Raw genomic sequence first — 53,055 nt, 5'->3', positions numbered from 1 at the left:
CCGGCGCCGCCCGTCGCGACCGAGGCGCACTCGAAAGCCGCCCGGGACGAGGCTGATTTAGGGTGTCCTGCCCGGATCTGCGAGGAGGGCGCGAGCCTTCGCGTGCGGCCGAACGCATGCAGGGAGCCCGCTGGGGCTCTCTGCGGCTTTGAGGATGCAGCCGTGAGGCGCCTCAGACCATGAAGTACTCGGCGGGCGAGGAACTTTCCCGGCCCTTGTCGATGTCGACGACCACGGGCTTCCTGCCGTTGCAGGCGAGGGTGAAGAGTTCGGTTCCCGTCTCTTCCGTGGTCGCGGAGAAATAGAGCTTCCCCTTGGCGGATGTGAGATCGAAGGGATTGGAATCCTCCGCGCCCCGGTTCACGTCGATCAGCTTCGCCCGGTCGCTCCAGGGCGAGACCCGGTAGAGCTCCCGTCCGTTCTCCTCCGTCTCGGCCGTGAAGTAGAGCTTGCCCTTGTGCTCGGTGAGCGAGAGGGGCGTCGAGCTTTCCGCGCCGGGATTGATGTCGATGATCGTCGGCGTGTCGCTGCCGGGCCGCAGGCGGTAGAGCTCGGTGCCGTTCTCCTCCGTCGTGGCGGTGAAGTAGAGATGGCCTCTGACGACGGTGAGATTGTCCACGAAGGACGTCGCCTCGCCGGGATTGATGTCGATGATCGTCGGCGTGTCGCCGCCCGCCGGCAGGCGGAAGAGTTCCGTGCCGGTCTCCTGCGAGAAACCCGCGAAGTAGAGGTCGCCCCTCAGGCCGACGATGCCGCTGAAGGAGCCCAGGAACGAGTTGTCCGCCCCCGGCGTCATGTCGAGGACCTCCGGCGTGTCGCTGCCCGGCGCCAGCCGGTAGAGTTCCTCGCCGGTCTCCTCCGTGAAGGCCGTGAAGTAGAGATAGCCCCTGTACTCGGTGAAGCCGCTCAGGAGCCCCGGCGCCGAGCTCTCGAAACCGGGATTGATCTCGATGAGGGTGGGCGTCGTGCTGCCGGGATCGAGCCGGTAGAGTTCGCTTCCGGTCTCGTCCGTGAAGGCGCGGAAATAGAGCTGTCCGCCGAACTCGAAGAAGTCGGTGGGAACGGAGCCGGAGGTGTCGGGGCCGGGGCCTCCGATGCCCGGGTTGATGTCGATGAGGGTGGGCGTGTTGCTGCCGCGCTCGAGCCGGTAGAGCTCCGTCCCGGTCTCCTCCGTCGTCGCCCCGAAATAGAGCGCCCCCGCGAAGGCGGTGAGCTGGTAGGGATCCGAGCTTTCCGCGCCGGCATTGATGTCGATGAGGGTCGGGGTCTTGCTCCACGGGGAAAGACGGTAGAGCTCGCCGCCGTACTCCTCGGTGGTGGCCCGGAAATAGAGCCGCCCGCCGAGTTCCTCGAAACCGGTCGGGAAGGAACCGCTCGGCCCCGGATCGATGTCGATCAGCATGGGCTTCTTGCTCCAGGGATAGAGCCGGTACAGCTCGGTGCCGTATTCTTCCGTGGTGGCCGAGAAATAAAGCGCGCGCTTCGCCATGGCGTTCTCCAATGGTCTTTGAGCCCCATTCGCTTCTGAACAGTTTCTGAGACGCTTTGACTGAGATCTATCGACTGGCGTGCATCGGGTCGGATCGAAGGTTGAGACCCTTTCCCCGTCGAGGGGAGGCCGCTTCCCCGGGCAGGGCCGGTGCGGCTCCCTGCAGTCTCGCATATCGGGCGGGCGCCGGGCGCTATCCTTCGGACGGAACGAGCCTGGGCATGCGGGCTATGCCGGCCGCGGGCCGCTACCCAACAAGGGGCAAAAAAGAAGGCGGAATCCTTGCGGGACCCGCCATCGGCGCAATCGGCTCACATGCGGACGCTCAGAATCGGCTCACATGCGGACGCTCAGATGACGAAGAAGTCCGCTTCCGTCATCTTGAGGTTCTTGGCGAGAGACGCGAACTTGACCTGAGCCCCGCTGCCGTTGCCGTCGGGGTCGTAGTAGATCGCTCCCTTCCGGCTGTCGTAGATGATCCGGTCGTCCTCGTCCTGCGCCCTGCTGCCGATGTGGAAGGCCTCCAGGGAGAGGCTGCCGGCATCCAGCGCCTTGAAGATCCTGTCGTCCAGGCGGATCGTGTCGTCCTTCACCCGGAAATCCGTGATCTTGTCGACGTTGGTCTTCGCATTCAGCTTGGTGTTGAAGACGAACGCATCCTTGCCCCGACCGCCTGTGAGCGTGTCGTTGCCCTGCAGGCCGAGGAGGGTGTTGGATCCGGAGGTGCCCTTCAGCTTGTCCGCCTGGGGCGTGCCGGCGAGGCCGTCGAACTCCACGACGGAATAGAGGCTGGTCCACTGATTGACGTCGTTCCACTGCCCGGCGCGGCCGAGGCCGCCCTTGCCTGCAGGCCAGGATTCGAGTGCGAGACCGGCGACGTTCTGATTGCCGTTGTAGTTGTCCGGCTCCCCGCCATAGCCCCAGTTCGCGTATTTGAGCGACGTTCCGTCGGTCCAACGCCAGGAGCCCTCGGAGCCCACGTCGGACGCGCCGATCCAGAGATATTCGGCGCCGCCGCCATCTTTACTTTATTCAAGAAGTATTGCTTTTATAGTACTTTATATTTAATAACGTTTCATATGACTTCTGCTGAAGCGTGCTTTCCCGGATGAAGGAACAGCTTCAGGTGGGGCCTGAAGCTGTTCCGCTCTGTGGACGGAGAAGGCCGTTCAGCGTTCGAGCCGGGCGATCAGGCTCGACGTGTCCCAGCGGTTGCCGCCCATCTTCTGCACTTCGGCATAGAACTGGTCGATCATCGCCGTGGCGGGGAGGCTGGCGCCGTTCTTGCGGGCTTCGCCGAGCACGATGGCCAGGTCCTTGCGCATCCAGTCCACGGCGAAGCCGAAGTCGAACTTGCCCTGGTTCATGGTCTTGCCGCGGTTCTCCATCTGCCAGGAGCCGGCGGCGCCCTTCGAGATCACGTCCAGCACGGCCTCGATGTCGAGCCCGGCCTTCTTGCCGAAATGGATGCCTTCGGCGAGGCCCTGCACGAGGCCCGCGATGCAGATCTGGTTGATCATCTTGGTGAGCTGGCCGGATCCCGCCGGTCCCATCAGGCGGCAGGCGCGGGCGAAGCTCATGATCACCGGCTCGGCCTTCGAATAGGGCTCCGCGTCGCCGCCGCACATGACCGTGAGAACGCCGTTCTCCGCACCGGCCTGACCGCCGGAGACGGGCGCGTCGATGAAGGCGGCGCCCTTGTCCTGCGCGGCGGCGTAGAGCTCGCGCGCCACTTCCGCCGAGGCGGTGGTGTGGTCGACGAAGAGCGAGCCGGACGTCAGGCCCTGGAAGGCGCCGTCCTCGCCGAGGGTCACCTGGCGCAGGTCGTCGTCGTTGCCGACGCAGGCGAACACGATGTCCTGGCCCTCGGCCGCTTCCCGCGGCATCGCGGCGGCGCGGCCGCCGTTCTCGGACACCCACTTCTCCGCCTTCGCGGCGGTGCGGTTGTAGACCGTGACCTCGTGGCCCTTGTCCTTGAGATGCCGCGCCATGGGGTAGCCCATCACGCCCAGTCCTAGAAATGCGACCTTCGCCATCGTCTGCTCCCGTTTCGTCACCGTGTTTTTATGGAGCGGCGGCGCTGCGGTCAAACGCCGCTACTTGATGTCGAAGGGAAAATACTTGACGCGGATCCGGTCGTAGGTGCCGTCCGCCATGACCTGCGCGATGGCGCTGTCGAACTGCGCCTTGAGCGCCGTATCCTCATGGCGCAGACCGATGCCGTAGGATTGATGCCGGTAGGCCGGATTGGCGGGCGCGTCTCCCAGGACATGGCAGCAGCTGCCTTCCCGCGATTCCAGGAACCTGGTGAGGAAGCGCTTGTCGCCGAACACCGCGTCCAGCCGCCCGACGAGCAGGTCCAGATTGGCCTCGTCGGTCTTGCCGTAGAGCTCAATCTCGGATTCCCGGTAGAACTCCTTGAGATAGGTCTCGTGGTCGCTCCGGTCGGCGGTGCCGATCTTCTTGCCTGCCAGCGCCTCGGGGGAGACCTGTCCGGCCGGGGTCTCCTTGGGGCCGATGAAGATGGCCGGGATGCGGTAATAGGGGATCGAGAAGGCGATCCGCTTCTTGCGCCGCTCGTTGATTTCCAGCGACGACATGATCGCGTCGTACTCGCGATTGAGCAGTCCGCGGACGATGCCGTCCCATTGATGGGGCACCGGCACGCACTGCACCTTCATGACCTCGCACAGGGCCTTGAGCAGATCGACCTCGAAGCCCTGGAGCTCGTTGTTCTCGATGTAGTTGAAGGGCGGATAGGCGCCCTCGACGGCGACGCGGATCACCGGCCTGTCCTGCGCCATGACGGGAGGGCCCGCGCCCAGGACGGCGGCAAGCGCGACCAGCGCCAGTTTTCGCCCGAAATTCAAAAGGTTCACGATCAGCCCGCCCCAATATCCGGCGCGATATTCCCCTATTGGCGGCAACAGTCAATCGAGGCGCGCCTGAGTGACTTTGGCGCTGCCTTCGAGGTTTTGGGGCTCTAGACCCTGCTCCAGTCGAAGCAGCCGGCCGGCAGGCCCGAGCCGCTCACGAGAAGCGCCCCACGGCCGTAGAAGCTCCACCGGCGCTCTGGCGCGACGCTGACCACGACGACGCCCATGGCCGGGTCTGACCAGACGAGCCGCGCATCCGCGGCGGCGAGGGCCGAGAACACCTGTCCCGGCCCGTAGCCCGGCCGGAAGACCACGGTCGTATACGGCTGGTCGCCGGGAGGCCGCAGGGCCCAGGCGCCCGCGCCCGCCGTCAGCAGCCCGAGGAGGAGGACGAAGATGGTGGAGGCGCCGGACCGCTCCATCCAGGGACGCTCGCGGCGCAGGAGCAGCCAGCCGGCGGCGAGGGGGACGAGGCCGAAGGCCCCGAACCAGATCAGGTCCCACAGGAGCGGATCGGGGCTGTCGAGCCTGATGCGGTGGATGCCGAGCACCCAGTGCGACAGGATGCTGTCGACGACGTGCCAGGTGCCGAAGCCGACCGCGAGCGCGCCCAGGAGCCGGGAGCCCCAGTCTTCCTCGGCGCTCCTGTGGGCCCGCCAGAGCCCCCACAGCCCCAGGGCCGCGATCACGTACATGAGGGCGTGGAAATAGCCGTCCCACAGCACCTGCAGGCGCAGGTCGTCGATGCCGGGCACGAGGCTCAGCAGGTGGTGCCATTGCAGGATCTGATGGAGCAGGATTCCGTCGAAGAAGCCGCCGAGGGCGAAACCTAGCACAATTCCCCAGCGCGTCCAAGGCGATTTCCTCATGGCGACCCTCCGTCTCGCTTCTCAATCGAGGAGGGGTGCCTTTGGTTCACCTGAACGCGGAGGCCCTAGCCGCCCGTCATGCTCATGTGGCGGCCGACCGCGGGGCGGGAATGGCGCCGGTCGATGATGAAGTCGTGGCCCTTCGGCTTGCGGGCGATGGCGTCGACGATGGCCCGTTCGAGGGCTGCGTCGTCCTCCGAGGCCCGCACCGGCGCGCGCAGGTCGGCGGCGTCCTCCTGTCCGAGGCACATGAAGAGCTGGCCCGTGCAGGTCAGCCGCACGCGGTTGCAGCTTTCGCAGAAATTGTGGGTCATCGGCGTGATGAAGCCGAGCTTGCCGCCCGTCTCGCGGATGCGGACGTAGCGCGCGGGTCCTCCCGTGCGCTCGGCCAGGTCATCGAGGGTGTAGCGGGCGGCAAGCCGCGCGCGGGCGGCCGAGAGCGGCAGGAACTGGTCGATGCGCTGCTCCTCGATCTCGCCCAGGGGCATCACCTCGATGAGGGTGAGGTCCATGCCGCGCCCATGGGCCCATTCGATGAGCGTCTCGATCTCGTCCTCGTTCACGCCCTTGAGCGCGACCGTGTTGATCTTGACCTTCAGCCCCGCGGCCTGCGCGGCGTCGAGCCCGGCCATGACCTTGGATAGGTCGCCCCAGCGGGTGATGCGGCGGAACTTGTCGACGTCGAGGGTGTCGATGGACACGTTGATCCGCTTGACGCCGCAGGCCGCGAGCTCCTGCGCATGGCGCGCGAGCTGCGAGCCGTTCGTCGTCACGGTGAGCTCGTCGAGCGCTCCCGAGGCGAGATGGCGGGAGAGCGAGCGGAACAGGGACATGATGTCCCGGCGCACCAGCGGCTCGCCGCCGGTGATCCGCAGCTTGCGCACCCCCTGGCCCACGAAGGTGGAGCAGATGCGGTCCAGCTCCTCCAGGGTGAGAAGGTCGCGCTTGGGCAGGAAGGCCATGTCCTCGGACATGCAATAGACGCAGCGGAAATCGCAGCGATCCGTCACCGAGACGCGCAGATACGTGATCGCCCGGCCGAACGGGTCGAGCAGGGCGCGGTCGGAACCGGGAGGCATCGGGATCTGGGTTCCCCGCATTCGTGGGCTCATCCTTGTCGTTGTCGCGGCCGGAGCTTGCCTTAAAGGTAGTTCTCGCGCAGCTAGCGTCAAATCACGAAACAGGAAGGGGTCTCCCACCATGTCCGAGCGCTGGCCCACCGAACTCCGCCTCGCCAGGGACAAACGGTCCTTGCGCATCGCCTTCGACGACGGCGCCGGCTTCGATCTCCCGGCGGAGTATCTGAGAGTGACGAGCCCCTCGGCGGAAGTCCAGGGGCACGGCCCGTCCGAACGCAAGACCGTGCCCGGCAAGCGCAACGTGGAGATCATCGGCGTCGAGCCCATCGGCAATTACGCCGTGAAGCTCGTCTTCGACGACATGCACGATACGGGGATCTACGGCTGGGACTATCTCTACAGGCTCGGAAGCGAGCAGGAGGAGCGGTGGCAGGCCTATCTCGACGAACTCGCGGCGAAGGGGCTGTCGCGGGATCGGCGGTGACGTTGTCATTCCGGGGCCGCCAAAGGCGGAGCCCGGAACCCATAAACCGCCCGAACGCAGAGAATCGGGCCGAACGTTCGCCGCCCTGTTCTTTCACCGTTAGCGACTATGGGTTCCGGGCTCTCGCTATGCTCGCCCCGGAATGACCGTGGTGGATTGCGAACTCAGCGCTGGACGATGACCCGGGAGCCGACCTTGGCTCGGTTGTAGAGGTCGATCACATCCTCGTTGGTCATGCGGATGCAGCCGGAGGACACCGCCTCGCCGATGGTCTCGGGCTCGTTCGAGCCGTGGATGCGGTAGATCGTGCTGCCGATATAGAGCGCGCGGGCGCCGAGCGGGTTGTCCGGGCCGCCTTCCATGTAGCGGGGCAGGTCGGGACGGCGCTTGAGCATGGCCGCCGGCGGACGCCAATCCGGCCATTCGCGCTTCATGGTGATGGAATGGGAGCCGGACCAGGTGAAGCCGGGACGGCCCACGCCGACGCCGTACTGGATCGCCTGTCCGTTGCCGAGCACGTAGTAGAGGCGCCGCTCGCTGGTGGAGACCACGATGGTGCCCGGCGCATAGCGGCCGTTGAACGACACGACCTGCCGCGGGACCGGCGCAGCCTGGGCTTCCAGCGATTCATCAGTGCTGTAGAGGGGCTGGCGGGTGAGCGGATCGATCGCGGTGATGGCGTAAGCCGGCGTCGCCAGGACGGCGAAGGCGCAAGCAAGCCCGGAGAGAGCAGCGTGAGTGCGTCCCATTATTGCCTCGAAATCATCAAGTTTGGTGCAGGTTTTGTAGGTGCTAAACGCAACAGCCGCGTTTCGGATCCAATCCCTATCAGGATTCTGTAATAGAATCCTAGGTTCCCGCTGCCTTCTTTTAGCCACGTCGTAAGCGAGCGGTTAAAGCCGTGCTGCCACAATCGGGAACCGGAAAAATTTGTCGCGTCGATTTCGGATTCTTTGGCTTGACGCCAGGGGTTTAAGGACACTAGAAGGCCCTTGTCAGGGCGCGTAGCTCAGCGGGAGAGCATTCGCTTCACACGCGAAGGGTCACAGGTTCAATCCCTGTCGCGCCCACCATTTCCTTCCTGACAGCTCAAGCTTCACATATTCGTGTTCCGGCCCGGAACACGACGGATGCGCCGCGGCCCTTTTAGGCCGCGATCGGCTTCATGACGTTGTGGACGGCGGCGAAGAGCTCGTCGAAATGCTCGATGACCAAGTCGGGGCCCAGCTCCTGCACGGGCACCTCCGTATAGCCGAAGGGCACCGCGATCACCGGGATGCGGGCGTTCTGCGCCGTCACGATGTCCGTGCGCGAATCCCCCACCATGACGGCCCGGCCCGGATGGCCGCCGGCCCGCTCGATGGTCAGGGTCAGGTGGCGCGGGTCAGGCTTGAAGTACGGGAAGGTGTCCCGGCCGCAATTGGCCGCGAAGCGGTGGCCGATGCCCAGCTCGTCCAGGAGCTTCACCGAGTGCTCTTCCACCTTGTTCGTGCAGACCGCCAGGATGAAGCCGGCCTCCTCCAGGCGGTCGAGGGCGCCCAGGACGCCGGGGAAGAGCTGCGTTTTGACGCAGATATATTCCCCATAATGAATCATGAACTGCTGATAGAGCCCGTCGAGATGATCGGGCGTCAGCTCCTTGCCGGCGGCATGAAAGCCGCGCTCGATCAGAGCCCGCGCTCCGGCGCCGATCATGTCGCGCGCCTGTTCCACGGGCAGGGGCGCCAGGTCCTCCCGTTCGAGGATCACGTTCAGGGTGCCGACGAGGTCTCCGGCCGTATCGGCGAGGGTGCCGTCGAGATCGAAGACGGCGATGGGCGGGGTATGAATGGGCATGGAGGTCGGCTACCTGCTGCGGGCAAGGGAATCAAGCCTGGGGATGGTATGGTGTTTATGGTTGATTCGTTCTTACCCGATGGAGTGATGAATGCGGATCGTTGACTCTGCAGCGTTTCTTTCTGCGGCCGTTCTGCTGGGGGGCCTGTCCCTCCCGGCCGTGGCCGCACCTTATGATTTCGTGCCCGCGCCGCAGACCGATCTCAACCGGATCTACCGAATCGACCGGATCACCGGCGAGGTCAGCTCCTGCCAGTATGGTCTGCAAGAAGGCACGATTGGGGTGACGCTCTGCTTCACGGGCGGGGAGGGCGCGGGTCCCCAGGCTCCCAGCGAATACGGTCTCGTCGCCTCCCGGCACGAGCGGGAAGGCGGCGTCTTCCGGGTCAACTACCGGACGGGCGAGATGAGCATCTGCTACGTGTTCGAGGAGCGGGTGGTGTGCACCCCGCAGGCCAGCCCGTCCAAGGCGGTGTCGACCCCCGAATCCGCCGCGACCCCGTCCGTGCGTCCGGGCACCGGGGCCTCGCCGCAGCGTCCGTGAGGGCCGCCGGCCCCCTCGTTTCGCAGAGGTGAAACGTTCTTTCTTCCATTCACCCTTCCGTGTAAGAGCGGGGCGAACCGGCCCCGCCGCAACGATTCAAACAGAGAGGACTTCGTGAGCGACGATCTCAAGCGCGCAGCAGGCGAACGGGCGGCCGCCCTCGTCACCGACGGGATGAGGGTCGGTCTCGGCACCGGATCGACGGCGAAGCATTTCGTCGCGGCCCTAGGGCAGCGGGTTCGGGACGGCCTCGCGGTGGTCGGCGTGCCGACCTCGGAGGCGACGCGCGAGCAGGCCCAGCGCGAGGGGATTCCCCTGACGACCCTGGACGAGACGCCCGAGCTCGATCTCACGGTGGACGGCGCCGACGAGATCGACGAGGAGCTGCGCCTCATCAAGGGCGGCGGCGGCGCCCATCTGCGCGAGAAGATCGTCGCCAGCGCCAGCCGGCGCATGATCGTCATCGCGGACAGCTCGAAACGCGTGGTGACGCTCGGGCGCTTTCCGCTGCCGATCGAGGTGGTGCCCTTCGGCCTGAAGGTCACCGAAACCGCGATCCGGAAGCTCCTGGACAGCCTCGACATGAGCGGGGAGCTGCGCCTCAGGAATGCCGCAAACGGAACGCCCTACGTCACGGACGGCGGGCATTTCATCCTCGATGCGCATCTCGGACGCATCGAAAAGCCGAACGTGCTCGCCTCGACGCTCAACAACATTCCCGGCGTCGTCGAACACGGTCTTTTCCTCGGCCTTGCCACCGGAGCGATCCTCGCGACCGGGGAGGGGCTTGTCGAGCTCGGTCAGGTCTGACCGGCATCTTTCGCGATTGGAGCCTAGTCTAATGATCCGTAACGCTTCCCGCCTGGCCGCGACCGCCGCCGCGCTCTTCATGCTGGCGAGCCCCGTCTTCGCGCAGGAGCCGAGCGCCAGCCATCTCGCCCTCGCCCGCGAGGTCGCCGTCAATTCCGGCATGACCCGCTCGTTCGACGCCATGACGGAGCCGCTTCTCGCGCAGCTCCAGCAGATGAACGTGACCCGTCCGGAGATCAAGCAGGACCTCGAGCAGGTGGTGGCGATCCTCCGTCCGGAGGTCGAGCAGCACAAGCATAAGATGGTGGACAACGCCGCCCGCGCCTTCGCGGCCCGCATGACCGAGGCGGAGCTCAAGGAAGTGGCCGCCTTCTACAACACCCCGGCCGGCAAGAAGTACGTCGAGGTGCAGCCGCTTCTCCTCGACGACATCGTGCGCGACCTCGCGACCTGGACCCAGAACGTGTCGGAATACATCATGATCCGCGCCCGCGCGGAAATGGGCAAGCGCGGCCACCAGCTGAACTGAGGACGCTGCAGCGCGCGTCTTTTGAAGGGCCCGGGTAACCGGGCCTTTCTTTTTGGCGCCTCGGTCCGGACAAGGGTTGTTCTTCCAGGAGCGCGCCGCGCGCGTCCGGCGAAAGTGCAAAGAGAGATTTGCAGAATCGGGAAAACATTCGGCGCGGCGAGGCCGCCGATTGGTTGAAGCTTTAAAGGTGCCTTAAGGATTGAAGACCAATTTGAGATCAGCTCAGTCGCGGAACGTCCTGAGACTGCAGCATGGTGTCCTTCGGTCCTTCCGAAATCCTGGCGCAAAGGACACGACAGACAATAACCCTAGGGGATGTCGTAAATGTTCGTGTTTCAATCCAGCCGCGAGGGGGCTGGAAAGCTTGAGGCCCTGAACCGGTCGCAGGCCATCATCGAGTTCAGCCTCGATGGCACCATCATCCATGCGAACCAGAACTTCCTGGACGCGATGGGCTACCGCCTGGAGGAGATCCAGGGCAAGCACCACGGCGTGTTCGTCGATCCCCAAGAGCTGGGGAGCGCCGCATACCGGGAGTTCTGGGCTTCGCTCAAGCGGGGCGAATACCAGAAGGCCGAGTACAGGCGGTTCGGCAAGGGCGGAAGGGAGATCTGGATCCAGGCCTCCTACAATCCCATTCTCGACCGGAACGGAAAGCCCTACAAGGTGATCAAGTTCGCCACCGATATCACCGGGCAGAAGCTGCAGGCCGTCGAGTACGAGGGCCAGATCCAGGCGATCAACCGGTCGCAAGCCGTCATCGAGTTCGATCTCGACGGAAACATCCTCACCGCCAACCAGAACTTCCTGGATGCGATGGGCTACCGCCTGGAGGAGGTTCGGAACAGGCACCACGGCATGTTCGTGGAGCCGTCGCATCGAGGCAGCCAGGAATATCGGGATTTCTGGGAGCGGCTCCGACGCGGCGAGTACCAGGCCGCCGAATACAGGCGCATCGGCAAGGGCGGCAGGGAGGTCTGGATTCAGGCCTCCTACAATCCGGTCTTCGACGCGGCCGGGCATCCCTACAAGGTCATCAAGTTCGCAACCGACGTCACGGCGCAAGTGAACGAGCGCATGCGGCGGGCCGACATCCAGAGGTCGATCGCAACCGAACTGACCGGGATCACGAAGGCCGTCGCCGATGTCACGGCCCAGGCGGAAGGGGCTGCGAGGGCATCCACCGAGACATCCGTGAGCGTTCAAGCCGTCGCGGCCGGCGCGGAGGAACTCGCAGCCTCCGTCGACGAGATCGGCGTGCAGGTCAATCAGGCCCTCGCCATCTCCACCCAGGCCGTGGAGCAGGGGAGGGAGACGAATGCCGTCGTATCCGGCCTGGCGGCATCCGCCCAGAAGATCGGGGAGATCATCACCCTCATCGACAGCATCGCCTCGCAGACCAACCTTCTCGCGCTGAACGCCACCATCGAAGCGGCCCGGGCCGGCGAAGCCGGCCGTGGCTTCGCGGTGGTTGCCGCGGAGGTCAAGAACCTCGCCACCCAGACGGCGAAGGCCACCGAGGAAATCGGCGGGCAGATCGCTCAGACCCAGGACGTGACGCAACAGGTCATTTCCTCCATCGGAACGATCACGTCGACCGTCCAGCGCATCAACGAGATTTCCATCGCCATCTCGGCGGCCGTCGAGGAGCAGTCCGCCGTCACGCGGGAAATGTCCTCTAACATGCAGGGCGCATCGCGAAGCGTGTCCTCGATCAGCAGCAACATGAACGAGATCGCCCACGCGGCGGAACTCGTCAGCGCCGCGACCGCGAAGGTCCGCGAAGCCTCCGCTGCGCTCGGATGATCCGCCCGGCGCTTCAACGACGACCCTTGCGGGGCCGAACGGCTCAGGTTCCGCGGGCGAGAAGGACGACCGGGCGTTCCTTGTAGGTGGCGCGGGCGAATTCGGCGTAGCCGCACTTCTCTGCCACGCGCAGTGAGGCGACGTTGTCCGGCGCGATGAGGCAGACCGAGCGCGGGTTGCCGAAGCGGGTTTCGCCCCAGGCGAGGGCGGCGCGAACGGCCTCCGTCGCATAGCCTTTCCCGTGCGCCTTGGGGGACAGCACCCAGCCGGCTTCGGGAGCGTCGGGCAGGGGTGGCTCGATCTCCCGGTGCAGGTCGCTGAAGCCGATCAGGCCGATGAAGGCGCCGGTCGCCTTCTCCTCGACCATCCAGTAGCCGAAGCCGAGCATCGCCCAGTGGCCCGCATTGCGCAGGAACTTGGCCCAGGTCTCCTCGCGGCCGGACGGCGTGCCGTTGCCGATGAAGCGGACCGTTTCCGGATCGCCCCACAGGGCCTCGCAGGCCGGGAAATCGGCCATGGTCTGTCCGCGCAGGCGCAGCCGCTCGGTTTCGAGGACCGGCACATGGGCCGGAATCCCGCCTGCTCGTTCAGCCGGTCCTTCCCGGTACCGCATCGACCGCCTAGTCCTCGGTCGCCCTGAACCGGCCCAGGCCCTTGAGCACGAAGGGCGCGACCAGGGCGATCAGGGCGATGGCCAGGAGCGTCGCCGAGATCGGGCTCTGCAGGAGAACCATCGGATCGCCGAGGCTGATGGAGAGCGCGCGGCGAAGCTGGCTTTCCGCGATGGGGCCGAGGATCAGGCCGACCACCACCGGGGCGATGGGGTAGTCGAAGCGGCGCATGATGAAGCCGAGGACGCCGAAGGCGGTCAGCATCATCAGCTCCACGGGCGAGGGATTGGCCGCGATGGTGCCGATGGTGGCGAAGACCAGGATGCCCGCATAGAGCCAGGGCTGCGGGATCGCCAGGAGGCGCACCCACAGGCCCACCAGCGGCAGGTTCAGCACCAGCAGCATGCCGTTGGCGATGAACAGGCTCGCGATGAGGCCCCAGACGAGATCGGGGCGCTCGGCGAAGAGCAGGGGACCGGGATTGAGGCCGTATTGCTGGAAGCCCGCCAGCATCATGGCGGCGGTGGCGGAGGTCGGCAGGCCGAGCGTCAGTAGCGGCACCAGGGTGCCGGCCGCGGCCGCGTTGTTGGCGGCCTCGGGGCCGGCCACGCCCTCGATGGCGCCCGTGCCGAACTCCTCCGGGTGCTTCGACAGGCGTCGTTCCGTGGAATAGGACAGGAAGGTCGGGATCTCGGCGCCGCCCGCGGGCAGGGCGCCGATGGGGAAGCCAAACAGGGCGCCGCGGATCCAGGCCTTCCAGGAGCGGCCCCAATCCTGCTTCGTCATCCACAGGGAGCCGCGCACGGGTTCGAGCGTCTCCTGCTGGATATGGCGGCGGGAGGCGACGTAGAGCGCCTCGCCGATGGCGAAGAGGCCGACCGCGAGGGTGGTCACCTCGACCCCGTCCAGGAGTTCGGGAACCCCGAAGGTCATGCGCGCCTGCCCGGTGAGCAGGTCGATGCCCACGAGTCCGAGCATCAGCCCGATGAACAGTGAGGTGAGGCCCCGGATGGGGGAATCGCCGAAAGTGGCCGACACGGTCACGAAGGCCACGCACATGAGCGCGAAATAGTCCTCGGGCCCGAACTGGATCGCGATGTCCACCAGGTAGGGCGCCAGGAACGCCAGGCCGATGGTGGCGATGGTGCCGGCCACGAAGGAGCCGATGGCGGCGGTGGCGAGGGCCGGGCCGCCGCGCCCGGCCTTGGCCATCTTGTTGCCCTCCAGCGCCGTGACCATCGACGCGCTTTCCCCGGGCGTGTTGATGAGGATCGACGTGGTCGAGCCGCCGTACATGCCGCCGTAATAGATGCCCGCGAACATGATGATCGAGCCGCCCGGATCGAGCTGGAAGGTGATGGGCAGGAGCAGCGCCACGGTGAGCGCCGGGCCGATGCCGGGCAGCACGCCCACGGCGGTGCCGAGCAGCACGCCGATGAGCGCGAAGAGAAGGTTCATCGGCTCGAGGGCGATGGTCAGGCCGTTGGCGAGGGCAATGAAAGCGTCCATGGCCGGGGTCTCAGATCAGGCGTTCGATCGGACCCATCGGCAAGGACAGGGCCAGCAGTTTCGAGAAGAGGACGTAGATCAGGAGGCCGAGCACGAGGCCGATGATCAGGTCGGTGACGAAGGCGCGTCGCCCGAAGGCCGCCGACACGGCGGCGAAGAGGATGCCGGTCGCCGGGATGAGGCCGCCGCCATAGGAGATGAGGGCGATCAGAACCGCCATGCCGCCGAGAATGAGGAGGATCGGCTTCCAGTCGAGGCTGTCGCGGGCCGGAAAGTCGCCGCGCAGGGCCAGCACGAGATTGCCGACGGCGATCAGGAGCATTCCGGCGCCCACGATGTAGGGCATGGCGGTCGGGCCGGGGCCGTAGGCCGAGGCGATCTGCACATTCGTCGTGTCCCACCAGATCAGGCCCGCGAAGGCGAAAAGGATGAGCGAGATGACGAGCCCGGGCACGTCGGGGCGGTGCGAGGCGTTCATGGCATTTCCTGAAAAGGAAGCGCCGCGGCTGGGCGCGGCGCTTCCGTGTTGACGGATCCGGTTAGGATCAGGACTTCACGAGGCCGACGGAGGTCAGGACTTCCTTCGTGCGGGCCTGCTCCTGTTCCAGGATCTTTGCGAAGGCGTCCCCGGACACGTAGGAATCCTCCCAGCCCTTGGCCTTCAGGATGCTCTGCCACTCGTTCGACTTGGCCATGCGGTCCATGGCGTCGGTGAGGGCCTTCTTCTCCTCGTCGGTGAGGCCGGGAGGCGCAACGACCGCGCGCCAGTTGGCGATCTCGAGGTTCACGCCCTCCGCCGTGAGGGACGGCTTGTCGGGGGTTGCCTTGTCGGCCGGGGAGGTCAGGCCGAGAAGGCGCAGCTTGCCGGCCTTGATCTGGCTTTCGAACTCGCCGTAGCCGGAGATGCCCGCCGTCACCTTGCCGCCGAGGATGGCCGCCAGGGCCTCGCCGCCGCCGGAGAAGGGGATGTAGTTGATCTTGGTCGGGTCCGCGCCCGCGGCCTTGGCGAAGAGAGCCGCCGCGATGTGGTCGACGCCGCCTGCCGAGCCGCCGGCCCAGGTCACCTTCGCCGGATCGGCCTTCACGGCCTCGGCCAGCTCCTTGGCGGTCTTGATCGGCGAATTGGCCGGAACGACGATGGCTTCGTATTCCGCCGTCAGGCGGGCGATGGGCGTCGTCTGGTCGAGGGTCACGGGCGAGTTGTTGGTGAGCAGCGCGCCGACCATGACGTAGCCCATGACCATGAGCTGGTTGCCGTCGCCCTTGGCGTTGTTGACGAGCTGGGCGATGCCGATGGAGCCGCCGGCGCCCGGAACGTTGGTCACCTGCACGCTCTTGGCGATGCCCGCCTGGGTCAGGGCCTGCTGCATGGAGCGGGCGGTCTGGTCCCAGCCGCCGCCCGGCGCCGCCGGGGCCATGATCTTCAGCTCCATCTGAGCCGCTGCCGTCGTGACGAAGCCGACGACCGCCGCCGCAGCGAGTGCGCTGCGCCAGAGACCTTTGCGATACTGGCTCATGTTGTTTCCTCCGTTTACGCCTGTGATGGATGGCTCTCTAAAAGCACGTCCTGCGGCGAACGGTAAAGGCCCAAGCGAGGGGCGGCAAGCGCGCTTCCCGTCTTTATCGCCAACGAACCTTCGCGTAAGAGCCTCGCCATGAGCATTCTCGAAACCGCATCGGCCGAGCGGGCCCTGCCGAATGCCGGCTCCCGGCTGGCGGGCATCCTGTGGCAGGTGGCGATGGCGGCGCTTGCCGTCATGCCTCTCGGCATGACCATCGCCCACCGGTCGAGCCCGGCCTTCCTGGCCGTGAGCGCCCTGTGCGCCCTCGGCGCCGTGGCGGCCGAGGGGCGGCTGCGGCAGGTGGGGCGCGAGGCGCTGGCCGCCCTGAAGTCCCCCCTTGGGCTGGCAATCCTGGCCTTTCTCGCCTGGTCGGCGATCTCCATCGGGTGGAGCCCGTTCAAGAGCCTGTCGCTCTTCACCCTGGGCGAACTCTGGATCCCGGTCGCCTCCGCTTTCACGGTCGCGCTGGTCCTGCCGCGACGGATGACCCGCGCCGCGTTCTGGCTGCTCGCCGCCTCGACCGCCGCGGCGTGCCTCCTGATCGTGGTCGAGCTGCGCACCGGGCTCGCCCTGCGCCAAAGCCTGGGGATGCGGGCGAACACCTTCATCTTCAACCGCCCGACCCTGACGCTTCTGGTCCTGATGCTGCCGCTCCTGGCCTGGCTCGCGGGCTCGGGACGCCACGGCTGGGCCTGGAGCGCCGGGATCGGCCTCGCCTTCGCGACGGCCCTGGCCCATTCGGACAGCGGCGCCGCGCTTCTCGGGCTCCTGGTCGTCGCGCCCGTCTTCCTGATCGCCTGGCTTTTCCCCAGGCTCACCGGGTGGCTCGCAGCCGGCGCCTGCGTCGTCGCCATGGCGACGGCTCCGTTCCTCGGCCCCATCGCCGACAGCCTGATCACCCCCTCCATGCACGAGCGGATGGCGGACCATCACACCCGGGAGCGGGTGGATCTCTGGCGCAGCTTCAGCGCGGCGGTCCGCCAGCAGCCGGTGCTGGGCGCCGGCTTCGGCGTGAGCCCGCGCATCCGCGAGACCCGCGTGGCCCGGAAGGTGGCGCCGCAGATGCGGCGGATGCTCGCCATCGGCCATCCGCACAGCACCCCGCTTCAGGTCTGGACCGAACTCGGCGCCGTGGGCGCGTTCCTGGCCCTCGTGATCCTGCTTCTCGTCCTGCGCGCCATCCGCCGCCAGTCCCGCCTCGTCATGAGCCTCTCCATGGCGCTGTTCGCCGGAGCGGCGGCGGTTTCCATGGTCGGGCACGGGGCCTGGCAGGGATGGTGGGCGGCCTCCCTCGGAGCCGCTATCGTCTGGATGCTCGCTTTTCGCAAAACCCGGCTGGAGACAATGCCATGAGCCAATTCGATGTGGACCTCTTCGTCATCGGCGCCGGGTCCGGCGGCGTGCGCGCCGCGCGCATCGCCGCGAGCTACGGCGCCAAGGTGATGATCGCGGAGGAATACCGGGTCGGCGGCACCTGCGTGATCCGCGGCTGCGTGCCCAAGAAGCTCATGGTCTATGCCAGCCGCTTCTCCCTCGAATTCGAGGAGGCGGCGGGCTTCGGCTGGGATGTGGGCGACGCCACCTTCGACTGGGCCACCCTGATCCGCAACAAGGACAAGGAGATCGACCGGCTCGAGGGCATCTACCGCACCAACCTGGAGCGATCCGGCGTGACGGTCGTCGACAGCCGCGCCGTGATCGAGGATCCGCACACGGTGCACGTCCTCAAGACCGGCGAACGCATCCGGGCGCGCTACATCCTCGTGGCGGTCGGTGCGCATCCGACCCTGGAGCCGGTCATCCCCGGCGGCGAGCTCGGCATCACCTCCAACGAGGTCTTTCATCTGAAAGAGCAGCCGAAGCGGATCATGATCGTCGGCGGCGGCTATATCGCGGTGGAATTCGCCGGCGTCTTCGCCGGCCTCGGGAGCGAGGTGACGCTCCTGCACCGGGGCGACAAGCTCCTGCGCGGCTTCGACGACGACGTCCGCGACGCCCTCGGCGCGTCCTATGCCCAGCGCGGCATCAATCTCGCCCTGGGCCGGACCGCGCAGCGCCTGGACAGAACGCCCGACGGCATCGCCGCCACCCTGTCGGACGGATCCGTGGTCACGGTCGACCAGGTGCTCGTCGCCACCGGGCGACGCCCCAACACCAAAGGGCTCGGGCTGGAAAAGGTCGGCATCACCGTCGACGAGGTCGGGGCGATTCCGGTCGATTCCTATTCCCAGACCCTCATCCCGTCGATCTACGCGGTGGGCGACGTGACCAACCGGGCCAATCTCACGCCCATCGCCATCCGCGAGGGCCACGCCTTCGCCGACACGGTCTTCGGCGACAGGCCCACCATCGTGGACCACGACCTCATCCCCACGGCCGTGTTCTCGACCCCCGAGATCGGCGTGATCGGCTGCAGCGAGGCGGCGGCCTGGGCCCGCTACGGCGACATCGACGTCTACAAGACCGCCTTCCGCCCCATGAAGGCGACCCTGTCCGGCGCCCATGAGCGGATGCTCATGAAGCTCATTGTCGACAAGGCCACCGGCAGGGTGGTGGGCGTCCACATCGTCGGCCACGACGCGGGCGAGATGATCCAGCTCGCGGGCGTCGCCGTCACCATGGGGGCCACCAAGGCCGATTTCGACCGCACCGTCGCGGTCCACCCGACCGCCTCGGAGGAGCTGGTGACCATGCGCACCCCCGCGGTCGTCAAGCGGCCGGTGGCGGTGGGGTAGGGCAGTCCGAATCCCCGTTGCCGGACGGCGGCCGCCAAGGCTGCCCCTCCCGTTTACAGCGCCTCGGCGTCATGATTTTTTCAGCACCTGAAAGGGCCGCCCGCCAAATTGAGGGCTTGAGACATGGAAATCCCGTCGATCGTCAGGGCCTATATCGAGGCGTACAACGCCATGGATGTCGGCAGGATGCTCGAATGCCTTGCCGAAGACGTCCGCTTTCAAAACATCTCCTCCGGGCAGGTCGATGTCGAGACGGCGGGAAAGGAGCGGTTCGCCGAGCTCGCCGAGGTGGGGGTGGCGGCATTTCGCGAACGCCGGCAGGATGTTACCGGCTGCATCGTCGTCGGAGCCCACACCATGGTCGAGATAGCCTATACGGCGACCGTCGCCGCCGACCTCCCGAACGGCTGGAAGGCCGGACAGCGTCTCGCCTTCTCCGGCGCGTCCTACTTCAGAACGGCGAATGGCAGGATCGCGGAAATCGTCGACCAAAGCTGACCATCGCCCGACGCGGCCAGGGCGGTTCCGCTGCGACGGCCCGAAAGCCTAGCCATCGGAGTGCACCCAGCGCATAAGTAGACTGCGCCAACGCGTCCTTCCTCCGCACTCGCCTTTTTGTTTATGTCGTGTATAGGTGCCCTTTCGTGCCGCTTGTTGCGGTGCACGATGAGGATTCGAGAGACACGGGGGTATGTGTCATGACCGAGCGGTGGACGCTGACGAGCTGGAGAAACAAGCCGATCCAGCAGGTTCCGGCCTATCCGGACCCTGAGGCGCTGAAGAACGTCGAGCAGCAGCTCGCGGGCTTTCCCCCACTCGTTTTTGCAGGCGAGGCTCGCAAGCTGAAGCGGAGCCTGGCCAAGGTGGCGGCGGGCGAAGCCTTCCTGCTCCAGGGCGGGGACTGCGCCGAGAGCTTCGCCGAGCATTCCGCCGACAACATCCGCGATTTCTTCCGCCTGTTCCTGCAGATGGCGGTGGTGATGACCTATGCGGGCGGCTCGCCCGTGGTGAAGATCGGCCGCTCCGCCGGCCAGTTCGCCAAGCCGCGCTCCTCCGACACCGAGACCGTGGACGGCGTGTCGCTGCCGAGCTACCGGGGCGACATCATCAACGACATCGACTTCACGCCCGAGTCGCGCATTCCCGATCCGCGCCGCCAGACCGAGGCCTACCGCCAGTCGGCCGCGACGCTCAACCTGCTGCGCGCCTTCGCGACGGGCGGCTACGCCAATCTCGAGAACGCCCATCGCTGGATGCTCGGCTTCGTGAAGGATTCGCCGCAATCCTCGCGCTACAGCGAGCTGGCGGAGCGCATCACCGAGAGCATCGAGTTCATGCGCGCCATCGGCATCGATCCGGAGACGCATCCCGAGATGCGCCAGACGGATTTCTACACCAGCCACGAAGCGCTCCTCCTCGGCTACGAGGAGGCCATGACCCGGGTCGATTCCACCACCGGCGACTGGTACGCCACCTCGGGCCACATGCTCTGGATCGGCGACCGCACGCGCCAGCCCGATCATGCCCATGTGGAATACATGCGCGGCATCAGGAACCCGATCGGCCTCAAATGCGGCCCGTCCCTCACGGCGGACGGATTGCTGCGCCTTATCGACCAGCTCAACCCGGAGAACGAGGCGGGCCGCCTCACCCTCATCTGCCGCTTCGGCGCCGACAAGGTGTTCGAGCACCTGCCCGCCCTCGTGCGGGCCGTGAAGGCGGAAGGCCGCACGGTGGTGTGGTCCTGCGATCCCATGCACGGCAACACCATCAAGGCGGGTTCCGGCTACAAGACCCGGCCGTTCGAGCGGATCATGGGCGAGGTGCGGGACTTCTTCGCGGTTCACCGCGCCGAGGGGACTCATGCGGGCGGCATCCACCTGGAGATGACCGGCAAGAACGTGACGGAATGCACCGGCGGCGCGCGGGCGCTCACCGATGCGGACCTCTCCGACCGCTACCACACCTATTGCGATCCGCGCCTCAATGCCGAGCAGGCGCTGGAAATCGCCTTCCTCACCTCCGAGCTGATCAAGCAGGAGCGCAATTCCCGGGAACGTCCGGCCCCGCTCGCCGCGGAGTAGGGCGGTCTGCGATTGTCGGAGAGAAGGGGCGCCGGTGGCGCCCCTTTTTCGTTCGAATGGCCGCTCAGGCGGGTCGGCGGGAGCGGTTCTGCGTGCTTCGTTTCGAGCGGCCCGGGTGGCGGGACCTGTCGAGGAGGCTCAGCATGGCTTCGGTGGCGATGCCGAAGACCAGATGGGCGACGACGCTGCGGGCATGGGCCTGCCAGGGATAGCGCTGCGGGGGAGCCGCTGTGCCGAGGACCGGGTTTAGGACCTCGTCCTCGATCAGGAACATGCCGAGGCCCAGCAGGGCCCCGCGGCCGACGACGCCGCCGGGAACGTGCTCGCGCAGGGTGCTGTACACGGCCGCCGGTCCCATCCCGAGGGCGTAATGGATGGCGAGACCAGCGGGATGCGGCTCCGGCGGGGGCTCGGCCCCGACGGCCTTCGCGGCCATGCCGGCCATGTTGTGGGCGGGATCCTTGTGGTTCGGGCGGACCTCCTTGGTCCGGCTCCAGGCGGCCGGGTCCTCGTATGCCACCATGAGCCAGTCGGCCCGGTCCATGACCCACACCGCGGCCGCTCCGGCCATGGCGCCGCTCGCAAGCTCCGTCGTCAGCGTTCTCGACATGGAAGTCTCCGCAACAATTCCTCCTGTCAAAGAAGGGGGCGGACTCCTGGTTCCGACCGCAACGAAAGACGGCGCAGGAGTTTACCTCCTGCGCCGTCATGAAAAGCTCCGTCTTGCCTCGACTTCGGCAGAGTAGATGCAAACTCCGCCAAGCAATCCGAGATCAGCTCAGGAAGCCGAGGAAGAACAGGATAAGGATAATCGGCAAAGGAATGCCAATGAGCCAAAGTAGACCACCTTTCAACATCTTCAATCTCCTGTTCCGTTCGTGCCAGAACAACGAACTGGGCTTTGGCCGGTTCCGCTCAAGCTTCCGGCTCTTTCCCGGACGCGATGTGGCCGAGGCCGCGCTGCAGGCCCATAGGTGACGCCCTCGACCCGGCCGTCACAGGAAAGCGCATGCTCCTCATTGCTGCGCATAAGCTGCCGCGCTAAATCGTGAGGCTATGGCCCAGAACAGACTCAAGATCGCTCTCGCGCAGCTCAACCCCATCGTCGGCGACGTGGCCGGCAACGAGCAGAAGGCCCGCGACGCGCGGGCCGAGGCCGCCCGGATGGGCGCCGACATCGTGATGTTCCCCGAACTCTTCCTCGCCGGCTATCCGACCGAGGACCTGGTGCTCAAGCCGGCGTTCCAGGACGTATGCCGGGCCGCGGTGGAGCGCCTCGCCCGCGAGACCGCCGATGGCGGACCGGCGCTGCTGATCGGCCTGCCCTGGCGCGAGGACGGGGCCCTCTACAACGCCTATGCGCTGCTGGACGGCGGCACGATTTCGGTGCGGTTCAAGGTCGATCTGCCCAATTACGGCGTGTTCGACGAGAAGCGCGTCTTCGAGGCCGGACCGCTGCCGGGGCCGGTCAATTTCCGCGGCATCCGCCTCGGCATCCCGGTCTGCGAGGACATCTGGAGCGGGGACGTAGTCGAGTGCCTGGCGGAGACCGGCGCCGAGATGCTCCTGGTGCCCAACGGCTCTCCCTACTGGCGCGGCAAGACGGAGGAGCGGTTCAACATCGCCGCCGCGCGGGTGACCGAGAGCGGCCTGCCGCTGGTCTATCTCAACCAGGTGGGCGGCCAGGACGAACTGGTCTTCGACGGCGCCTCCTTCGTGTTCAACGCCGACTGCTCGCTCGCCTGCCAGCTCCCGGCCTACACGGAGACGGTCGCGCTCTCGGTCTGGGAGAAGTCGGAGGAGGGCTGGGCCTGCATCGAGGCTCCCAGGGTCACGGTGGAGGAGGGCGAGGAGGCCGATTACGCCGCCTGCGTGCTCGGCCTTCGCGACTACGTGGAGAAGAACCGTTTTCCGGGCGTGGTGCTCGGTCTCTCCGGCGGCATCGATTCCGCCATCTGCGCCGCCATGGCGGTGGATGCGCTCGGGCCGGACCGCGTCCATTGCGTGATGCTGCCCTACCGCTACACCTCGGGCGAGTCCCTGAAGGATGCGGAGGCCTGCGCCAAGGCGCTGGGCGTCCGCTACGACACGCTGCCCATCGCGGCGGCGGTGGAAGGCTTCGAGGAGCTGCTCCAGCCCATGTTCGCGGGCAAACCGCGCGACATCACGGAGGAGAACCTCCAGAGCCGCGCCCGCGGCACCATCCTCATGGCGATCTCGAACAAGTTCGGCGCCATGGTGGTGACGACGGGCAATAAGTCGGAGATGTCGGTGGGCTACGCCACCATCTACGGCGACATGAACGGCGGCTTCAACCCGATCAAGGACCTCTACAAGATGGAGGTCTACCGTCTCTCCGCCCTGCGCAACCGCTGGAAGCCCGAGGGCGCCCTGGGGCCGGACGGCGTCGTGATTCCCGAGAACATCCTGACCAAGGCTCCGACCGCCGAACTGCGCGAAGGCCAGAAGGACCAGGATTCGCTGCCGCCCTACGAGGATCTCGACGAGATCCTGCGCGGCCTCGTGGAGCAGGAGCTGCGCGTCTGCGAAATCGTCGACAAGGGCTACGACCTGGAGACGGTCAAGAAGGTGGAGCGCCTGCTCTACCTTGCCGAATACAAGCGCCGCCAATCGGCCCCGGGCGTGAAGGTGACCCGCCGCAACTTCGGCCGCGACCGCCGCTACCCCATCGTCAACCGCTTCCGCGACCAGGGCATGGTCGCCCACCGGAACGACGAGGCCCTGCAGCGGGCCACCGGCAAGCCGCGGATGAGCGAGATGGACGTCTGACGCGCCGTCCTTCCCTTGGCGGGGAGGCACAAAGGGCAAAGGTCGGAAAGACGGGCATGTGGCTCGAACGCGCAGTGCCGATGCCGCCAGCATTCTCCTCCAGGTCTTCATGCCGAGGGGCGGCGTCTCCGGAGACCTCTGGATCATCCTTCGAGACGCCGCTGACGCGGCTTCTCAGGATGAGGGTGGGAGATGTGTCGCTTCCGAATGTGGCAGCGTATAGCGCAACCTCATCCCTCCCCCTTGTGGGGAGGGCCAGGGTGGGGGTGTGGGCGCTTCGCTGGTTCCAGTCCGGCGCCCACACCCCCACCTCCACCTCCTCCCCACCGCAAGTCGGGTGTTCCCGACTTGCGCAAGAGGATGCGGATCTCGGGCAAGCCCGAGGTCCGTGGGGAGGAGAGCAGGGCTGAGTTTCCGGCCACCTATCGGCGCTTCATGAGCCAGCCCCTCAGGATGAGGGGGCGATTGAAATCGGTCTCCCGCCTGTCCGCATCGCTCCGGCCCTCTCCGTAAGGGGAGGAGGCACACGCAGCCCCTTGCGCTGCGCGCCGCCCTTCGCCATAGGCTTTCGCCATGTCACAGCCCATCGTCCGCTTCGCCCCGTCCCCGACCGGGCTCATCCATATCGGCAACACCCGCGTGGCCCTGCTCAACGCGCTCTATGCGCGCCGGGAGGGGGGCCTGTTCATTCTCCGGTTCGACGACACGGACCAGGAGCGCTCGAAGCGGGAATATGCCGATGCGATCGAGTTCGACCTGAAGTGGCTCGGCGTGCCGCCGGACGTCACGGTGCGCCAGTCGGAGCGGTTCGAGCTCTACGACGACGTGGCCGAGCGGCTCCGCATCATGGGCCGCCTCTATGCCTGCTACGAGACGCCGGAGGAGCTGGAATTCCGCCGCAAGCGCCAGCTCGCCCGCGGCCTGCCGCCGATCTACGACCGCGCCTCCCTGAAGCTGACCGCCCAGGAGAAGGAGAAGCTCGAAGCGGAGGGCCGTCGCCCGCACTGGCGCTTCCTGCTCGACCACCGGGTTGTGCCCTGGACGGACATGATCCGCGGCGACTGCCATGTGGATTGCAGCTCGCTCTCCGATCCGGTGCTGGTGCGCGAGGACGGGACCTATCTCTACACGCTGCCGTCGGTGGCCGACGACATCGACCTCAGGATCTCCCACGTGATCCGCGGCGAGGACCACGTCACCAACACGGCGGTGCAGATCCAGATTTTCGAGGCGCTCGGCGCCCTGCCGCCGATCTTTGCCCATCACGGCCTGCTCACCACCGCGAGCGGGGAGGGGCTGTCCAAGCGCCTCGGGCACCTGTCGCTGAGGAGCCTGCGGGAAGCGGGGCTCGAGCCTCAGGCCATCGCGTCCCTCGCGGTCCTCGTCGGCTCGTCCGAATCCGTGCGGCCGGTGGCCGACGTGGACGAACTCGCCCGCCTGATCGACTTCAGCCACATTTCCCGCGGCCCGGCGAAGTTCGACGAGCACGAGCTGGAACAGCTCAACGCCCGCCTGATCCACGAGATGCCCTACGACAAGGCGCGCGAGCGCCTTGCCGCCCTCGGCGCCGACGGCGGCGAGGCGTTCTGGAACGCGGTGCGCGGCAACCTGGGCAAGGTGGCCGATGTCGTCGAGTGGTGGACAGTGGTGAACGGGCCGGTGACGCCCGTGATCGAGGACAAGGGCTTCATCGAGGCCGCCGCCAGGGTGCTGCCCGAAGGGCCGTGGGACGCGACCACCTGGAAGGCGTGGACGGAGGCCGTGAAGGCCGAAACCGGCTTGAAGGGCAGGGCCCTGTTCATGCCCCTGCGCCTTGCGCTCACCGGGCTCGATCACGGCCCCGAACTCGGCGCGCTGCTGCCGATGATCGGGCCGGAACGGGTGAAGGCGAGGCTCGCCGGGCAGGCGGCATAAGATCCGCGCCGCACGCGGGAGTCATCCATCGTCATTCCGGGGCAGTCCGCAGGACTGAGCCCGGAACCTATAAACACTACGTTTCAGGAAGAGCGATCGGCGTCCCGCTTTGTCCTGCACCATCGGCGGCTATGGGTTCCGGGCTCTCGCTACGCTCGCCCCGGAATGACGGAGAGGGAGCCCATCGCTCGTCATCGGAATATCAGTGGCGCCCCTCACGCCTTGATCTTGTACCCCGTCCGGAAGATCCAGCCGATGGCCGCGAGGCAGATCAGCATGAACACCAGGGTCATGCCGAGGCTGATGCCGACGCCCACGTCGGACACGCCGTAGAAGCTCCAGCGGAAGCCGCTCACGAGGTAGACGACCGGGTTGAACAGGGCGATGGTCTGCCAGAACGGCGGGAGCATGTTGATCGAGTAGAAGCTGCCGCCCAGGAAGGCGAGGGGCGTCACGATCATCAGCGGGATGACCTGCAGCTTCTGGAAGCTGTCCGCCCAGATGCCGATGATGAAGCCGAACAGGCTGAAGGTGACGGAGGTCAGCACCAGGAACGCGATCATCCACAGCGGAGTCGTGATGGAGAAATCCACGAACAGCCGGGCCGTGATCAGGATGATCGTGCCCAGGATGATCGACTTCGAGGCCGCCGCGCCCACATAGCCGATCACGGTCTCCATGGCGGAGACCGGCGCCGATAGCAGCTCGTAGATGGTGCCGGTGAATTTCGGCATGTAGATGCCGAAGGCGGCGTTGGAGATGCTCTCCGTCAGGATGGAGAGCATGATCAGACCCGGCACGATGAACGCGCCGTAGCTGATCCCGTCGATATTCGCCATCCGCGACCCGATGGCCGAGCCGAAGACGATGAAGTAGAGCGAGGTCGAGATCACCGGCGACGCGATGCTCTGCATCAGCGTGCGCCAGGTGCGCGCCATCTCGAACAGATAGATGGCCTTGATGGCGTGGATGTTCATGCGCGTCCCCTGACCAGATCGACGAAGATGTCCTCCAGCGAGCTCTGGCTGGTCTGGAGATCCTTGAAGTCGATGCCGTGCTCGCCCAGCCGCCGCAGCAGGCCGGCGATGCCGGTCTCCTCCTGCTGGGTGTCGAAGGTGTAGACGAGCTCCGTTCCGTCGGCGGACAACTGGAGCGGATAGGCGGAAAGCTCCGGCGGGATCGCCGCGAGCGGGTTCTGCAGTTGCAGGGTCAGCTCCTTCTTTCCGAGCTTCCGCATCAGGACGGCCTTGTCCTCGACCAGCACGATCTCGCCCTTGTTGATCACCCCGATCCGGTCGGCCATCTCCTCGGCCTCCTCGATGTAGTGGGTGGTCAGGATGATGGTGACGCCGCTCTCCCGGAGGCCGCGCACCATCTCCCACATGTCGCGCCTGAGCTCCACGTCGACGCCGGCCGTGGGTTCGTCGAGGAACAGGATCTTGGGCTCGTGCGACAGGGCCTTGGCGATCATGACGCGCCGCTTCATGCCCCCGGACAGGGTCATGATCCTGCTGTCCTTCTTCTCCCAGAGGGACAGGTCCTTCAGGATCTTCTCGAGATAGGCGGGATCGGGCTTCTTGCCGAAGAGGCCGCGGCTGAAGCTCACGGTCGCCCACACGCTCTCGAAGGCGTCGGTGGAAAGCTCCTGCGGTACGAGGCCGATCTTGGAGCGGGCGGCCCGGTAGTCCCGGACGATGTCGTGGCCGTCGGCCAGGACGGTGCCGGAGCTCGGGTTCACGATCCCGCACACGATGCTGATCAGGGTGGTCTTGCCGGCCCCGTTCGGTCCCAGCAGGGCGAAGATCTCGCCGCGGCGAATCTCCAGGTCGACCTTCCGCAGGGCCTGGAAGCCGGACGCATAGGTCTTCTCCAGGCCCGAGACCGAGATGATCGGCTCCGAGGCGTCGGAGGGGTGAAGGCTCTGACGGAAATCGATGGGTTTCATGGCACGGCCTGATAGCACGAAACGGGCACGGGCTGAACTCCGCCGACCGTTCCCGGCGGAGTCGTCCAAGCCGAATTTTCGACGCGCGGGGCCGCCCGAAGGATCAGTTCTTCGCGTTCGGCACCGGAATGACGTTGGGCGCGATCACGCGGATGGTGCGCTTGGTGCCATCGCTAGCCACGACCTCCTGCCGCGTGCCTTCGCCCTGGTTCACCACCGTCGCACCCTCGATGGCCTGGGGCCCGATGCCGGCGGATTCGCGGCTCGCGGTCGGGGCGGAATCGCCCGCCTCGGCGGCGGCCTGGCTTTCCTCGTCCGCCTTCTTGTCGGCGGCCTTGCGGGCCTGGGTCGCCTTCGGGCGCGACAGTTCCTCGGACTTTTCGGCGGTGACGATCACGTCGCCCTTGCGCTGTTCGAGCATGCTCTCGGCCCGGCGCAGCACGACGGCCCAGCTCTCGTTCTCCTTCTTGCAGGCGCAGCTCTCGTCGAAGGTCTTGCGGAACTTGAAGGCGTTCGCGAGCGACGTGTAGGGCTGGTTGGTCGAGACCGAGATCGCCCGGTTCAGGCCGTCGTCACCGCCGGGGCTGGCGAAGGCGCGGGTTTCCGTCCCGGGGCAGAGGGCCTGGCACATCTCGTCGGCGCCCTGGCGCCCGCCGGGGGCGTTGCTCAGGGGGAAGTAGGAGCCGTCGCAGGTCCTCACGCAGACGAGCTGGCGCCCGCCCAGGGACTGCTCGCCGTCGGCGATGATCGGCTGGCCTTCGGGCATGATCTCGGACGGCTGGGGCTGGCCGCGCGGCGGGCCGAACAGGGATTCGAAGAAGCCGCGGGGCTGCTCGGTGCTGCAGGTTTGCTGCACGGCGGCCTGGAGCTGACGGCGGCGGAACTCGACCTCGCCCGAGGCCGCGGCCTGCTGGGCGAGGCGCGCATAGCCGGCCTCGAGCTGGCGGATCTGCCCGGCGATGGCGCCGCACTCGGCCGGAGCCGGGCCTGCGAGGAACCCGAGGGGGCCGCGATCGCAGCCGATGGAGCGGTAGTAGCGCAGGAGCCGGTTCAGCTCGTTCCGCTGGGCCTGCATGGCGGCGGTCTGGGCCTGTCCGCCGCCCCGTTCGAGGGCCGCGAGCTCCGCGCGGAAGCGCTGGCATTCCGGCGACTGGGCGATGGCGACTCCCCCGGTGACGAGGAAGGCCGCGGCGGCGATCAGGGAGCGGAAGAAGGGTGTCTTTGTCATCAAGCTTGTCGCTAAACCGGATTCGTCAGGGCGTCATGTCGCGAGTCGATGGTGATATGACGTCGTGAACTTGGCCCTAATGTGGTTATCCCCTTGCCCGCCCCGCGGGAGGCCAACTAGCCTCCCATGCGAAAAACGCCCGCCGGACCGGAATACGAGCCCCCATGTACAGCCATACGACCATCGGATCAAATGACCTCGCCCGCGCCAGGACCTTTTACGATGCGGTGCTGGCGCCGCTGGGGCTGGAGGTGCGGTATTCCAACGAGATGCTCCTGGGCTACGGCCTGCCGGGCGGCCGCCCGCAATTCATCGTGGCGCGGCCCTTCGACGGCCGGGAGGCCTCCCCCGGGAACGGCGCCATGGTGGCCCTGCTGGCCGCGAAAAGGTCCCAGGTCGACGCCTGCCACGCGGCGGCCCTGGAGAAGGGCGGGGCCGACGAGGGCGCGCCGGGCCTGCGGCCGCATTACCACCGGAACTATTACGGCGCCTATTTCCGGGATCTCGACGGCAACAAGATCTGCGTGGTGAGCCATCACCCCGAGTGAGCCCTCGTCAAAGGACGGGGCAATCCCCACATGCGAGCTTAACGTTGGGAGTTCACGATGTTTGCTCGAATCGCTCTGGCCGTGGCGCTGATCCTGGGAACGGCTTCGGGTGCCGCGGCCCAGGAGCCGGACCTGATCTTCAAGAAGTCCACCGTATGGCGGGCCCTGACGCCCGACGACAAGCTGGCGGTCTACGGGCTCGACGATCCCCTGGTGGAGGGCGTGGCCTGCCACTACACGACCCCCGAGCGCGGCGGCATTTCGGGAACCTTCGGCGTGGCCGAGGAGGTCTCCGACATCTCACTCGCCTGCCGCCAGGTCGGCCCGGTGCGCTTCAAGGGCAAGTTCGGCCAGGGCGACGTGGTGTTCAGCGAGCGCCGGTCGCTGATCTTCAAGAAGATGCAGATCGTCCGCGGCTGCGACGCCAAGCGCAACACCCTGGTCTACATGGTCTATTCCGACCGCCCCATCGAAGGCTCGCCGAAGAACTCCACCTCCACCGTGCCGCTCATGCCGTGGGGAACGGAGGTCCCGCCGAAATGCGGCGAGTGGCTGAAGGGGTAAAGAGCCCACCTCGTGGACGTGGCGCTGTCTGGCGCGACCTCTTTTCCCTCCCCCTTGTGGGGAGGGCCAGGGTGGGGGCGCCGGCGCCGGACCTTCATAGGCTATCGCTCACACCCCCACCTCCACCTCCTCCCCACAAGGGGGAGGAGAGCAACGCGGCGCTTCCGGCGAGGCCCGAGGTCCGTGAGGGAGGAGAGCAGGGCCGAGTTTCCGGCGAACTCCGACTGGCCCGAGATCGGGGAGGAGAGTTCTATGGATGCCGGGCACGAAAATGGCCGGGGAGGGCCCGGCCATGATGAAGCAACTTCAAGTATTCGAAGATCAGTTGGTGCAGGTGATCGCGACCGGAAGCAGTTCCTGCGTATCGAGGGATGCTTTCTGGACGGTGCCCGTCACCTCGTGGGGGGCGACCTGCCGGAAGGAGACGGCGCGGGTGTAGCCGTGGGCCTCGCACCAGGTGTCCGCCACAACTTGGCCACATGACTGGCTTGAGATGAGGCAATCCGCGACGCCGTAACCGTCGGCGGCGGGGACGAGGAAGGTGGCCTGGGTGGATGAGGCTTGAGTCCCGTTCGGCAGGAGGGTCAAGGACGCGGCTGCAAAAAACAAAGCAGTACCCAACCCGAGCATGGCATATGCGCGGCGCATGAAAACCTCACTGAACTCTACTCGTGATGTATTATCACGAAGGGGCATGAACAAAGCTCTAACGCTGCTGTCAAATGCCCGTTGCATGCATTTGTGCAAATAAAACATGCCAAGCTGGCGGGAACCTTGACGCCGGTCGGCTGAAAGGGCATTGATCTTTGCTATGACCACGGCAACGATCCTCATTTCCGGGATTATTTGCAGCTAGCGCATTTCGCTGGCTGGAGCCGTCTCGTTCTCGTTCCAAGATCGAAACCATCCTCCGGCCTGCGGCCTGAAGGGACTTGGTTTCATGGCGCCCAACCTGCGGCTCTACAACACGCTGACCCGATCGAAGGACGACTTCGTCCCGATCGACGAGAGGAACGTGCGCCTCTACGTCTGCGGCCCGACCGTCTACGACTATGCCCATATCGGCAATGCGCGTCCGATCATCGTTTTCGATCTTCTCTTCCGTCTACTGCGCCATCTCTACGGCACGGACGCCGTGACGTATGTGCGCAACATCACGGATGTGGACGACAAGATTAACGCCCGCGCCGCCCGCGATTACCCGGACCTGCCCCACAACGATGCGATCCGCGAGGTGACGGCCAAGACCGAGGCGCAGTTCCACGCCGACATCCGGGCGCTCGGCGTCCTCATGCCCGAGGACGTGAACGAGGCGGGGCAGCCTCCGCGCTTCGTCGAGCCGCGGGCGACCGAGCACATCGACGAGATGCGCATGATCATCGAGCGGCTGATCGAGCGCGGCGCGGCCTATGTGGCGGAGGAGCACGTGCTCTTCTCCGTCGCGGCCATGCAGAACCTGCCGAAGGTGCCGAAATACGGCGCCTTCTCCAAGCGTTCCCTCGACGAGCTCCTGTCCGGCGCCCGGGTCGACGTGGCGCCCTACAAGCGCGACCCGATGGACTTCGTGCTCTGGAAGCCCTCCGGCCCGCAGGACCCGGCCTGGCCTTCGCCCGCCGGCATCGCGACGCCCGGCCGTCCCGGCTGGCACATCGAGTGCTCCGCCATGTCCTGGCGGCATCTGGTGAAGGCGTTCGAGACGCGGCTCTCCTGCGCCGATCCGACGGAGCGCGAGATCTTCGACATCCATGGCGGCGGCATCGACCTCGTCTTCCCGCACCACGAGAACGAGATCGCGCAGTCCTGCTGCGCCTTCGACACGCCCCGCATGGCCAATGTCTGGATGCATAACGGCTTCCTGCAGGTGGAAGGCGAGAAGATGTCGAAGTCGCTCGGCAACTTCTTCACCATCCACGACCTGCTGAAGGACTGGCCGGGCGAGGTATTGCGCTTCAACATGCTGCGCACCCATTACCGCCAGCCCATCGACTGGACCGCCAAGGGGCTGGAGGAAAGCGAGAAGACCCTCGACCGCTGGTACGATCTGGCGGGCGACGGCTCGTCCGCCGCCCTGTCGCCCCAGATCGTCGAGGCATTGTCGGACGACCTCAACACGCCGAAGATGCTGGCCGAACTCCATGCGCTGGACGGGCAGGGGGCGCACGCGGAACTGGGCGCCAATCTCCGCGCGCTCGGCTTCCTGACCGAGGGGGCTGCGGCCTGGAAGGCGCGCAAGCAGGCGACGCTCGGGATCGACCCGGCCATCGTCGAGGCGCTGATCGCCGCCCGCAGGGAGGCCCGCGCCACGAAGAACTGGTCCGAGTCGGATCGCATCCGCGACGAACTCGCCGCGCTCGGGGTCGTGGTGAAGGACAACAAGGACGGCACGTCCACCTGGGAGGTTGCACGCTGATGGGACAGTCGCTTCCGAAACCGGGCCTGCGCCCGTTCCTGCCGGCCGACGTGCCTCTGCTGCTCGAGATCTTCCAGGCGAGCGTCGAGGAGCTGACCGAGGAGGATTACAGCGAGAGCCAGCGGGAGGCCTGGGCGGCCAAGGCCGACGACGAATCCTTCCCCCTGCGGTTCACCAAGGGGCTGACCCTGGTCGCCACGGTGGAGGGCTCGCCGGTCGGGTTCATCGCACTCCACGACAACGAGCTGATCGACCTGTTCTACGTGCATCCCGACGTGGCGGGGCAGGGCGTCGGCGCCATGCTCTACGACGCGGTCGAGAAGCTCGCGACGGCGCGCGGCTCCAAGCGCCTCGTGGCCGACGTGAGCGACACGGCGCGCCTGTTCTTCGAGCAGCGCGGTTTCCAGCCCCAGCGCCGCAACACCGTGCCGCTGGGCGACGAGTGGCTCGGCAACACCACCATGGAGAAGCGTCTCGCCGATCCCGAGGAACAGAGACGTCCGTCATGACCCGCGAGCGCATCCATCTCTTCGACACAACCCTGCGCGACGGCGCGCAGACCACCGGGGTCGACTTCTCCCTCGAGGACAAGAAGGCGATCGCGAGCCTGCTCGACCGGCTCGGCATCGATTACGTGGAGGGCGGCTATCCGGGAGCGAACCCGCTCGACACGGCCTTCTTTGCGGAAAAGCGGACGAAACGGGCCAAGTTCACCGCCTTCGGCATGACCAAGCGCTCCGGCCGCTCCGTCTCGAACGATCCCGGCGTCGCGGCGCTCCTGGAGGCCGAGGCCGACGCGATCTGCTTCGTCGCCAAGGCCTGGGACTACCATGTCCACGTGGCGCTGGAGACCACGCTGGACGAAAATCTCGCCGGCATCCGCGACAGCGTCGAGGCCGCCCGCGCCAAGGGCCGCGAGGTGGCGGTGGATTGCGAGCACTTCTTCGACGGCTACAAGGCCAATCCCGGTTATGCGCTGTCCTGCGCCAAAGCCGCCTACGAGGCCGGCGCCCGCTGGGTCGTGCTGTGCGACACCAACGGGGGCACGCTGCCGCACGAGGTCTCGGCCATCGTGGCCGAGGTGACGAAGGCGGTGCCGGGCTCGCATCTCGGCATCCATGCCCATGACGATTGCGGCTGCGCCGTCGCCAATTCGCTCGCCGCCGTGGAGGCGGGCGCCCGGCACATCCAGGGCACGCTCAACGGCCTTGGGGAGCGCTGCGGCAACGCCAATCTGGTCACCCTCATCGGTGCCCTGAAGCTGAAGGACGGCTATGCCTCCCGGTTCGAACTCGGCGTCACGGACGAGACGCTGAGTCAGCTCACCCACGTGTCGCGGCAGGTGGACGAGATCCTGAACCGGCCGGCGAACCGCCACGCGCCCTTCGTGGGCGCGAGCGCCTTCGCGACCAAGGCCGGCATCCATGCCTCGGCGGTCCTTAAGGATCCGCGCACCTACGAGCACGTGGAGCCGGAGATCGTCGGCAACGTGCGGAAGGTCCTGGTCTCCGACCAGGGCGGCCAATCCAACGTTCTCGCCGAGCTGAAGCGTCTCGGCTTCGAGCTCGAGAGGGGCGATCCGCGCGTCGGCCGGCTGCTGGAGGAGGTGAAGCGCAAGGAGGCGGAAGGCTTCGCCTTCGAGGGGGCGGATGCCTCCTTCTACGTGCTGGTCAAGCGGATGCTCGGCGAGGTGCCGGCCTTCTTCGACGTGGAGCGTTTCTCCGTGAGCGTGGAGCGCCGCTTCAACGCTGTCGGCGAGATGGTCACCGCTTCGGAAGCCATCGTGAAGGTGAGGGTGGGCGACGAGGTGCTGATCTCGGCCGCGGAGGGCAACGGCCCGGTGAACGCCCTCGACGTGGCCCTGCGCAAGGATCTGGGCAAGTACCAGGACCTGATCCAGGACCTGGAGCTGATCGACTACAAGGTGCGCATCTACCAGGGCGGTTCGGACGCGGTCACCCGCGTGCTGATCGAGTTCGGCGACGCCTCCGGCGACCGCTGGACCACCATCGGCGTGTCCGCGAACATCATCGACGCCTCGTTCCAGGCGCTGACGGATTCGATGACCTACAAGCTCCTGAAGAGCGGGGCGGGGCTTTAAAGCATCGGACCCAAAAGTGGATCTGCACTTTTGGGTCCGATGCTTTCTCCTGAGCCAGGAGCATCGTTCGAGCGGAAAACCGGATCCACTTTCCGCACGATGCTCTCGCGAGCCCGTCGCCCCTCTCGCGAGGACGGAACGTCCTCAGCAGCCGACGCAGATGCCGCGCTCGAGCGGGGAATCGACGATGGTCGTATCGTCCGATTGCTCCACCGAGCCGCCAAGCGTGCCCGTGTTGTCCGGATCGGTGATGGCGCGGTCCGGTGCCGTCGGATCGCTGAGCTCCCCGTCGACGCCGAGGAGGCCTTCCTCGTAGAGATTGCCCGTGGTCCCCTGAAGGCCGCGCTCGTTCAGGCTGCCCGGCGTTCCCAGGAGACCCTCCGAGGACGGCTGACGGTTCAGGACGCCCGTCTCGGAGCCAGTCGGCGGGGCGGACGGCGACGACGTGCCGATGCTCGATCCGCCGATGGAGCCGCCTCCGATCGGGCCGCCGCCCACGCCTTGCGCCCAGGCGGAGCCTCCGACGAGGCACCCCGCGACGAGGGCCGTTGAGATGAAGAAATGACGCATGAGCTCCTCCTGAATGAGCAGTTCAAACGTCAACCTCCCGGCCTGGGCATGGTTCTGCCCGAGCTTGCGGGCGATCGCGCCGTGGGAACGGCTTGGCGCTCACGATGCGGTGAGGAGGGGCGGGCCGCCAGGGCAGCCGCCCGGCTCGGCCCGAGGCGAATGAGGGAAATTGCGGCGCTAGAACCGTCCCTCGATCATATCCTCGTTGCCGACGAGGCCGATGCGGCGGGCGGAGGCTTCGAGCATCGGGATCACTTCCTCGACGCGCTCCGCGACCAGGTAGTTGAGCTCGAGGCCAGGACGGATGAAACCCTGCTCGCGCATGTGGGCGAAGAGGGTCAGCAGGGGCTTCCAGAAGCCGTTGGTGCTGAGCAGGAGAATCGGCTTGGTGTGGCGCCCGAGCTGGGCCCAGGTCATCTGCTCCACCAGCTCCTCCAGGGTCCCGATGCCGCCGGGAAGCGCCACGAAGGCATCCGCCTTCTCGAACATGAGCCGTTTGCGGGTGTGCATGTCGGGAACCACGATGGTCTCCTGGACGTCGTCGAGGAGCTTCTCGCGGGATTTCAGGAAGTCCGGGATGATTCCGGTGACATAGCCCCCGTGATCGAGGGCGGACTGGGCCACGGTGCCCATGAGGCCGACATTGCCGCCGCCATAGACGAGACGGATTCCCTGCTCGGCCATCGCGCGGCCTAATGCCGCCGCATTTTCAGCGAAAACGGGCTCATCGCCGAATCCCGAGCCGCAATAGACACAAATAGATTTGATTGCTGACATGGGCACTTCAAAGGAGCGGGGAGCTACCCGCGCTGAATCGTAGAACATTGTTATTGTCCCTTATGGCCGTAGCCTTTTGAAAGATAAACGGTTTAAATGCAGGAAAGTGCCTGAGGTTGAGAAAAAGCATCATGGCGAACGAGAAACAGAACAGGGGAACGATCGCTGCTCTCGGCGCATCGGCAGCTGCTGTCGTCGCCGTGCTGCTTGGCGTGCTCTATTGGGAACGGTCCGAAAACGCCGCGAAAACCGAGGATACTCCTCCGGTCGCGGCCCGGCCTGGCGAGAATTCGGGAACGCAGGTCGCCACGGCTCTACCCCAGGCGCCGCTGCCCCAGGGCGCCCTGGGCGAGGCCAGGCCCAAGCCTGAAACCTCCCCCGAGCCTGCCAGGGTCGCTCCCAATGCCCCCGTGGCCCCGTCTTTCGACGTGGTGCGGATCGAGCCCGACGGGGAAAGCGTCATCGCGGGCCGCGCGGCCCCCGGTGCGACGATAGAGCTCCTGCGCGGCGATCTCGTCCATGCCCGCGCCGCGGCGGACGCCTCGGGCCTCTTCGCCATCGTTCCGCCGCCCCTGCCGCCGGGCTCCCACCAGATCGCCCTGCAATCCATCGCGCCGGACGGCACCCGCCAGCGCTCCCGCGAGAGCGTGACCGTGGTTCTCGACACGGCCAAGACCCGGCCCCTGGTGGCCCTGACCGCTCCGGACAAGCCCACGGTGCTGCTCTCCAATCCCGAGCCGCCCGAGGCCAAGACCGCGCAGCCGGCCCCGGCACCGGCCGAGCAGCCGACCGCCCAGCCGGCCGCTCCCGAGACGAAGACGGCCGAAACGCCGGCCCAGCCTGCGCCTCAGCAGCAGGCCAACGCGGCCCCGGGCGCCGCTCCGCCGGCACCGACGGAGCCCGCCGCGCCGGCCGCGCCCCGGCCCGAAATCAAGATCGTCACCGTGGAAGCCGAGGAGGGGAAGCTCTTCGTCTCCGGCCAGAGCGCCCCGGGCGCCACGGTCCGCCTCTATCTCAACGAGAGCTTCGTCGCGCCGGGCGGCGCGGGCGGCGACGGAAAGGTCTCGTTCGCCATCGGCAGCGGCGTGAAGCCCGGCGATTACCGGGTGCGGCTCGACGACGTGGATCCGGTCTCGGGCCAGGTGAAGTCGCGGGCGCAGGTCGCCTTCAACGTGCCGGCCCAGGTGGCCGCGGCGGCCCAGCCCCAGACGCAGGCTCAGGCCGCGGCGCCGTTCTCTATGACGGCCCCGGCCCCTGCGGCCGGGACGGCTGCTCCGGCCCCTTCGAGCCCGTCCGTGGCCGGGTCGTCCACGGCGGGCGGCACCAGGACCGCCTCGGCGGACGCCTCGATCCTGCCTGAGGGGACGGTGGTGATTCCGAACATCAACACCGCCATCGTGTCGAAGGGCGACAACCTGTGGCGCATCAGCCAGCGGACCTATGGCAAGGGCATGCGCTACACGGTGATCTATGGCGCGAACCAGGAGCAGATCCGCAATCCGGACCTGATCTATCCCGGCCAGGTCTTCGTTCTTCCGGGGGATGAACCGAAGAAGACGAACTGATCGGCCCGGGGCAGGGTGAATTCGTCCGGCCGATCAATTATATGCAGGTCCGACAGATTGATCGGATTCTAAAGAATGTCCCCCTCCCATGCCCCTTCGGCGAGCCCGTCCGCGCCGAAGTCCAACGGCTTGGCCGCCACTCTCAGCAAGCTCTGGCCCTATCTCTGGCCCCATGGACGCCCCGACCTCCAGCGGCGCGTCTTCCTGGCCTTCGCGCTTCTCCTGGTCGCCAAGGGCGTGACCATGGTGACGCCCTTCGCGTTCAAATGGGCGACGGATGCGCTGGTCGCAGTGACCGGAAGCGGCAACGCGGGAACCGCAGCGGAAACCGCCGGGTCCTGGCTCTGGCGGGCGCCGATCCTGCTCACGGTGATCTACGGCGTCACCCGCGTCCTCATGGCGGTGCTGACCCAGGTCCGCGACGGGCTCTTCGCCAAGGTGGCGATGCACGCGGTGCGAAAGCTTGCGCTCCAGACCTTCGAGCACATGCATCGCCTGTCCCTGCGCTTCCACCTGGAGCGCAAGACCGGCGGCCTCACTCGCGTCCTCGAGCGCGGCCGTGAGGGCATCGAGGAGCTGTCCCGCCTGGTGGTGCTCACCCTGGTGCCGACGATTCTCGAATTCGCGCTCGTGCTGGGGATCCTGGCCTGGGAGTTCGATTGGACCTATTCCGCCGTCGTCTTCGTGATGGTGGTGATCTATCTCGGCTATACCTATCAGGCGACCCAGTGGCGGATCTCGATCCGCAAGCGGATGAACGAGTCCGATACGGACGCCAACAGCAAGGCGGTCGATTCGCTCCTCAACTACGAGACGGTGAAGTATTTCGGCGCCGAGGCGCGGGAGGCGGTGCGCTACGACCGTTCCATGGAGAAATACGAGAAGGCCTCGACCCAGACCTATACCTCGCTCGCCGTGCTCAACGCGGGCCAGGCGGTGATCTTCTCCATCGGCATGACCATCGTGATGATCCTGGCGGCCCGGGACATCATGGCGGGGCGCGTCTCCATCGGCAGCTTCGTCCTCGTCAACGCCATGCTGGTTCAGCTCTACATTCCGCTGAACTTCATGGGCATGCTCTACCGCGAGATCAAACAGGCCCTCATCGACATCGAGGACATGTTCAGGATCATCGAGCGCAACCCCGAGATCGAGGACAAGCCCGGCGCCACGCCGCTCCAGGCCCCCAAGGGCGTGGTGCGCTTCGAGGACGTGCATTTCGCCTACATTCCGGAACGGCCGATCCTGAAGGGCGTGAGTTTCGAGGTGCCGGCGGGCCATACGGTCGCCATCGTCGGCCCCTCGGGCGCCGGCAAGTCCACCATCTCCCGCCTGCTGTTCCGCTTCTACGAGCCGACGAGCGGGCGGATCCTCATCGACGGGCAGAACATTGCCGACGTGCAGCAGGCGTCCCTGCGCAAGGTCATCGGCATGGTCCCGCAGGATACGGTGCTGTTCAACGACACCATCGGCTACAACATCCAGTACGGCCGCTGGGACGCCTCCGAGGAGGAGGTGAGGGAGGCAGCAACCCTTGCCCAGATCGACCGCTTCATCGGCTACCTGCCGGAGGGCTACGAGACCCCGGTCGGCGAGCGCGGCCTGAAGCTTTCGGGCGGCGAGAAGCAGCGGGTGGCGATTGCCCGCACCATCCTCAAGGGCCCGCCGATCCTCGTGCTCGATGAGGCCACCTCGGCCCTGGACACCTTCACCGAGAAGGAGATCCAGGACGCCCTCGACCGGGTCAGCCGCGGCCGCACGACCCTGGTCATCGCCCACCGCCTGTCCACGATCATCGGCGCGGACGAAATCATCGTCCTCGACCAGGGCCGGATCGTCGAGCGCGGCACCCACACCGGCCTGCTGGCGCAAGGAGGCGTCTACGCCGCCATGTGGAACCGCCAGCGGCAGGTGGACGAGGCCCGCGAGACCCTCAAGCGTGCCGAAAGGGAAGAATACAGCGAGGAAAGCGTGGCGGGTTGACGGAACCCGCCCCTCCTGCCATCCCCCCTCCAACGAAATATCAAGGCTCCCAAGAGAATGACCGATATCCTCGAATCGATGCGCCGCCTCTTCGTGCCGATCCACAAGGAGGGCTATCCCTTCATCCTGATCGCCCTGGTCGCCACGATCCTGCTGGCGCTTCTGTGGTCACCTCTGGGCTGGATCGGCACCATCCTCACGGTCTGGGTCTGCTACTTCTTCCGCGATCCGCCGCGGGTGACCCCCATCCGCGAGGGCCTCGTGGTGTCGCCCGCCGACGGGCGCGTGAGCCTCATCACCACCGCGGTTCCCCCGGCCGAGCTCGATCTTCCCCAGGAGCCGATGACCCGCATCTCGGTCTTCATGAACGTGTTCGACTGCCACGTGAACCGCTCGCCGGTCGCGGGCCGCATCACGCAGATCCTCTACACGCCGGGGCTCTTCCTCAACGCGGAGCTCGACAAGGCCAGCGAGGACAACGAGCGCAATGCCCTCGTGATCGAGAGCAACGGGGTGAAGATCGGCGTCGTGCAGATCGCCGGCCTCGTGGCGCGGCGCATCGTGTCCTTCGTCAAGACCGGCGATTCCTTGAGCCCCGGCGAGCGCTTCGGCCTGATCCGCTTCGGCTCCAGGCTGGACATCTACGTGCCTCTCTCCACGCAGGTCCTCGTGGGCCTCGGGCAGATGGCCGTGGCGGGCGAGACGGTTCTCGCGGACCTGACGGCCAAGGAGCCGGCACGCCAGTTCCGGGTCGGCTAACTTGTCGCAGAGCATGGCTGACCCTAGAATTTCCGCATGAGCGACCTGTTTCCCCCCTTCGCCCCCGATCCGGACGAGCCGAAAAGACGCTTGTTCAAGCCGGTTCCGGTTCGCGTGATCATCCCGAACATCATCACGCTGATCGCCCTGTGCCTCGGCCTGACGGCGATCAGGCTCGCCTATGAAGGACGCTACGAGCCGGCGGTGATCGCCATCGTGGTGGCGGCGCTCCTCGACGGGGTGGACGGGCGCGTCGCCCGGCTCCTGAAGGGCACGTCGCGCTTCGGCGCGGAGCTCGATTCCCTGGCCGATTTCGTGAATTTCGGCGTGACCCCGGCCCTGATCCTCTACAGCTTCGTCCTGCACGAGCTGAGGGCGCTGGGCTGGATCGTGGTGCTGGTCTTCGCCATCGCCATGGCGTTGCGCCTGGCGCGCTTCAACGTGATGCTGGACGATCCGCACCGGCCCGAGTGGAAGAAGAACTTCTTCACCGGCATGCCGGCGCCCGCGGGGGCGGTCACGTCGCTGCTGCCGCTCTACCTGAACTTCCTGGGCGTGCCCATGGAGGCGATCCTCGCCCCCGTCGTGCTCGTGTACCTGCTCGGCCTCGCATTTCTGATGGTGTCGACCATCCCGGTCTATTCCGGCAAGAACGTGGGCAACAACGTGCCGCGCCACTGGGTGCTGCCGATCTTCGTCCTGTCCGCGGCGGCCTTCGGCCTGCTGGTGAGCTTCCCGTTCGAGATGCTGACGGTGATCACGGTCCTGTTCCTGGGCACGATCCCAGTCGGGGTGATGCGCTACCGCAAGCTGGACCGCCTCCACGCCCAGCGGCCGTCGCAGCCCGAAGGCGAGCCGCCGCCGGCCGCTTGAATCGGAATAACCCGCTTCCATCTGTGACCGGCGCAGGGCGGTGCCGGTCGCGAGGAACGGGCCTGTCGTTAGAGGGGTCCCGCGCGGACCCGAGAGCGTGGAGATCAATTCGTGGCGTCTTCTTCCGAGGTGTCGAATCCCAGCTGGCGTCCGAAGCTCGTTCTGGCTTCGGCCTCGCCCCGGCGGCTGGCCCTTCTGCAGCAGGCGGGGATCGAGCCCGATGCGCTGCTGCCCGCCGATGTGGACGAGACGCCCCTGAAGTCGGAAACGGCGAAGGAGCTGGCGCGGCGCCTGTCGCGCCAGAAGGCCGAGATCGCCCGCAAGACGGCCCGCAACCGCGAGGACCTGAGGGACGCCTATATCGTCTCCGCCGATACGGTGGTTCTCGCCGGCGGGCGAATCCTGCCCAAGGCCGAGGTGGTGGACGAGGCCGCGGCGTGCCTGCGCCTGCTCTCGGGCCGGGCGCACCGGGTCTACACCTCGATCTGCGTCGTCACCCCCAAGGACGCCGTCCGCGAGCGTCTGGTGGAGACGCGCGTGCGCTTCAAGCGCCTGTCGCGGGACGAGTTCGAGCGCTACCTCGCCTCTGGCGAGTGGCGCGGCAAGGCGGGCGGCTACGCCATTCAGGGGCTGGCCGGCACCTTCGTGGTCAAGCTCGTCGGGTCCTACACCAACGTGGTGGGCCTGCCGCTCTACGAGACGGCGGCGCTCCTGGACGGGGAGGGCTATCCCGTCCGATTCACCTGGCTCAATGCAGCCTGAGCCGTAGAGCAGGGAGGCGACGGTGACCCCCGCCAACGAGAACAACCCTCAAGCTCCCGCCGGCAAGTGCCCGGTCTGCGGCAAGCCGGCCCAGATGGAATACCGCCCCTTCTGCTCGAAGCGCTGCGCCGACGTGGACCTGAACCGCTGGCTTTCGGGCACCTACGCGATCCCGGCGGTGGAGGATGACGAGGACCGGGACGAGGGCGACCGCGAGGCGTGAAAAAATTTCCTCGCACTTATTGAAGAAGCGGGTAGACAGGCGGCGCCGGTCTGACTATACAACCGGCCTCTGACGCGAACAGCCAAGCGCTGACGCCGAATGCCCAGGTAGCTCAGTTGGTAGAGCATGCGACTGAAAATCGCAGTGTCGGTGGTTCGATTCCGCCCCTGGGCACCACTCTTCCCCCTCGACGATCATTAAGTTCGGTTCACGGGACGCAGCCTCGCTCGCAGGCGATGAGCGTTGCGCGTCTCAGCGCCGTTTCCGCTTCACGCTGCCGGTCGTCTCGACGTCCTTGGTGTTGGCTGCAAGCTTGCCGCCCGTGCTCACGCCGGCCGTGCTCCAGGCGGGGTTCTCGCCCGGCAGCAGATGCGCCACCAGCTTGCGCGTCGAACGGGGCAGGGCCTTTCCGGCTTGCGCCAGAGGCTTGAAGTCCTTCATCGTGTGCTGGCTTCCCGGCTTCCCGGTGAACACCCTCAGGCCGTCCGGGAACATCACCATGTCGCCCGGCCGCAGCGTGCTGTCGGCCAGCAGGGCCGGAACGGGATTGTCCATCTCGCCGGGCGACCGGGGCTTGAGGGGCTTCTTGATCTCGGGCTGCGGGACGGAAATGATCTTGGGGCGCGGGCGCGGCTTACGCGTCTGCTCGACGGCAGGGCCGACACGGAAGTCCACGGGAGGAGGCTGCACCGGCAGCCGCGGGGAGGTCAGGGCCCTGAGGAACCCGAAGATGTCCTGCGCGCGCGCCGGCACCGTGCCGACCGCTAACGGGATCGAAAGCGCCACGGCGAAAACGCCGGGGAACCTGACCAAGGCGACGAGCTTCGATTGAACCCTCGGCATTACCCGCCTCCCTTTCGTGTGGAAGCAACGTAGCCACGCTTGGCGGGTTCCGAATGTCGCGCGGGCAGACGAGCGCGCCGCGGGGCGATCCGTGGTCGACGGTCGGGGCCGTGTCCCGCCGGTCGTGAACGGCCCCGACCGCGCGGCCGCTACGGCGTGCCGGGTGCCTCCGGCGAAACCGGCCGTTCCGCCTCCGCCGGGATCGTCTCGACCTTGATGGGCTCCTTCGCGGTGACGGATCCGAGCAGGGTGTCGAGGGCGTTTCCTCCACCGGTGAAGCCCGCTTCCGCCAGGATGGAGTTGACGATGGGCCTGTTGGCCTGCAGCGCGAGAAGCTGGCCGGCAAGACCGTCTCCGAGACCGATCCCTGCGCTTTCGGACGTTCCCTTGCCGTTGACCAGACCACCGGTGTCGAAGATGCGGATGTCCTTGATCTTCTCGATCGGCTTCACCGCCTCGGCCAGGGCCGCCGGGATGATGCGGATGCGCTCGCGCGTGAGTTCGAACTCGATGAGTTTCGGAGACAGCTTGTTGCGGGCCTCGGTCATCGCAGCTTCCGCCTCGGCCTGAGCCGCGCCTTTCTCGCGAATGCCTGCGGCCTCGATCTTGGCGGCCTCGGCATTGGCCAGGGCGATCGTCTTGATCGCGTGGGCCCTGTCCTCCGCGGCGTTCTTCTCCGCCTCGGCCGCGACGGTCACGTTCGTGGCTTCGGTCTCGGCCTCCTGCTGCGCGGCGATGACGGCGATGCGCTTCTGACGCTCGGCGATCTCGACCTCTCTGGCGGTTGCGACCTTCTCGTCGGCGGCGACCGCGAGAGCCTCGGCCTCCTTTGCCGCGGCCTTCGCCTCGGATTCCTCCCGGCTCTTGTTGGCAACCGCGATGGCGCTTTCCTGAGCCACGATCTGCACGTCGCGCTTGGCCTCCAGTTCGGACTGCTGGACGGCGCGGCTTGCGACGATGTTGGCGCTTTCCTTGATGCGCTTGGCTTCGGCCTCGCGCTCGGCGATGGCGAGTTCGGAGGCGATCCTCGCGGTTTCCTCGGCTTGTCTGGCCGCGGCCTCCTTCTCCGCCTGCTCGGCGCGGGTCTTGGCCGTCGCGTTGGCGATCGCGCTGCTGGGTCAACTCCGCCTCCTTCGAGGCGCGGTCGATTTCGAGCTTGCGCTGCAGGGCCTCGCGGTCCTTCTCCGCAATCGCCACCTCGGTGTCCCGAACCACCTCGTTGCGCTCCCTCTTGCGCTGCTCGGTGATCTTCGTGAGCGTCGCCAAGCCTTCCGCATCGAAGCTGTTGTTGGGGTTGAAGTGCTTGATGTCGGTCTGGTCCAGGCGGGTCAGCGAGACGCTCTCGAGCTCAAGCCCGTTGGACGTGAGATCCGCCGCGACCGTCTCCTGCACCGCCTACACGAACTCGGTGCGCTTTTCCTGAAGATCGTTCAAGGACATCGTCGCGGCCACGGATCGCAAGGCGTCGACGAACTTCGCCTCGATCACCTGACGCAGAGCGTCGGCGTTGTTCGTCCGGTCGCCGAGAATCTGCGCGGCAAGGGCGATGGAATCCGCTTCCGGCCGGACGCGCACGTAGAACTCGGCCCCGATATCGACCCGCATGCGGTCGCGCGTGATCAGGGCGTCGCCCTCGCCGCGGCGGACCTCGAGGCGCAGGGTGTTGAGGTTCACCCAGGCGATGGAGTGGAAGACCGGGAGAACGACGGAGCCGCCATCAAGCACGACCTTCTTGCCGCCGAGACCCGTGCGGACATACGCCTGATCGCGGGTCGAGCGCTTGTAGAGAATGCCGATCACCACGCATATGCCGACGATGGCGACGAGGCTGAGGACGACCGGGATGATGATACCGCTGAGCATAGGTGGTCTCCGGGAGGTTTTGTCTTAAGAGCTTGCTTTGAGTTCGTCGGGCGCAGGTACGACGAGGAATGTCGATCCGCTCCTGTCGACGAGGAGGGCCTGTCCTCCGACCGGGACGGGGGCGTGGCCGTCTGCGACTTTGGCGATGAGGAAGTGCCAGTTCCCGTGGGCGTCCCTGACCTTCACGCGTCCGGGCGGCCCCTGGTCGAGCGGCCCGAGCGTGACCTCCGCGACCCGCCCGACGAGGTCGTCGTTGGAAACCACGTAGGTTTCCTCTCGCGGGATGATGAAGGAGACCAGGCGCGTCGTGAAACGTGTCGCTGGAGTGGCAAGCAGGAACGCGGCAAGACTGGCGGCCAGGGTGGGCAACGCAGTCCACAGGCCGATGGCGACGGTCTGGATCACGAAACCTGCCACGGCGAAGGATGCGAGCCAGACGATGAGGAAGATCAATGCCGGAACCCGGCCGGCATTGACCCAGCCCAACATGCCGCTCAGCCAGCCGGCGCTCCCGAGATCGGCATGGTGGCCGTCATAGGCGTCGACATCGACTCCCTTGTCGATGAAGTGGCTGAGGGAGAAGCCCCCGACCAGCGAGACCGTCTCGATGAGAACCAAGCCCGCCATGACGAGGCCCGCGACCGCGAACGGCTGGTAGCCGGGTGAAAGGAGGGCATCCATTTCGTTCTCCGGCTATTGGCCGCTCCGGGCCGTGAAGGCCGCGAGGCGCTCCTCGACCGTCTTGTCCCGGTGGAGCCGTTCGAGTTCGTTCATCTGGGATGCGTGCGGAGTGCCGCCGGAGGAGGGGACGCCGGTGATGCGGGATATGGTTTCAAGCGACCGGAAGGCCTTTTCCCCGGGAGGGGCGGAGCGGGCAGCGCCGGGCGCGCCGGCAGCCTGTTCCCGGGTCAGGGAGCGCTTCAGCTCCGCGAGACGAGCCTCTCCCTCACGACGGGCTGCGATGACGGCCTGGACGGCTCCCTGGGCCTCCTGGATGCGCTCGTTGACGTCGGCGATGGCAACCTCGAGGGCGGAGATCTGCGCTTCGATATCGATCTGTCGCTCGATCCCGGCCTTCGCCAGATCCTCGCGTCCCTGCTGAAGCGCCGTGGCGATCCTGTCGGAAAGGGTCGCCATCTCCGCGTTCAGCTCCCTGCTGCGGCTTTCGAGCCTGTGCTGCTCGGCGGTGTGCTTGCCCAGCGCGGCGCGGGCTTCCTCGGCCTCGCGGTCGATCTCCCGGATCGCCTGTTCGACGATCGTCACCGGATCGGCCTGTTCCGCCTTATCGACCGCGGCATGGGCGAAGCCTGCCACCAATCGGCCGACGCGGGATAGAATGCCTTCATAAGCCATGGACTTCTCCTCTGCTGGACGAATGAACGGTTTGACACCGACGACGAGCTCGAAGCCCGTGTCGGTGGGGACGAGGCGGGCTGGCGCTGATCCGCGCCAGCCTTCGCCATAGCCGGCGACGTCGTAATGGACGGCCAGCCGGCCACGGACGGTGGCGAGCGTAAGCGTGGTGGGGCCCTTGATGGCGTAGAGCTTCTCGCCGAGAGGAATGCCGGGCAGGTCCTCCCCGGATGTCCGCCGGGCCGCGAAGTCGCGGATCCCCAGGAGAACCATCTGTGCCGGAAGCTGCGTCTCGGTGCGGATCTGTTCGTAGGCGAGTTTCTGGAGCCGGACGACATCGGCCCTGATGCCTTCGCGCTCCGCAATCCGGTCGAGCGTCTCCAGCAGGAAACCGTACCGGGCAAAAGTGTCCGCGACCGCAGCCTGCTCTTCCTGCCCGAGATGCAGGACGTAGCGGAGGCTGGATGACGGGAGCGGTGTCTTGAGCTTCATGGAACGATATTAAGTGACTTATTTCGTCACTTCAAGGCCGAGCTATCATATCGCTTCCTGTGCAGCGGCAGGCGGGTCTTGGAAACAACGGATCCAATGGACCCGCCCGAGGTTGTTGACCTGCGGCCGATGTCGTAAAGGATGTGCGATGATATTGCCCTGGATGAAGCTGGCTGCGGATACCTCTCTGCTTGCGATGGAAGCGCAGGCGGTGATCTGGACGCGCATGATGCAGATCGCCTCCGGCCGCGGCTCCGCGGCGGAGAACATGCTGATGGTCACCGAGAAGGTCAGCGCGTTCGCCGAGGCCGCCATGACGGTCGCGGCGGGCGGATCGGCGCACAAGGTCGTGAGGGGCTATCGCCGGCACGTGCGGGCGAATGCCCGGCGGCTGCGGCACAAGTAAGCCTGCCCGCGCCACCGGCCGCGCTTGCGGCGGCCGCCAGCCCGGTTCACGGAAGAGACGGCTCGGCCCGAAGGGGATCAGGCCGTCAGCTTCAGCTGATGCCTTCCTGACTTCTCTCGCAGTCGCGCTTCGGGGTCGCCTGAGGGGCGGTCTGCTGCTGTGCGACGAGGATCGGGGAACCGGCCGGCTCGACCGCGACGCCGGGACCGGCGGCGGCGATCAGGATGGCGAGGGAGAGAGCGCGGAGCATCGTCTGTCCTTCCATGGCAAATCGCCCCAATGCTAGCGCATCGTGCGAAAAAGTGGACCCGGATTCTCGCCCCGAACGGTGCGCGCCCTGGGGGAATCGAGCATGGGGCGGCTTCCGAAGGGGACGCTCCGGCGCGCAAAGCCGCTTCGGGCCGCCCGGTGCCGAAGCGCCACCTTAAGCGGAACGTCCGCCGCGGGGCAGCCGTTGTCCCCGAGGAGAAGCCCCAGCACCTGCTGGGGCGGAGTTGCCATGCCCATGCGCCGGAAGCCAGCAATCAACTGGATCGGAGGCCTGCTGGCCCTGTCCCTCATCGGAGCCGCCCCTGCGGGCGCGGTGGAGGATGCCGTTCCGCCGTTGCCGCCGCCGAGGCCTGAGACGGCTGTCCCGCCTGCGCCGGAGACGGCCCAGCCTGCCGCCGAACCGGCGAAGCCGCCGGAGGCCTCCCAGGCCCAGGCCGAGCCAGGGGAGGGAACCTGCATCGAGCGCCTCGCTCAACTGGGGGTCAAGTTCGAAGTCCGCCCGGATATTCAGGACCGGGCCTGCACCGTTCGGGAGACCGTGCGTGTCACGGCCTTGCCGGACGATCTCGAAATTTCTCCCGCCGCGGTCATGACCTGTCCGCTCGCCGAGAACCTGGTGCGCTGGAGCCGCGAGGTGCTCGCGGTCGAGGCCGAAAAGCACCTCCAGAGCAAGCCGACGAAGCTGTTCGTCGGAACGTCCTATCAGTGCCGGGATCAGCGCTCGGGCGGCAAGCTCAGCGAGCATGCTTTCGGCAACGCGGTGGATATCATGGGATTCGAGTTCGCCAAGCGGGACCCGCTCAACATCGGCACGCATCATGAGGAATCGCCCGAGGCCGCGTTCCAGAAGGCGGTGCGGATGGGGGCGTGCCCCATCTTCACCACCGTGCTGGGGCCCGGCTCCGACGCTGCCCACGGCGATCACCTGCACCTCGACATGCGCGCCCGCAAAGGGGATTACCGCATCTGCCAGTGACAAAAATCGGAACACCGGGCCGCCTTCATCCCTTGTCACGGAAGACAAACAGGATGGAGTGAACAATGAAAACGGCGGCTGTTGCGTTACTCGGCATCTGGGGGATGGTCCTTGCCGCACCGGCTCAGGCGCAGTCACTGACCCTGGAAGAGGTCAACAAGGCCGACCTCTCTGCCCAAAAGGAAAGCGGCATCAGCCCCACCATGATCAAGGCGCAGGTCCTGCTCGACCGCGCCCGCTTCTCCCCCGGCGTCATCGACGGCTATCAGGGCGAGAACCTGCAGAACGCCATCGAAGCCTTCGAGAAGGAGAACAACCTCCAGGCCGACGGCAAGCTCGATGAGGAGCTGTGGTCGAAGCTCACCGGGACGTCGTCCGATCCGGTGCTGAAGGAATACACGATCACCGAGGACGACGTGAACGGCCCCTTCGTCGACGAGATTCCGGATAAGCTGAAGGCGCAGGCCGACCTCGAGCGTCTCTCCTACACGAGCGCACGGGAACTGCTGGCCGAGAAATTCCACATGGATGCGGACCTGTTGAAGGCGCTGAATCCCGACAAGAGCTTCGACAAGGCCGGCACGACCATCCTGGTGGCGAATGTCACAACCGACGGAAGCGATCAGGCCAAGAAGGTCAAGAAGATCGAGGTGCTCAAGAGCGAGCGCGCCCTGCGCGCCCTTGCCGAGGACGGGTCGCTGATCGCGGTGTATCCGGCCACCATCGGCAGCGAGGAGAAGCCCGCTCCCGACGGCACGCACAAGGTCGAGGCGATCGCCAAGAACCCGACCTACACCTACAATCCGGAATATTCCTTCGAGGGGGTGGACTCGAAGGAGAAGTTCGTCGTCGCACCGGGACCGAACAACCCGGTCGGTTCGGTCTGGATCGACCTTTCCATCGAGTCCTACGGCATCCACGGCACGCCCGAGCCCGCGAAGGTGGGCAAGACCTATTCGCACGGCTGCGTCCGCTTGACGAACTGGGATGCGGAAGAGCTCGCGGAAATGGTCGAGAAGGGCACCGAGGTGACCTTCCTCGACTAGGGCCTTCGCGGGCGCATCGGCGCGAGCGCTCCTCCGACGGTCAATCGTCGTTGGAGGAGTTCAGCTCGCTCGGCTTCATGCCCTCGTCGACCTCCGTGTCGTGCATTCTGACCAGCCATTCCAGCTGCTCCTGCACGAAACCGGGGTCGCTGTGGAAACGCATAGCGCAGGCGACGAGGAAGATGGCGATCTCGGGCAGATCTTCGTCGCCCATATCCGGCAGCACCAGTTCCAGCTCCGTCATGTTGCTCGCGGTGACGATCGCCGCCTCGTTCGGGGGAATGAGCGTTGCAGGTGCTTTGGTTTCCTTGGCCATATTCCACTATCCTCGACTTCGACTCACGCAGGACGACACCGAACATAACGCGCAGGCGGCGAAAATCGACGCGGCGTCCGCGTTCGCGGCCCGTCAGGGACGGGACAGGAAATCCGCGATCCTGCGCGCCACGTCTCCCGGACGCTCGACCGGCAGCATCTGGGTCTCGTTCTCGAACAGCGCGAGGCGCGCATTGGGGATCGCGCGGGCCGCTTCCTCCATCGCCGTCACGTCGAAAAACTGGTCACGGGTGCCGCCCACGATCAGGGTCGGGGCCGCGATGCGCTTCAGCCAGGCCGGGTCCCGGCCGAAATCCTCCGACGCGACCGCGCTCAGCCCGCGGACGATCACGTCCGGATCGTTCATCTTCTCGTGCAGCCGCTTGCGCTCCATGCGAAAGCGCAACCGGACGAGCCAGTTGAGCCACGGACGCCGGAAGACCATGCCGAACTCGTCGAGCAATCCCGCGAAATCGCCCGTGCGGGCGCATTCGATCTGCCGGGCGATGCTGCGCCGTCCCTCGGGCGAGAAGCGATGGGCGCTGACGGTCAGGATCAACTCGCGGACGAGGTCGGGATGCTCGGCGGCGAGCCGCGCGGCGACGAAGCCGCCGAACGAGATGCCCATGACGGTCGCCGGGCCGATCTCCTTGCGCAGGATCTCGGCGAAGTCGCGGGCAATGGTCTCGATGCTGTACTCGGCCGGCGGCGCAGGATCGTAGCCGAAGACGTAGAACGGCCGTCCCTCCGGCAGCATCCGGGCGATGCGTTTCGCGTCGCGGCTGGTGCGGGAAGGAGCGGGACGCCGCACGAAAGCCTGCCCGCCGTTGAACACCACGATGGGGTTCGGCCCCGAGCCTGCTTTCACGTAGGGAATCCTGTCGAGGAAGAGACCTGTCTCGAAATTCATGATGATTTGCCGGAGAAGCCCGTCCGCCTGCGAAGTCCGGACGGGTCCGGGCCGCGGGACGGGCGCTGACGTGAGGAGGGAAATCGACCCGTCGAGCCGCTGCGCTGCGGGGCGCGCCTCACGGTTCGCCGACCAAGCGGTCTGGGCGCGATGAAGGGTCTGGATGGGAGCCGCCGGACGCTGGAAGGGCGGCGGCGGCTGTGGCCGGGCATCGCTTCCTAGAAGCTGAGCCGCAGCCGGTCAATACCGGACGGGAAGGGCTCTAGACCGCCTGAGCCGCCTGCTCGAAGGCGACGGCCGGAAGCTGCTCGATGACGGGCTTGGCGAACAGGTAGCCCTGGAACAGCCGGATGCCGGCGTCCCGCAGGGCGCGTAGCTCGGCCGGGGTCTCGATTCCTTCCGCGATGATCGCGATGTCCAACGTGCGCGCCATCAGCATGATGCCGGCGACGATCGCCCGCCGAGCGGCGGAATCGCCGATGCCGCGGATCAGTTCCATGTCGATCTTGATCAGGTCCGGCTGGAAGCGCGCGAGAAGGTTGAGGCCCGCATGGCCCGCGCCGAAATCGTCGATGGCAGTGATGAAGCCGAGCCGCTTGTACTCCGCGATGATGCGGGCCACGTGGCCCGTATCGCTCATCCGTTCGTTCTCGGTGAACTCAAACATGATGCGGTGCGGATTGAAGCCGACGCGGCGGGCGGCCTCGAGGGATGCCCTGATGCAGGCGGACGGCTCGTAGACCGCGTTCGGCATGAAGTTGATGGAGAGCCGCGTGTCGCTGTCCGGCTCGAAGAGCCTGCCCGCGAGTTCGATGGCCTTCACGCGGCAGCTCTGGTCGAACTTGTAGAGATTGGCCTCGTCGACCCGGTTCAGGATCGAACCCGCCGATTGTCCTTCCGTTCCGCGGACGAGGGCCTCGTAGCCCCAGACCTCGTGCCGCTCGACATCGACGATCGGATGGAAGGCCATCGTAAAGTCGAAGGGCAGGGGCTCGCTGCTCCGGCAGCCCTGGCATTTGGCTCTTGCATCCATCTCTCGGCTCCCGGCCTCCGCTGGCACAGTTTCCGTTGAGTAAACGTCACCACCGGTAAAAAAGCCGACAACGCCGGACGGATCTCGGAAAGGATCACCCGTTCAAGGAGCGGCGATCCTCGTTCCTGTGCTTGTTCCAGGGCCAGCGGCCCTCGATCTCCACTTCGAGCGAGAAGCTCAGGAACGTGCGGATCAGAACGATGCCGCCGAGCACGATGACGCTCTGCAGTGTCGGCTCGATGGCGACCGTGTTGATGATGTCCGCCGCGACCAGGAGTTCAAGACCGAGGAGGATCGCCCGGCCGATATTGGACCGGTAGTCGCTGAAGGCGTCGGTGGTCGACCGGCGGCCCTTCACGAGCTGCCACAGCACGGCGACGCTGGCCCCGAGGATGCCGAGAACGATGACCGCAATCCCGCCGATCTCGATGATGCGGATCGTCATCCTCAGTGCGGAAAAGTGCGCGTCGCCCATGAACTCACCCCGAACTCACCCCTGGTATCGAGGTGCCATCTAGGGCGGCGTGCGGAAATGTGGATCCGGTTTTCCGCACCGGGCCCTGCAATGGGTTCGGGAGCGAACATGAAAAGGACCCCGTCTCCGGGGTCCTTTCCTCAGATGCCTTCTTGCGAGGTCGGCTTCCCTCGCGCGGTGCCCTAGTAGGAGGAGACCCGGATTTCGTCCCCGCGGCGGGAGCCGTTGAGCACGATCACGGGCGAGCCCACGGGAACGCGGTTGTAGAGGTCGATCACGTCGTGGTTGAACATCCGGATGCAGCCGGAGGAGACCGCCTGGCCGATGGACCAGGGCTCGTTGGTGCCGTGGATGCGGTAGAGCGTGTCGCGGCCGTTGTCGTGCAGGTAGAGGGCGCGGGCGCCGAGCGGGTTTTCGAGGCCGCCGGCCATGCCGCTGGCCCAGCGGGCGTTGCGCTCGGGATCGCGGCGGATCATGTCCTGCGTCGGCGTCCAGCGCGGCCAGGGAGCCTTGCGGCCGACGCGGGCGCGGCCGCTCCAGGCCATGCCTTCGTTGCCGACGCCGATGCCGTAACGGATGGCGCGGCCGTTCTCGCGCACGAGATAGAGGTAGCGGGCATCCGTATCGACGACGATCGTGCCGGGTTCCTCGCGGCCGTTATAGGCGACCTCGCGGCGCAGGTAGCGCGGATCGACGTCCGTGAAGTCGAGGGCCGGAAGCGGATGGGCCTCGTCGGGCCGGGCGCCGTACATGGCCGCGTAGGTGGGGTCGATGCGGGGAGCAGCGCTCTGCTGCGGGGGCTGCGAGGTGGAGACGCAGGCCGCCAGGACGAGCGGAAGAAGAAAAAGAGCACCCAGACGGAGCGCTTTACGTAGGAGTGACAAGCTCAAGGCTGGGGCATTCATGAACATCAGGAGGAACTCGCAGTTTCTGGTTATGAGACGTGTGAGGAGCATTGGTGGGCAGGATAGGCCACAGCCTGTTTGAGAAAGCTCAGCCGTGGCCGCATCTTGGATCATCAATGGCCGAAATATGGCAAGGTTCCCCCTGTGGTTTTACAGTCACAGGTTTGTGACGCCGCATTTTCGGGTCCCCTCCGCGGGCAAATGCTCTAAGGCTTGTGGGGATTCATCGTGAATTGATGACGGCGGCGGCGAGATAGATCATTGCGGAGAAGCTTTGGTCGGTCTTGTCGGCTCTCATGGCAATGCGCTTGAACTCCTTGAGCTTGCAGAAGA

The 53,055-nt window shown here is 66.4% G+C and carries 54 protein-coding genes, 2 tRNA genes and 2 pseudogenes; 28 read left to right on the top strand and 30 right to left on the bottom strand.

The window, feature by feature from the left end; translation table 11 throughout:
• Positions 1–172 precede the first annotated feature (172 nt).
• The 7 genes and pseudogenes from ACFOYU_RS21700 to moaA all read right to left on the bottom strand — a co-directional run bounded on the left by ACFOYU_RS21700 (position 173) and on the right by moaA (position 6,334).
• A complete protein-coding gene (locus ACFOYU_RS21700; protein ID WP_377035197.1) occupies positions 173–1,489 on the bottom strand; it encodes a hypothetical protein in 1,317 nt (438 codons plus the stop codon).
• A gap of 350 nt (positions 1,490–1,839) precedes the next feature.
• Positions 1,840–2,265 (bottom strand): hypothetical protein, encoded by a 426-nt coding sequence (locus tag ACFOYU_RS21695; protein ID WP_377035229.1) that lies wholly within the window; start codon positions 2,263–2,265, stop codon positions 1,840–1,842.
• A 66-nt stretch (positions 2,266–2,331) separates the two neighbouring features.
• A pseudogene (locus tag ACFOYU_RS21690) lies at positions 2,332–2,487 on the bottom strand (lectin-like protein); the annotation flags it as partial.
• Positions 2,488–2,658: 171 nt separating this feature from the next.
• Positions 2,659–3,525 (bottom strand): NAD(P)-dependent oxidoreductase, encoded by an 867-nt coding sequence (locus ACFOYU_RS21685; RefSeq protein WP_377035196.1) that lies wholly within the window; start codon positions 3,523–3,525, stop codon positions 2,659–2,661.
• Between the two features lie 60 nt (positions 3,526–3,585).
• The gene (locus ACFOYU_RS21680) at positions 3,586–4,368 is read right to left on the bottom strand and encodes a transporter substrate-binding domain-containing protein (protein ID WP_377035195.1); all 783 of its coding nucleotides are present in this window, start codon (positions 4,366–4,368) and stop codon (positions 3,586–3,588) included.
• A 104-nt stretch (positions 4,369–4,472) separates the two neighbouring features.
• A complete protein-coding gene (locus ACFOYU_RS21675) occupies positions 4,473–5,234 on the bottom strand; it encodes a DUF2243 domain-containing protein (RefSeq protein WP_377035194.1) in 762 nt (253 codons plus the stop codon).
• Positions 5,235–5,299: 65 nt separating this feature from the next.
• Positions 5,300–6,334, bottom strand: a complete 1,035-nt coding sequence (gene moaA / locus ACFOYU_RS21670) for a GTP 3',8-cyclase MoaA (protein WP_377035193.1) — start codon at positions 6,332–6,334, stop codon at positions 5,300–5,302.
• Between the two features lie 100 nt (positions 6,335–6,434).
• Between moaA and ACFOYU_RS21665 the strand changes: the two genes are divergently transcribed.
• A complete protein-coding gene (locus ACFOYU_RS21665) occupies positions 6,435–6,797 on the top strand; it encodes a gamma-butyrobetaine hydroxylase-like domain-containing protein (protein ID WP_377035192.1) in 363 nt (120 codons plus the stop codon).
• A gap of 164 nt (positions 6,798–6,961) precedes the next feature.
• On the opposite strand, the gene ACFOYU_RS21660 is transcribed toward ACFOYU_RS21665, so the two are convergent.
• The gene (locus ACFOYU_RS21660) at positions 6,962–7,546 is read right to left on the bottom strand and encodes a L,D-transpeptidase (protein WP_377035191.1); all 585 of its coding nucleotides are present in this window, start codon (positions 7,544–7,546) and stop codon (positions 6,962–6,964) included.
• Between the two features lie 249 nt (positions 7,547–7,795).
• Here ACFOYU_RS21660 and ACFOYU_RS21655 point away from each other — a divergent pair.
• Positions 7,796–7,870: transfer RNA gene (locus ACFOYU_RS21655), tRNA-Val, on the top strand.
• 73 nt (positions 7,871–7,943) lie between these two features.
• Here the strand turns inward: ACFOYU_RS21655 and ACFOYU_RS21650 are convergent.
• The gene (locus tag ACFOYU_RS21650; RefSeq protein ID WP_377035190.1) at positions 7,944–8,633 is read right to left on the bottom strand and encodes an HAD family hydrolase; all 690 of its coding nucleotides are present in this window, start codon (positions 8,631–8,633) and stop codon (positions 7,944–7,946) included.
• A gap of 91 nt (positions 8,634–8,724) precedes the next feature.
• Here ACFOYU_RS21650 and ACFOYU_RS21645 point away from each other — a divergent pair, with 91 nt between their 5' ends.
• The 4 genes from ACFOYU_RS21645 to ACFOYU_RS21630 all read left to right on the top strand — a co-directional run bounded on the left by ACFOYU_RS21645 (position 8,725) and on the right by ACFOYU_RS21630 (position 12,322).
• Positions 8,725–9,177: a hypothetical protein gene (locus tag ACFOYU_RS21645; RefSeq protein WP_226741247.1), complete on the top strand. Its 453-nt coding sequence runs from the start codon at positions 8,725–8,727 to the stop codon at positions 9,175–9,177.
• Positions 9,178–9,351: 174 nt separating this feature from the next.
• Positions 9,352–9,987, top strand: coding sequence for a ribose-5-phosphate isomerase RpiA (gene rpiA, locus ACFOYU_RS21640; RefSeq protein ID WP_377035228.1), 636 nt, complete (start codon positions 9,352–9,354; stop codon positions 9,985–9,987).
• Between the two features lie 31 nt (positions 9,988–10,018).
• On the top strand, positions 10,019–10,516 hold the full coding sequence (locus ACFOYU_RS21635; protein ID WP_377035189.1) for a DUF2059 domain-containing protein: 498 nt from the start codon (positions 10,019–10,021) through the stop codon (positions 10,514–10,516).
• A gap of 324 nt (positions 10,517–10,840) precedes the next feature.
• Positions 10,841–12,322 carry a PAS domain-containing protein gene (locus ACFOYU_RS21630; protein ID WP_377035188.1) on the top strand — a complete coding sequence of 494 codons (1,482 nt, stop codon included), beginning with the start codon at positions 10,841–10,843 and terminating at the stop codon, positions 12,320–12,322.
• 43 nt (positions 12,323–12,365) lie between these two features.
• Here ACFOYU_RS21630 and ACFOYU_RS21625 read toward each other — a convergent pair whose 3' ends face one another.
• The 4 genes from ACFOYU_RS21625 to ACFOYU_RS21610 all read right to left on the bottom strand — a co-directional run bounded on the left by ACFOYU_RS21625 (position 12,366) and on the right by ACFOYU_RS21610 (position 15,959).
• On the bottom strand, positions 12,366–12,935 hold the full coding sequence (locus ACFOYU_RS21625; protein ID WP_377035187.1) for a GNAT family N-acetyltransferase: 570 nt from the start codon (positions 12,933–12,935) through the stop codon (positions 12,366–12,368).
• Positions 12,936–12,942: 7 nt separating this feature from the next.
• Positions 12,943–14,442, bottom strand: coding sequence for a tripartite tricarboxylate transporter permease (locus ACFOYU_RS21620; protein WP_377035186.1), 1,500 nt, complete (start codon positions 14,440–14,442; stop codon positions 12,943–12,945).
• Between the two features lie 10 nt (positions 14,443–14,452).
• A complete protein-coding gene (locus ACFOYU_RS21615) occupies positions 14,453–14,920 on the bottom strand; it encodes a tripartite tricarboxylate transporter TctB family protein (protein ID WP_226741241.1) in 468 nt (155 codons plus the stop codon).
• A 67-nt stretch (positions 14,921–14,987) separates the two neighbouring features.
• Entirely contained in the window at positions 14,988–15,959 is a 972-nt protein-coding gene (locus tag ACFOYU_RS21610; RefSeq protein WP_226741240.1) for a tripartite tricarboxylate transporter substrate binding protein, read from the bottom strand.
• Positions 15,960–16,097: 138 nt separating this feature from the next.
• Here ACFOYU_RS21610 and ACFOYU_RS21605 point away from each other — a divergent pair, with 138 nt between their 5' ends.
• From ACFOYU_RS21605 to ACFOYU_RS21590, 4 genes are all read left to right on the top strand, one after another.
• Entirely contained in the window at positions 16,098–17,357 is a 1,260-nt protein-coding gene (locus tag ACFOYU_RS21605; protein WP_377035185.1) for an O-antigen ligase family protein, read from the top strand.
• Positions 17,354–18,739 (top strand): glutathione-disulfide reductase, encoded by a 1,386-nt coding sequence (gene gor / locus ACFOYU_RS21600; protein WP_377035184.1) that lies wholly within the window; start codon positions 17,354–17,356, stop codon positions 18,737–18,739. Before ACFOYU_RS21605 ends, gor begins: the two co-directional genes overlap by 4 nt.
• A gap of 123 nt (positions 18,740–18,862) precedes the next feature.
• On the top strand, positions 18,863–19,237 hold the full coding sequence (locus ACFOYU_RS21595; RefSeq protein WP_377035183.1) for a nuclear transport factor 2 family protein: 375 nt from the start codon (positions 18,863–18,865) through the stop codon (positions 19,235–19,237).
• 200 nt (positions 19,238–19,437) lie between these two features.
• Positions 19,438–20,823, top strand: coding sequence for a class II 3-deoxy-7-phosphoheptulonate synthase (locus ACFOYU_RS21590; protein WP_377035182.1), 1,386 nt, complete (start codon positions 19,438–19,440; stop codon positions 20,821–20,823).
• Between the two features lie 64 nt (positions 20,824–20,887).
• Here ACFOYU_RS21590 and ACFOYU_RS21585 read toward each other — a convergent pair whose 3' ends face one another.
• The gene (locus tag ACFOYU_RS21585) at positions 20,888–21,433 is read right to left on the bottom strand and encodes a hypothetical protein (RefSeq protein WP_377035181.1); all 546 of its coding nucleotides are present in this window, start codon (positions 21,431–21,433) and stop codon (positions 20,888–20,890) included.
• Between the two features lie 218 nt (positions 21,434–21,651).
• Here ACFOYU_RS21585 and ACFOYU_RS21580 point away from each other — a divergent pair, with 218 nt between their 5' ends.
• The 3 genes from ACFOYU_RS21580 (at position 21,652) to gltX (ending at position 25,527) form a co-directional block, all read left to right on the top strand.
• Positions 21,652–21,801 (top strand): hypothetical protein, encoded by a 150-nt coding sequence (locus ACFOYU_RS21580; protein WP_377035180.1) that lies wholly within the window; start codon positions 21,652–21,654, stop codon positions 21,799–21,801.
• 78 nt (positions 21,802–21,879) lie between these two features.
• Positions 21,880–23,613 carry an NAD+ synthase gene (locus tag ACFOYU_RS21575; protein WP_377035179.1) on the top strand — a complete coding sequence of 578 codons (1,734 nt, stop codon included), beginning with the start codon at positions 21,880–21,882 and terminating at the stop codon, positions 23,611–23,613.
• 573 nt (positions 23,614–24,186) lie between these two features.
• Positions 24,187–25,527: a glutamate--tRNA ligase gene (gene gltX, locus ACFOYU_RS21570; RefSeq protein ID WP_377035178.1), complete on the top strand. Its 1,341-nt coding sequence runs from the start codon at positions 24,187–24,189 to the stop codon at positions 25,525–25,527.
• 215 nt (positions 25,528–25,742) lie between these two features.
• Here the strand turns inward: gltX and ACFOYU_RS21565 are convergent, their stop codons facing one another.
• The 3 genes from ACFOYU_RS21565 to ACFOYU_RS21555 form a co-directional block, all read right to left on the bottom strand.
• A complete protein-coding gene (locus tag ACFOYU_RS21565; protein ID WP_377035177.1) occupies positions 25,743–26,504 on the bottom strand; it encodes an ABC transporter permease in 762 nt (253 codons plus the stop codon).
• A complete protein-coding gene (locus tag ACFOYU_RS21560; RefSeq protein WP_377035176.1) occupies positions 26,501–27,472 on the bottom strand; it encodes an ABC transporter ATP-binding protein in 972 nt (323 codons plus the stop codon). The genes ACFOYU_RS21565 and ACFOYU_RS21560 overlap by 4 nt, the downstream gene beginning before the upstream one ends.
• 103 nt (positions 27,473–27,575) lie before the next feature.
• Positions 27,576–28,700 carry a DUF2865 domain-containing protein gene (locus tag ACFOYU_RS21555; RefSeq protein ID WP_226741229.1) on the bottom strand — a complete coding sequence of 375 codons (1,125 nt, stop codon included), beginning with the start codon at positions 28,698–28,700 and terminating at the stop codon, positions 27,576–27,578.
• A gap of 164 nt (positions 28,701–28,864) precedes the next feature.
• Between ACFOYU_RS21555 and ACFOYU_RS21550 the strand changes: the two genes are divergently transcribed.
• Both ACFOYU_RS21550 and ACFOYU_RS21545 read left to right on the top strand, forming a co-directional pair.
• Positions 28,865–29,248, top strand: a complete 384-nt coding sequence (locus tag ACFOYU_RS21550) for a VOC family protein (RefSeq protein WP_226741228.1) — start codon at positions 28,865–28,867, stop codon at positions 29,246–29,248.
• Positions 29,249–29,305: 57 nt separating this feature from the next.
• Positions 29,306–29,812: a CreA family protein gene (locus ACFOYU_RS21545; protein WP_226741227.1), complete on the top strand. Its 507-nt coding sequence runs from the start codon at positions 29,306–29,308 to the stop codon at positions 29,810–29,812.
• 321 nt (positions 29,813–30,133) lie between these two features.
• Here the strand turns inward: ACFOYU_RS21545 and ACFOYU_RS21540 are convergent, their stop codons facing one another.
• Positions 30,134–30,460 carry a hypothetical protein gene (locus tag ACFOYU_RS21540; protein ID WP_377035175.1) on the bottom strand — a complete coding sequence of 109 codons (327 nt, stop codon included), beginning with the start codon at positions 30,458–30,460 and terminating at the stop codon, positions 30,134–30,136.
• 292 nt (positions 30,461–30,752) lie between these two features.
• On the opposite strand from ACFOYU_RS21540, the gene cysS reads away from it, so the two are divergent.
• Genes cysS through cimA form a run of 3 tightly spaced genes read left to right on the top strand, consistent with a single transcriptional unit; the run spans position 30,753 to position 34,323 of the window.
• Entirely contained in the window at positions 30,753–32,222 is a 1,470-nt protein-coding gene (cysS, locus tag ACFOYU_RS21535) for a cysteine--tRNA ligase (protein ID WP_377035174.1), read from the top strand.
• Positions 32,222–32,731, top strand: a complete 510-nt coding sequence (locus ACFOYU_RS21530) for a GNAT family N-acetyltransferase (RefSeq protein WP_377035173.1) — start codon at positions 32,222–32,224, stop codon at positions 32,729–32,731. The genes cysS and ACFOYU_RS21530 overlap by 1 nt, the downstream gene beginning before the upstream one ends.
• A complete protein-coding gene (cimA, locus tag ACFOYU_RS21525; protein ID WP_377035172.1) occupies positions 32,728–34,323 on the top strand; it encodes a citramalate synthase in 1,596 nt (531 codons plus the stop codon). Before ACFOYU_RS21530 ends, cimA begins: the two co-directional genes overlap by 4 nt.
• A 144-nt stretch (positions 34,324–34,467) precedes the next feature.
• On the opposite strand, the gene ACFOYU_RS21520 is transcribed toward cimA, so the two are convergent.
• Both ACFOYU_RS21520 and ACFOYU_RS21515 read right to left on the bottom strand, forming a co-directional pair.
• Positions 34,468–34,893 carry a hypothetical protein gene (locus ACFOYU_RS21520; protein WP_226741222.1) on the bottom strand — a complete coding sequence of 142 codons (426 nt, stop codon included), beginning with the start codon at positions 34,891–34,893 and terminating at the stop codon, positions 34,468–34,470.
• A 177-nt stretch (positions 34,894–35,070) separates the two neighbouring features.
• Positions 35,071–35,670 (bottom strand): TIGR00730 family Rossman fold protein, encoded by a 600-nt coding sequence (locus tag ACFOYU_RS21515; RefSeq protein ID WP_377035171.1) that lies wholly within the window; start codon positions 35,668–35,670, stop codon positions 35,071–35,073.
• Between the two features lie 131 nt (positions 35,671–35,801).
• On the opposite strand from ACFOYU_RS21515, the gene ACFOYU_RS21510 reads away from it, so the two are divergent.
• The 7 genes from ACFOYU_RS21510 (at position 35,802) to ACFOYU_RS21480 (ending at position 42,012) form a co-directional block, all read left to right on the top strand.
• The gene (locus tag ACFOYU_RS21510) at positions 35,802–37,235 is read left to right on the top strand and encodes a LysM peptidoglycan-binding domain-containing protein (RefSeq protein ID WP_377035170.1); all 1,434 of its coding nucleotides are present in this window, start codon (positions 35,802–35,804) and stop codon (positions 37,233–37,235) included.
• Positions 37,236–37,310: 75 nt separating this feature from the next.
• Positions 37,311–39,218 carry an ABCB family ABC transporter ATP-binding protein/permease gene (locus tag ACFOYU_RS21505; RefSeq protein ID WP_377035169.1) on the top strand — a complete coding sequence of 636 codons (1,908 nt, stop codon included), beginning with the start codon at positions 37,311–37,313 and terminating at the stop codon, positions 39,216–39,218.
• Between the two features lie 57 nt (positions 39,219–39,275).
• Complete coding sequence (locus ACFOYU_RS21500; RefSeq protein ID WP_226741218.1) at positions 39,276–39,977, top strand: phosphatidylserine decarboxylase; 702 nt, start codon at positions 39,276–39,278, stop codon at positions 39,975–39,977.
• A gap of 36 nt (positions 39,978–40,013) precedes the next feature.
• Positions 40,014–40,850, top strand: a complete 837-nt coding sequence (gene pssA / locus ACFOYU_RS21495; RefSeq protein WP_377035168.1) for a CDP-diacylglycerol--serine O-phosphatidyltransferase — start codon at positions 40,014–40,016, stop codon at positions 40,848–40,850.
• A gap of 111 nt (positions 40,851–40,961) precedes the next feature.
• The gene (locus ACFOYU_RS21490; RefSeq protein ID WP_226741216.1) at positions 40,962–41,612 is read left to right on the top strand and encodes a Maf-like protein; all 651 of its coding nucleotides are present in this window, start codon (positions 40,962–40,964) and stop codon (positions 41,610–41,612) included.
• Positions 41,613–41,634: 22 nt separating this feature from the next.
• Positions 41,635–41,835, top strand: a complete 201-nt coding sequence (gene yacG, locus ACFOYU_RS21485; protein ID WP_226741215.1) for a DNA gyrase inhibitor YacG — start codon at positions 41,635–41,637, stop codon at positions 41,833–41,835.
• A gap of 101 nt (positions 41,836–41,936) precedes the next feature.
• Positions 41,937–42,012, top strand: a tRNA-Phe gene (locus ACFOYU_RS21480).
• 75 nt (positions 42,013–42,087) lie between these two features.
• Here ACFOYU_RS21480 and ACFOYU_RS21475 read toward each other — a convergent pair.
• From ACFOYU_RS21475 to ACFOYU_RS21460, 4 genes and pseudogenes are all read right to left on the bottom strand, one after another.
• On the bottom strand, positions 42,088–42,678 hold the full coding sequence (locus tag ACFOYU_RS21475) for a hypothetical protein (RefSeq protein ID WP_377035167.1): 591 nt from the start codon (positions 42,676–42,678) through the stop codon (positions 42,088–42,090).
• A gap of 149 nt (positions 42,679–42,827) precedes the next feature.
• Positions 42,828–44,541, bottom strand: a pseudogene (locus tag ACFOYU_RS21470) (flotillin family protein).
• A gap of 24 nt (positions 44,542–44,565) precedes the next feature.
• On the bottom strand, positions 44,566–45,222 hold the full coding sequence (locus tag ACFOYU_RS21465; protein ID WP_377035166.1) for an OB-fold-containig protein: 657 nt from the start codon (positions 45,220–45,222) through the stop codon (positions 44,566–44,568).
• A gap of 12 nt (positions 45,223–45,234) precedes the next feature.
• Positions 45,235–46,386, bottom strand: coding sequence for a PspA/IM30 family protein (locus ACFOYU_RS21460; protein ID WP_377035165.1), 1,152 nt, complete (start codon positions 46,384–46,386; stop codon positions 45,235–45,237).
• 163 nt (positions 46,387–46,549) lie between these two features.
• Here ACFOYU_RS21460 and ACFOYU_RS21455 point away from each other — a divergent pair, with 163 nt between their 5' ends.
• Positions 46,550–46,792 carry a hypothetical protein gene (locus ACFOYU_RS21455; protein ID WP_377035164.1) on the top strand — a complete coding sequence of 81 codons (243 nt, stop codon included), beginning with the start codon at positions 46,550–46,552 and terminating at the stop codon, positions 46,790–46,792.
• 91 nt (positions 46,793–46,883) lie between these two features.
• On the opposite strand, the gene ACFOYU_RS21450 is transcribed toward ACFOYU_RS21455, so the two are convergent.
• Entirely contained in the window at positions 46,884–47,042 is a 159-nt protein-coding gene (locus ACFOYU_RS21450) for a hypothetical protein (protein WP_226741209.1), read from the bottom strand.
• 249 nt (positions 47,043–47,291) lie between these two features.
• On the opposite strand from ACFOYU_RS21450, the gene ACFOYU_RS21445 reads away from it, so the two are divergent.
• Together ACFOYU_RS21445 and ACFOYU_RS21440 are read left to right on the top strand one after the other, a co-directional pair.
• Positions 47,292–48,038 (top strand): extensin family protein, encoded by a 747-nt coding sequence (locus tag ACFOYU_RS21445; RefSeq protein ID WP_377035163.1) that lies wholly within the window; start codon positions 47,292–47,294, stop codon positions 48,036–48,038.
• A 65-nt stretch (positions 48,039–48,103) separates the two neighbouring features.
• The gene (locus tag ACFOYU_RS21440) at positions 48,104–49,084 is read left to right on the top strand and encodes a L,D-transpeptidase family protein (protein WP_377035162.1); all 981 of its coding nucleotides are present in this window, start codon (positions 48,104–48,106) and stop codon (positions 49,082–49,084) included.
• Positions 49,085–49,124: 40 nt separating this feature from the next.
• Here the strand turns inward: ACFOYU_RS21440 and ACFOYU_RS21435 are convergent, their stop codons facing one another.
• The 5 genes from ACFOYU_RS21435 to ACFOYU_RS21415 form a co-directional block, all read right to left on the bottom strand.
• Positions 49,125–49,400, bottom strand: coding sequence for a hypothetical protein (locus ACFOYU_RS21435; protein WP_226741206.1), 276 nt, complete (start codon positions 49,398–49,400; stop codon positions 49,125–49,127).
• A gap of 93 nt (positions 49,401–49,493) precedes the next feature.
• Complete coding sequence (locus ACFOYU_RS21430) at positions 49,494–50,309, bottom strand: alpha/beta fold hydrolase (protein ID WP_377035161.1); 816 nt, start codon at positions 50,307–50,309, stop codon at positions 49,494–49,496.
• 262 nt (positions 50,310–50,571) lie between these two features.
• On the bottom strand, positions 50,572–51,342 hold the full coding sequence (locus tag ACFOYU_RS21425; protein WP_377035160.1) for an EAL domain-containing protein: 771 nt from the start codon (positions 51,340–51,342) through the stop codon (positions 50,572–50,574).
• A 94-nt stretch (positions 51,343–51,436) separates the two neighbouring features.
• Entirely contained in the window at positions 51,437–51,817 is a 381-nt protein-coding gene (locus tag ACFOYU_RS21420; protein WP_226741203.1) for a DUF1622 domain-containing protein, read from the bottom strand.
• 182 nt (positions 51,818–51,999) lie between these two features.
• Complete coding sequence (locus tag ACFOYU_RS21415; RefSeq protein WP_377035227.1) at positions 52,000–52,701, bottom strand: L,D-transpeptidase; 702 nt, start codon at positions 52,699–52,701, stop codon at positions 52,000–52,002.
• Positions 52,702–53,055 lie beyond the last annotated feature (354 nt).

Origin of the sequence: Microvirga sp. GCM10011540 (assembly GCF_042650665.1) — a bacterium.
GTDB lineage: Bacteria > Pseudomonadota > Alphaproteobacteria > Rhizobiales > Beijerinckiaceae > Microvirga > Microvirga lenta.
This window is presented reverse-complemented; position numbering and strand designations above follow the sequence as displayed.

Bases quoted from the DNA above. Each gene is read 5' to 3' on its own strand.
- ACFOYU_RS21700 (WP_377035197.1), bottom strand. From the start codon at position 1,489: ATGGCGAAGCGCGCGCTTTATTTCTCGGCCACCACGGAAGAATACGGC.
- ACFOYU_RS21685 (WP_377035196.1), bottom strand. From the start codon at position 3,525: ATGGCGAAGGTCGCATTTCTAGGACTGGGCGTGATGGGCTACCCCATG.
- ACFOYU_RS21675 (WP_377035194.1), bottom strand. From the start codon at position 5,234: ATGAGGAAATCGCCTTGGACGCGCTGGGGAATTGTGCTAGGTTTCGCC.
- moaA (WP_377035193.1), bottom strand. From the start codon at position 6,334: ATGCGGGGAACCCAGATCCCGATGCCTCCCGGTTCCGACCGCGCCCTG.
- ACFOYU_RS21665 (WP_377035192.1), top strand. From the start codon at position 6,435: ATGTCCGAGCGCTGGCCCACCGAACTCCGCCTCGCCAGGGACAAACGG.
- ACFOYU_RS21660 (WP_377035191.1), bottom strand. From the start codon at position 7,546: ATGGGACGCACTCACGCTGCTCTCTCCGGGCTTGCTTGCGCCTTCGCC.
- ACFOYU_RS21650 (WP_377035190.1), bottom strand. From the start codon at position 8,633: ATGCCCATTCATACCCCGCCCATCGCCGTCTTCGATCTCGACGGCACC.
- ACFOYU_RS21645 (WP_226741247.1), top strand. From the start codon at position 8,725: ATGCGGATCGTTGACTCTGCAGCGTTTCTTTCTGCGGCCGTTCTGCTG.
- rpiA (WP_377035228.1), top strand. From the start codon at position 9,352: ATGAGGGTCGGTCTCGGCACCGGATCGACGGCGAAGCATTTCGTCGCG.
- ACFOYU_RS21635 (WP_377035189.1), top strand. From the start codon at position 10,019: ATGATCCGTAACGCTTCCCGCCTGGCCGCGACCGCCGCCGCGCTCTTC.
- ACFOYU_RS21630 (WP_377035188.1), top strand. From the start codon at position 10,841: ATGTTCGTGTTTCAATCCAGCCGCGAGGGGGCTGGAAAGCTTGAGGCC.
- ACFOYU_RS21625 (WP_377035187.1), bottom strand. From the start codon at position 12,935: ATGCGGTACCGGGAAGGACCGGCTGAACGAGCAGGCGGGATTCCGGCC.
- ACFOYU_RS21620 (WP_377035186.1), bottom strand. From the start codon at position 14,442: ATGGACGCTTTCATTGCCCTCGCCAACGGCCTGACCATCGCCCTCGAG.
- ACFOYU_RS21615 (WP_226741241.1), bottom strand. From the start codon at position 14,920: ATGAACGCCTCGCACCGCCCCGACGTGCCCGGGCTCGTCATCTCGCTC.
- ACFOYU_RS21610 (WP_226741240.1), bottom strand. From the start codon at position 15,959: ATGAGCCAGTATCGCAAAGGTCTCTGGCGCAGCGCACTCGCTGCGGCG.
- ACFOYU_RS21605 (WP_377035185.1), top strand. From the start codon at position 16,098: ATGAGCATTCTCGAAACCGCATCGGCCGAGCGGGCCCTGCCGAATGCC.
- gor (WP_377035184.1), top strand. From the start codon at position 17,354: ATGAGCCAATTCGATGTGGACCTCTTCGTCATCGGCGCCGGGTCCGGC.
- ACFOYU_RS21595 (WP_377035183.1), top strand. From the start codon at position 18,863: ATGGAAATCCCGTCGATCGTCAGGGCCTATATCGAGGCGTACAACGCC.
- ACFOYU_RS21590 (WP_377035182.1), top strand. From the start codon at position 19,438: ATGACCGAGCGGTGGACGCTGACGAGCTGGAGAAACAAGCCGATCCAG.
- ACFOYU_RS21585 (WP_377035181.1), bottom strand. From the start codon at position 21,433: ATGTCGAGAACGCTGACGACGGAGCTTGCGAGCGGCGCCATGGCCGGA.
- ACFOYU_RS21580 (WP_377035180.1), top strand. From the start codon at position 21,652: ATGAGCCAAAGTAGACCACCTTTCAACATCTTCAATCTCCTGTTCCGT.
- ACFOYU_RS21575 (WP_377035179.1), top strand. From the start codon at position 21,880: ATGGCCCAGAACAGACTCAAGATCGCTCTCGCGCAGCTCAACCCCATC.
- gltX (WP_377035178.1), top strand. From the start codon at position 24,187: ATGTCACAGCCCATCGTCCGCTTCGCCCCGTCCCCGACCGGGCTCATC.
- ACFOYU_RS21565 (WP_377035177.1), bottom strand. From the start codon at position 26,504: ATGAACATCCACGCCATCAAGGCCATCTATCTGTTCGAGATGGCGCGC.
- ACFOYU_RS21560 (WP_377035176.1), bottom strand. From the start codon at position 27,472: ATGAAACCCATCGATTTCCGTCAGAGCCTTCACCCCTCCGACGCCTCG.
- ACFOYU_RS21555 (WP_226741229.1), bottom strand. From the start codon at position 28,700: ATGACAAAGACACCCTTCTTCCGCTCCCTGATCGCCGCCGCGGCCTTC.
- ACFOYU_RS21550 (WP_226741228.1), top strand. From the start codon at position 28,865: ATGTACAGCCATACGACCATCGGATCAAATGACCTCGCCCGCGCCAGG.
- ACFOYU_RS21545 (WP_226741227.1), top strand. From the start codon at position 29,306: ATGTTTGCTCGAATCGCTCTGGCCGTGGCGCTGATCCTGGGAACGGCT.
- ACFOYU_RS21540 (WP_377035175.1), bottom strand. From the start codon at position 30,460: ATGCGCCGCGCATATGCCATGCTCGGGTTGGGTACTGCTTTGTTTTTT.
- cysS (WP_377035174.1), top strand. From the start codon at position 30,753: ATGGCGCCCAACCTGCGGCTCTACAACACGCTGACCCGATCGAAGGAC.
- ACFOYU_RS21530 (WP_377035173.1), top strand. From the start codon at position 32,222: ATGGGACAGTCGCTTCCGAAACCGGGCCTGCGCCCGTTCCTGCCGGCC.
- cimA (WP_377035172.1), top strand. From the start codon at position 32,728: ATGACCCGCGAGCGCATCCATCTCTTCGACACAACCCTGCGCGACGGC.
- ACFOYU_RS21520 (WP_226741222.1), bottom strand. From the start codon at position 34,893: ATGCGTCATTTCTTCATCTCAACGGCCCTCGTCGCGGGGTGCCTCGTC.
- ACFOYU_RS21515 (WP_377035171.1), bottom strand. From the start codon at position 35,670: ATGTCAGCAATCAAATCTATTTGTGTCTATTGCGGCTCGGGATTCGGC.
- ACFOYU_RS21510 (WP_377035170.1), top strand. From the start codon at position 35,802: ATGGCGAACGAGAAACAGAACAGGGGAACGATCGCTGCTCTCGGCGCA.
- ACFOYU_RS21505 (WP_377035169.1), top strand. From the start codon at position 37,311: ATGTCCCCCTCCCATGCCCCTTCGGCGAGCCCGTCCGCGCCGAAGTCC.
- ACFOYU_RS21500 (WP_226741218.1), top strand. From the start codon at position 39,276: ATGACCGATATCCTCGAATCGATGCGCCGCCTCTTCGTGCCGATCCAC.
- pssA (WP_377035168.1), top strand. From the start codon at position 40,014: ATGAGCGACCTGTTTCCCCCCTTCGCCCCCGATCCGGACGAGCCGAAA.
- ACFOYU_RS21475 (WP_377035167.1), bottom strand. From the start codon at position 42,678: ATGCCGAGGGTTCAATCGAAGCTCGTCGCCTTGGTCAGGTTCCCCGGC.
- ACFOYU_RS21465 (WP_377035166.1), bottom strand. From the start codon at position 45,222: ATGGATGCCCTCCTTTCACCCGGCTACCAGCCGTTCGCGGTCGCGGGC.
- ACFOYU_RS21460 (WP_377035165.1), bottom strand. From the start codon at position 46,386: ATGAAGCTCAAGACACCGCTCCCGTCATCCAGCCTCCGCTACGTCCTG.
- ACFOYU_RS21455 (WP_377035164.1), top strand. From the start codon at position 46,550: ATGAAGCTGGCTGCGGATACCTCTCTGCTTGCGATGGAAGCGCAGGCG.
- ACFOYU_RS21450 (WP_226741209.1), bottom strand. From the start codon at position 47,042: ATGCTCCGCGCTCTCTCCCTCGCCATCCTGATCGCCGCCGCCGGTCCC.
- ACFOYU_RS21445 (WP_377035163.1), top strand. From the start codon at position 47,292: ATGCCCATGCGCCGGAAGCCAGCAATCAACTGGATCGGAGGCCTGCTG.
- ACFOYU_RS21440 (WP_377035162.1), top strand. From the start codon at position 48,104: ATGAAAACGGCGGCTGTTGCGTTACTCGGCATCTGGGGGATGGTCCTT.
- ACFOYU_RS21435 (WP_226741206.1), bottom strand. From the start codon at position 49,400: ATGGCCAAGGAAACCAAAGCACCTGCAACGCTCATTCCCCCGAACGAG.
- ACFOYU_RS21430 (WP_377035161.1), bottom strand. From the start codon at position 50,309: ATGAATTTCGAGACAGGTCTCTTCCTCGACAGGATTCCCTACGTGAAA.
- ACFOYU_RS21425 (WP_377035160.1), bottom strand. From the start codon at position 51,342: ATGGATGCAAGAGCCAAATGCCAGGGCTGCCGGAGCAGCGAGCCCCTG.
- ACFOYU_RS21420 (WP_226741203.1), bottom strand. From the start codon at position 51,817: ATGGGCGACGCGCACTTTTCCGCACTGAGGATGACGATCCGCATCATC.